This is a genomic window from Priestia megaterium, assembly GCF_046599315.1.
GTDB lineage: Bacteria > Bacillota > Bacilli > Bacillales > Bacillaceae_H > Priestia > Priestia megaterium_F.
Genome location: NZ_JBKIKC010000030.1, coordinates 1 through 43,964, shown reverse-complemented (window position 1 = coordinate 43,964; position 43,964 = coordinate 1). Strand labels below are relative to the sequence as shown.

Here is a 43,964-nt window from a genome sequence, read left to right as displayed (position 1 = left end):
ATAAATTTGCAGCAATACGAAGTGTAGTTTCATCCGGACGCATGTACCCCCATCGATCAATTTCCGCTTCTTCTTCGGCTTTCATCATGAGAGCTTTCATCGTTTCTAACGCAATAATAAGCTCAGTTGCTTTTTCTCGCACATGCGGATAGTCCGGAATGTTAATGATTTCAATCAGGATTGTACAATTCCTAGTACAAACTCAGTTTTGATAATGCGCCTTGAAGTTACTTGATGTAGAGCAAAAGCTGAGAAGGAACTAGAAGAAAGAAATGTATTTGACATGTCTACATTTTTATAAAAAAACACGCGGTTCCACGGTACTAATACACGACCAAAGACAACAATAGTATCCATTTCTTCAAACCTAGAACTTAATGGATAATCAAAAGTTGAATCTTTTCCTGCAAATGATTCTCTACAAATAAATTTAATTCCTTTTGTATTACTTGGAAAAGAAAAAGCAAATTCTTTTTCTTTTCCTTGAATGCCCGCTGAAGACAGTACGAGTAGCTCATCCGTCATTCCTCCCTGTGTAGCAAGCAGTTTCGCGCCTTGGATAATGATTCCCTTATTGTTTCTATCAACTATTTTTGCTGCTATCGGTTCTTTGTTTTGTTCGTAATAAAATTGGGTTCGATTGACTTGAGGATCAATGAATGTATGAGCGAGCGATAAGTCATGCTCTCTAACATATTCATAATAAGAAACGATGTTTTCAGGAAAACAATTTTCTTCTCCTCTTAGGAGTTCTGCAGAAGATGCAAAAGCCATCAATACGGTATTCATATAATCTGGACTTCTTCCCATCATACCGTGAGTTAATTGTGCCCATTTCTGAGTCATCTCTCGTCTCTTTTTTAACTCTTCTTTTGTTTTAGGCTGTAAATAGGATGTACCGACAAGTTCCTTAGAAGCCGGAGACCGGTATGTCATGATGTCTTTGATTTTTTCATTACGTTGAAGATTATAAAGCTTAGCTTGGCTGTTAATAACTCATTTAAAAGCCGGATGTTCTGATATATTTCCGGTTATGCGCTTGCCATCAACCCATACATTTGCTTTTAAATGATTGATTCTCTCTACGTATTGCTGACATACTCCCGCTCCTAGACTTTCGATAAATATTTTTATCTATTGTATTTTCATCATATTACAATGTCTTTTCCATGTTTCCTTCCTACATCACAGCTTTCAGCATAAAAAAAGAGACGGTTACTATAACCGTCTTTTTTTTATGGCTTATTTATATTGAATATCATTTCTCAAGGATTCAACTTTACTTAATGCTTGGTCAATATCACGCTCTTCAACATTAAAGTGAGCAAGTGCATCGTGAAGATGCTTAGCAATCGCATTAAAATGTTCGGGTTGAATATTCATATTTGCATGTGCTTTGGCCATTGACTTTCCTGAATATTGATTCGGTCCACCTAAGGCAAAACTTATAAACTTGGCTTGATGTCGACGCTGTTTATCCATATCCGTGTGCTCGAAAAAGTGACTGACCGTTTCATCTTTTAACACGAGCTCAGAATAAAAATAGTCTACTACTTTTTCAATAGCTTCTTGTCCGCCCACTTTTTCATACAATGTTTGTTCCAAAACAATTCCTCCTTTTGTACTTTTACCCATTATTACCCAATAGAAGTGTCCATATTCTTTAAAAAGCTTCTTTACGGAAATTCGTGTTATTATTATATTTTATTCCTCTTCCTCATAAAGAATAAGATGTAAAGGGAGTGAATGCAATATAAAGGAATTGTAGAGGTTGGATTTAATATCTATCATTCCTGGGCTTTAGGCATAACTACACTTTGATAAGCGCTCATCTAATACACGTAAGTACAAGCTGGTACGCCTTTTACTCCTACTCGGCATGAAAAAAGAGAGCCGGCAGCTTCTTCGTATTTTTCTTCTTCCTTGGCTGTTGTGATAAATAGTGTTTGTAAATCGTCTCCTCCAAATGTACAGCTAGTTACATTGGAAACAGGGAGGTGAACAGACTCTATAATTTCTCCTTTATTTGGATCTACGCAAATAACTTTCGAACCTCCCCAAAGAGCTACCCATAATCGGTCGTGCTCATCAATTGTCATTCCATCGGGAAAACCGTCCACATCTGAAAGGTCAATCACCACTTCTTCATCTTCGAGCCTTGTTGTTTCTTTAGAAAATGAGTAAGACATAATTTTATTTTTCGGTGAATCAATGAGAAAGAATTTATCTCCTGTTCGATTCCAAGCTAGCCCATTCGACACGCTTAATCCTTCTTTGGCGCTTGTAATTACACCTTTTTCATCTACTACGTACAGCTGGGCTTTTCCTTCTTCACCTTCTTCACTCATCGTGCCAACCCAAAAGCGATTATACGGATCACATTTTCCGTCATTAAAACGCATAGTTTTTTCAAGAGTATCTAAATGGATATATTCTTCGTGATCTTTCTCGTTTTCATCAACTAAAAGCAGCTGATTATGGGTGGAGACAATCAGTTTCGAATGATTAGTTTTAGAAACGCTTGTAACGACTGAAGGAAGAGCAATATCTTCTAATGTTGTCGTTTTTGGATCGTACGTAAGAAGCTTTTTATCTAAGATGTCTACTAGCACTAACTTTTGATTTTCTTCATCCCATAGGGGTCCTTCAAGTAAACGTCCATCGTATTTTTTTTCAATTTTCGCTTCCATTTTCAAACTCCTTTTTCGTTTTTATGTACAGCCATTTTTTATCATTGCTTTCTAAAAAAGGATTTCTTTAAGCAACTAAAAAACAAGGAATATATTTCCTTTTTATGAATACCCGTTGTATGACCATTTCTAAACACTAGGTTCTCAGAGGATCATTTCATAAAAAAAGCAGCACGCTGTGTATTGATATGCTCCCAATTAAGTAGACAGAGTAAATAAAAAATCTGTTTGCTTAATTGGGGGCTTTTTTATGAGAAGAAAAACTTATTCTGCACAAGAAAAATACGAGATAATCGTGGCATATGAAAAGCGAAGTGTCTCCTCACGAGAATTTTGTAGTAAATATGATTTGTATAGAGCGACAATTAATAGATGGATTTATCTCTATCGAACATATGGATTAGAAGGACTTCAGACTTCAAGTGAATGGAAAAGATACTCTATAGAGATAAAAACGGCGGCTACCCTTGATTATCTTTCAGGGAAGTATTCTCAATCAGAAATAATCCGTAAATATGAAATATCTCACCGTTCAGTATTAATGAAGTGGACCAAGAATTATAATGGCCATAGAGCATTTAAAAACGTGGGGAAAGGTATGAGAAAATCTATGGCAAAAGGACGGTCCACTACTCTAGAAGAAAGAGTGGTAATAGCGAAACATTGTTTAGAGAATGGAAAGAATTATCTACAGACTGCAGAAGATTTTAATGTTTCGTATCAACAGGTATATCAGTGGGTGAAAAAATTCGAGATAGGTGGCAAAGGTGGGCTCTTCGATAAACGTGGAAAAAAAAGAAGAGAATCGGAACTTACATCAGAAGAAAAACATCAAAAAGAAATAAAACAATTGGAAATGGAAAACGAGCGCTTACGCGCTGAAAATGCCTTTTTAAAAAAGTTAGAAGAAATCGAAAGGAGGAGATTTTAAGAAAAGTCCATTCAATAGACGTCTATATGTCCATCCAAGAACTTCACCAGAACGAAAAATATCCTATTTTACTATTATGCCAAATAGCGAAAGTGTCACGTTCCGCCTATTACAAGTGGCTGAAACGCACTCCATCTACCAACGAGAAGTTGAATGAAGAAATAGTGGAAGAAGTGAAACAGCTACATGAGGAACTAGGAGGAATTTATGGATATCGGCGGATGACATTGAAAATAAATCGAAGATTTAAGCAACCAATTAATCACAAACGTGTTTACTGATTAATGAAATTATTTGGTATTCAGTCTGTCATTCGACGTAAACGAACAAGATATAAACCAAGTTCACCTAAGCATATTACAGAGAATGTACTGAATCGGGAATTCCATGCCAAGAAACCAAACGAAAAGTGGTTAACAGATGTAACAGAACTTAGCTATGGAAGATCTGAGAAGGCTTATTTAAGTGCGATATTAGACTTATATGATGGCTCTATTGTGAGCTACGTCTTAGGTACTTCCAACAATAACCCTTTAGTTTTTAAAACGTTTGAACAAGCGTTGAAGAGAGAGCCAGGAGCTACTCCCCTATTGCATAGTGATAGAGGATATCAATATACTTCTCCTTACTTTAAAAAGAAGTTAGAAGAAGCAAAAGTAGTACAGAGTATGTCTAGAGTGGGCAGGTGTATTGATAACGGGCCAATGGAATCTTTTTGGGGGACATTGAAGTGTGAAAAATACTATTTAAAGAAGTATAAAACCTATGAAGAACTTGAGAAAGAAATTAAGGAATACATATATTTTTATAACAATGAGCGATTACAAAAACGATTAAACGGCCTTAGCCCCTTAGAATACAGAGCTGAAGCCGTTTAGAAATTTTTATTTATTTCCACTGTCTATTTGACAGGGGGCAGTTCATATAGCGTGCTGCTTTTTTATTATAAAGTTACGTGTTCTTTTTCTAGCTCTTTAACACGTGCTGCAAATTCTTCTTCTGTTAAACCATGTTCTTTTACATAGCGGTTACGAGGGCTTACTCGGCATTCATGTGAACAAGCGCGTAAATATTTGTGTTCATTTTCTTCAGAAGCTAAGATTTTCTTATTGCATTCTGGGTTTGCGCAGTTAACATAGCGTTCACAAGGCTCGCCGGTAAAGTGGTCTTTTCCGACAATCACATGCTCTTTTTGGTTAACTGGCACGCTGATGCGCTCATCAAATACATAGCACTGACCGTCCCATAGTTCACCCTGTACTTCCGGGTCTTTTCCGTATGTTACAATACCTCCGTGAAGCTGGCTTACATCTTCGAAACCTTCTTCAAGAAGCCATCCAGAGAATTTTTCACAGCGAATACCTCCTGTGCAGTACGTTAAGATTTTTTTATCTTCAAACTGATCTTTGTTGTTGCGAATCCATTCAGGAAGCTCACGGAAGTTTTGAATATCCGGACGAACAGCTCCTCGGAAATGACCTAAATCGTATTCATAATCGTTTCGTGCATCAATCACGACCGTATTCTCATCTTGCATTGCTTGATAAAATTCTTTTGGGCTTAAGTAGTTACCCGTTACGCGAAGAGGATTCACATCTTCTTCTAATCGAAGAGTTACTAATTCTTTGCGGTGACGCACATGCATTTTTTTAAACGCATGTTCATCTGCTTCGTCTATTTTAAATACAATACCATCAAAACGAGGATCATTTTTCATCGTTTCCATGTATTTATTTGTGTGTTCGACTGTTCCTGATACTGTTCCATTGATTCCTTCAGTCGCAATTAAAATGCGTCCTTTTAATTCAAGCTCTTTACAAAATGCCAAATGCTGAGTTGTAAACTCTTCAGGATTTTCAATTGGAGTGTACAAATAATATAGTAGTACTTGATATGGTTTTCTTTCAGTCATGTTGCTTCTTCCACCTATCTGTTTATATTTGCAAGATATAATGCATGTAGGTCGGTTATGGTGAACCGAATTGATGGTAACAATTCATTACTTAAAGGGACATTACGACAAAAACAACATCCTTTTTACCAGGATGCTTCTATCTAAAAAGTAGTATAGTGAATGATTGTTTCAAAAACATACAGTATTTAAGCCTGTAATAGTATAACATATCAAAGCGTTCACTTCTAGGATTTGTTCTTCAATAAAAATTTTATTGTAGAGATACGTTCTACACGAGCTTTCTCACGCATACATGATGGGATATGAATCTTTTAGATTGGGGGCGGAAATGATGCCTTTTTATACAGTAAAAGACGGTGCAACTTTATACTATGAACAACAAGGAGAAGGATCACCTATTATTTTCATTCACGGAGTTTGGATGAGCAGTCGGTTTTTTCACAACCAGCTTTCTTTTTTTTCGAAGCAATATCACACTATTCTTTTGGATGTAAGAGGACATGGAAATTCAAGTCATACTCCATACGGTCACACAATTTCTACTTATGCTCGTGATGTGCATGAGTTTATAAGCACTCATCGATTAAGAGACGTCATATTAGTAGGCTGGTCGATGGGTGCTTTTGTTGTGTGGGAATATTTGAAACAATTTGGTGAAAAAAATGTAAAAGGTAATGTCATCGTAGATGAAATGGCTTCAGACTTTAGATGGCCAGACTTTCCAATTGGTGCATTTGATTTACCTGCGCTTATTTCGCTCATGCAAGGTATTCAACTTGATCGAACAAGTACATTAGAAAATTTTATTCCGCTTATGTTTAAAAGTGAATTAACTGAAGAAGATAAACATTGGATCATGAAAGAAGTGACGAAAATGCCCGAATCGATAGCCAGTGCTATTTTGTTTGATCAATCCATTGTGGACTATCGTGATTTTCTCCCTTCTATTACAATTCCTACTTTACTGTGCTTTGGAAAAGAAGAAAAGCTCATTCCTGTAGCAGCCGGAAGACATATTCAAAAGATGGTTTCAGGTTCAGTACTTGAAGTTTTTGAAAACAGCTGCCACTGCCCTTTTCTAGAAGAAAGCGACCGATTTAACAAAGTTGTAAGCGACTTTATCGAGCATATCTAATTTAAAAACTTAAAGAAGCAGCGTCTTGCCTCCGCTGCTTCTTTGAATGAAACCATCTGTGTATCACTATACTTAAGGTAATAAAATCTCGCGTCCGTCATAGGCAAAGCTTACTTTTTCATCTAAAAGCATGTTAGCGTGCTGTGGGATATCAATATCATGTGATAAATGAGTAAATACCATATTTTTTGCCTGTAGCTTCGCTTTGATCTCCAGTGCCTCTGTAACATCATATACAGATCTTTTTTCTTGTTGAAGATATTCCTTCCAGAAAGATGTACCAAATATCAGTAAATCCAAATGATAAAAAGGCTGCCACTGTTCTTTTGTTACATTAAAAGAATCCGATACATACGCCCAGCGTTCGCCTTTTTTTTGATGAACCACAATGCCATAGGAATAACCATTAAATCCGTGATTTACTTTATGAAAGGTAATGGCGGTTTCGCCGCTAATCCATTTTAATGTTCCTTTAAAAGTAAGCCCTTTTCTTTTTGCAAGATAAGGAAATCTTTCGGTTAACTCATTGATGACTTCAGGCGCTCCTACAACTTCTGTATTTATATTATTCCAGTAGCATAAGTCAGCTAAATCCCCTAAACCAGCAACATGATCATTGTGAGGATGAGTAATAAAGACAGTAGGAGGGATTTTTTTATTATTGTATAAATGAAATTGATGCTTAAAATCAGGTGATACATCAATCAAAAACATGTTACCGTCCATTGTAAATTGTGCACTAGGTCTTGTGCGCTGATTTAATGGATCTTTTTCCGTGCATACTTTACAGTTACATAATAATCGAGGGACCCCTTGGGCATCGCTCGTCCCGTAAAATAAAAGCTTGTTCATTACTCTGCTTCCTCCTTTTACTTCTATAGCTCTATCTATTTAATTGAAGATATTCCCTATGTTTCTCTGCATCTTTCTATTTTATTAACTATTTTTTATTTTTCTTTTTAACCTAAACTGTGCTTTTATGTAAAACAGCCAGTCTTTTTAACGACTGGCTTTGCGGTACTCACTATAAAATCACTCTTTTGTGCTTTTTCTATTGCTTTCTTTCTTCGTCTTTTTCAACTATATGTTTAAGAATAGATAATTTATTTGTCCAAAATTGTTCGTAGTAAGAAAGCCAATCTTTTACTTCTTTTAGAGGCTCTGGCTGCAAATAATAAACTTTTTCTCTTCCTTTTTTTTGTCCATGAACTAAGTCTGCTTCTGAAAGTATATGAAGATGCTTGACAATAGCGGTACGACTTATTGAAAAATGAGACGTTATTTCCGAAATAGGCAATTCTTTTTCAGAAAGCAGCTCAAGTACTTTTCTTCGAGTAGGATCAGCAATCGCTTGAAAGATATCATGCTTAGCAGCTGATGAAGTCATTTAGCTTTCGACAGCCTTTCGAAGTTTTTCATTCACGAGACTAATCCATCCGTAGCTCATTTTATCTCGTACCACTGAACTCTTTTCGTTTGCTTTTTCAAGAACTGCTCCCGCTTCTTTCCACCCGCCGTGAATAAGCGTAAATTCAGTTTGATTGCCCATTTCTTTTAAGATAAACGAAATGACCCATCCATCCGTATCCCAAGAGAAAGAAAGGTAGTTTGGTGCATCTACTTCTAACACTTTACACGGAGAGGGTCCAAAAGGGGATTGTAAATGAAATTCATGTCCTACCTGAGGCTTAAAATCATTAGGCATGAACCATTGTTGAAGCCCTTCTGCCGTTGCTACTTTATCCCAAACTTTTTGAATCGGCGCATTAAACACTAGCGTCTGTTTTACATCTTCTAATACACTTTTATCATCCATCGTTATCTTCATTCTCCTTTTTTAAAAATAACACCAAAAGGTTTCATAAAAAATTATATAACACCTTTTGGTGTTATGTCAATTTGTTTTAGGGATGAAATTGTTCAATATATCCCTGTTTTTTGATAAAGACATTTGTTATGACTTTAAATGAAGATCGTAAAGTATAAAATCTATAGTCCTTATTCCAAAAGCGCATTTTGTTATATTTTAAATATATCTTTTAAAGGATGCTTCGCCCGCTTTGTGCCAATGCATAATGAATGCCATGCTGCAGTGTTTGAAAACAATCATATTTTGATAAATCAATATGGGTCTTTGATATAACTAAGCCTAAATCAGCAGAAATTCCCACTAAAATTGTTTTCGTACCAATTAAAGACGCTGATGCACCTAATTTTTCAATAAGACTTGCCGTATATTCAGTAAGTTCTTTATCCAATCCGGTTAAATCCAGCACAAGATAATTAGCTTGATGTTTTGGGAGGTTATTTAATGTATTAACAATCAAATCTTCCGTTCTATCCTCATCGTATTTACCAATCAAAGGAACGACCACTATGCCTTCCAAAACCGGAATGATGGGAGAAGAAAGCTTTTTAATAAGATCTTTTAATTCTGCTGTTTTTTCTGCCACAATGTTTTGTAAATGTTCTATTTGCTGTGCTTCTTTCCTCCTCGCTAATTGGTGAATATTTTGAGTGATATCAATGTCTGAAGGGAAATATTCTACTGTGGTGCATTCATGTCCTTCTATTTGGTGTTGAATCACTTTGTACCAAATATTCGTTCCAAAAAGGCCTGTGAAAATTCCCGCATAATGGGCGGGGAGAAAATTCCCTCCTTTTGTTTTCTTTTGCGCAACGTTAATTTTATGTTCCCAACTGTCTTTTAATTCAGCAGATAGGGTTTTCCTTTCAGGATTCAAATGTTTGATAGTGGTTTTTCCCCATCCAGCTGAAGCATATGTATTTTTAATTAATTCAGCCGCCTCAAAAACCGTTACACCTTTCATATTTTGAAAGTACTCGCCTACTACTAACCCTTGGCGAAACCCAGTAGTTTCTAATACTACAGAAGCCGCATCTTCTCCAGATATTTCTTCAATTGTGTCAAACAACGTTTTCATCGCAGAAGAAATCCAAAAAAGGATCGCATCCTCTCCTTCAAAGCTAAATTTTCCTTTTTCTAAATCCCAAGCAAAGCTAAGACCACCTATATCAATATTCTTTTTCTCATCCATGATGGAATCTCCTTTTTATAAAGTTCTTATCTTCTTTATATTCTATCTTATGTTGAAGAAGCTAGTAATAAAAATTGTTGCATATTTTCTATGGCTTGTCTAATTATTGCCCATATTTTCAATTAATAAAAAATCAAACTTAATGCCTGTGGAATCTTGAATTCGCCAATCTTTTATTCCTTTTAAACATGTATAATAAAAAGGAATAAAAGCAATTTGTAATATAACATCACATTACGTTATAATATAATTATATTTAAAAAAACATTGAAGAAAGAGGGGAAAAGATGAAGTTAAATACTCATAGCTCTACACCTTTATATATGCAGTTAAAACAGGCCATTACGGAAGATATTAATAAAGGCGTTTATACTCCGGGTGAAAAACTTCCAATTGAAACGGATTTATGTGATATATACGGAGTTAGTAGAATTACGGTAAGAAAAGCGGTATTGGATTTGGTGGAAGAAGGGCTTCTGACACGTCAACAAGGAAAAGGAACCTTTGTTCAATATCCAAAAGCAAAAAGAGAGCTATTTGCCGTTAACGGTCACACAGAGTATATGTCGGAATTGGGAAAAGTGCCTCAGACTAAAATTTTATCTTTTGGTATAAAACCTGCAAAAGCTCATGTGGCAAAAATGTTATCAATTCCTCCAGAAAGCGAAGTCCTTGAACTGCAGCGTATCTTGTATTATGACGACCAGCCTCTTACCTTAGAAATTTCTCACTACTCCTTAGATTTGTTACCACACTTAGATCAGCACGTCCATAATTCGGTTTCAATGTACGATACTATAAAAAATAAGTACAATATTACTCCGGTTCATAATAAGAAATTATTGAACATGGTATTTGCAAATGTGGATGAAGCAAAACATTTAGAATGTGAAGTCGGAGAGCCCTTGTTTAAAGTAGAGAAAGTAGCATATGATTCACAAAAAAGACCGATTCATTCATCTTTTCTACACTACCCTGCCAGTCGCGTTACGTTCACTATGGACAGTTCTACTTCTTAAATAAAAATAGCGCCTTTGCTCTAAAAAAGAAAGGGCGCTATTTTTATTATTTTATTCATTTTAAAACCATTGTACAGTCTGTGTGGTATTCTTTTCCGTATCCGAATGCTCCGTAATTTTGACAAGTTTGTGATGCCACTAATGCCCCGTTATGAAGAGCTTTGGCTATATCTTTTTCTGGTAAATAAGAAGAAAGAAAACCAGCAATGAAAGAATCTCCAGCACCCAACGTATCCACGACGTTTGTAGAAATTATGGGTTGTTTAAATAATTGATTTTCCAGTGATAATAATGCTCCCTCTTCTCCTCTCGTAACACATACGACACTGGTTCCTAACAAATGGACTCGCTTTATTAAATCCATACACTCTTCTTCTAGCAAGCTGCTTCCTGAGAAAAATGCATAGCTGATATGAGGGCATACTTGTTGTAAATATTCCTCGTCATATCTCGTAGAAAAATCAAATGAAACATCAATGATTTTACATAGCAATGGAAGTTCGGCTTCTAAATGACTAAAAACGCTTGTATGAAGGAGATCGTGCTGACGAATAAAGGTGAAATCAAGTTCATTCAGCATTAATTTTAATCTAGATTGGATTCCACCTTTATTCGACCCTACAAAAATTCGATCTCCTTGTTCATCAAGGGTGACAACCGCCATTCCATTTTCTCCTACGGCTCTTCTTATTCTGCTAATATCCATCTTTTCTTGCTGTAGAGTATTTACTACATGGTCTGCCGATTCGTCAGTCCCTACAATCCCCATATAGGAAGACTGACTATGGTTCAATCTATTACAAAATACGGCTACATTTAATGCGTTACCGCCTGGATAGATCTTTCCTTGATCTTTATAGTAATCTACTACATTATCCCCTACTCCAATTAGTTTCATCTACGTGTCCTCCTATTATTTAACACTTCCGTTAGCAATGCCACGGATAAAATATTTTTGCATAAATAAAAACAATATAACAATTGGTGCTGCTGAGATGGTCAGTCCAGCTAGTAATACTCCCCAATCTGTCTGCAAAGCGTCTCTGAATTGCATTAATCCTGCTGGGATTGTGCGCAAACTGTCGTCGTCAATAAAAATAATGGCAAACATAAATTCATTCCATGTATAGTAAGCTGTCAAAATTGTCGTTGTTAATAAAATCGGTGTGCTCATCGGAATAAAAATCCGAAATAAAATTCCTAAGCTTGTACACCCGTCTAACCGAGCTGCTTCCTCTAATTCTTTTGGAACCGAAAGAAAATAAGCTCGAATTAACAAAATGGTTAAAGGAATTCGATAAGCAACATAAGGCAGAATCAGTGCCAAGTGTGTATTATAGATGCCAAGTTTTTGAATAATGCTATACAAGGGAATTAAACTTACTTGAGGAGAAAGCATAAGCCCTCCCAGACATATAATAAGGACAAAAGCTTTTCCTTGAAACTCAAAACGTGATAGTCCATAAGCTCCTAACGCACTGACCAGAACCGTCAAAAAACAAGAGACGCCCGTGACGATCACACTGTTTAAAAAGTAAGAAGATATTCCGCTTTTCCACGCTGTCACGTAATTTTCAATTAGCCAAGCGTGCGGCATAGACCAGCTGTGAGTAAAGATTTCATCCGTGCTTTTAAAAGAACTTACAATCATCCAAAGTAAGGGATACGCAATGACGATGAAATAGGCGATTAACCCGACATATACTATCGTTACACCTGTATACCTCTTCTTTTTTCTTTCTTTAGTGGCTGTATTGACAACATTAGGTAAGGTGACATTTGTTTTAGGCATCTGCATCAAGCGTCTTCCTTTCCTGTTTTAAATGCTTTCATCTGGACAAGAGAAATCAGCAGCGTAATAATTAAAATGACAGTAGCAATTGAAGAAGCGTAGCCCATCATATCTTTTGAAAAGGCTGTTTTATATAAATACGTACTTAGCACTTCAGATGATGTTCCTGGTCCGCCTCCAGTTAAAATATAAGGTTCATTAAATACTGTAAAAGCACCAGTGAGTGTTAAAATAACAGCCACAAATGTCATTTCTTTTGTTTGCGGCACAGTAATATGAAAGAACATTTTAAATTTATTAGCGCCGTCTATTTCAGCTGCTTCGTACAATTCAGGCGAGATTTTCTGAATTGCTACAATATATAGCATCGCAATATAGCCGATAGATTGCCACTGAGATACAGCAATAACTGCATAAATAGCCGTATCACTATCGCCTAGCCAAGGTTTTGCTAATGAGTTTAATCCAATCATTTTAAGAACCTGATTTAAAAGCCCTACTTCAGGGTTGTAAAAAAAAGTAAACAGTAAGGCGATAACGGTCATCGAAACGACCACAGGTAAAAAGTAAACTGTTCGGAAAAAAGGAGAAAATTTCCGAATAAGTTTATCTTCTAAAACGGCAGCCACAATCAGACCGCCACCCACTTGAAAAATAATTGAAATGACCGCATAAAGAATGTTATTTTTGAGTGCCTGATAAAAGACAGGGTCTTTAAATAAGTGCACATAATTATCTATTCCTACAAAAACCTTGTCTGGTGAAAAAGTGCTCCACTCATAAAGACTATCCCAAATATTCTGAAAAATAGGGATGTACACAAGTAGCAAAAAAGCAAATGCAGGAAGGAGATATAAATAAGGGGTTAGCTTATTGCTTTTTAACATCGCTTTTTCACTTCCTTACTTTTTAGATTCAGCACGAACGCTCGCTGCAGCTTTTTGTACATCTTTCATTACTTCTTTAGGTGTTTTATCACCATTTAGCATAAGCTGAGCGCCTGTCAAATAAGTATCTGCAATTCGAGCATCGATGGCCATATCAAACCATGGAGCCATCTCTTTGGCTTTTAAAATATTATCTACTGCTTCTAATTGTTCCGGTGTTGAATTACTATTGTTAGCTGTATCATTCACTGCACTGTATTTCCCTACCTCTTTAACCAGCTTTTCACCCATTTGTTTTGACGTTAAAAATTCAAGAAATTCCATTGCTTCTTTTGGATGCTTTGTTTTAGAAGAAATCATAAATCCTTCAGGGGATCCAGTTAAATTAGTAGCATTTCCTTTTCCATCGTCCACTTTAGGAAAATTAAACATGCCAATCTTAAATTTAGTTGGACCAAAAAGCTTAATTTCAGCGGTTTCAGCATAAAGCATAGCTGCTTTTCCATTTGAGAATTGTTGTCTTGCATATTCGTGATCAATTGAATTTGTATTTTTATTAAAGTAAGGAACTAATTCTTCTAATTTTTCTAGCGCTTTTACATAGCCTTTATCCGTGAACGTCCCAGTTTTTGAATTATAGTCTTTTGAAAGGACTTCAGGCTTTACTATGCGCTGATTTAAGGTTCCTACGTAGTGAGAAATGGTCCACGTATCCTGACTTCCAAATTCTAAAGCTGTATAATGCTTCTTTTTTAATACGCTTAAAACGTTTAGTAGCTCGCTCCAATTTGTGGGTGCTTTTAACCCTAATTTATCGAAGATATCTTTGTTGTAAAAAAACATTTTTCCATCCATTGTAACAGGAACACCGTAAATTTTATTATTAACGGTATAGGGTTTAATTTGAGATTGAACAAGCTGGGAAGACCACGCTGAATCTTTTTTGTAATAAGAGGTTAAGTCTAAAGCTTTATTTCCTCTGACAAATTGTCTAGCAAATTCATCGCTCCAAGAAAAGAACACATCTGGAGGGGTATTAGTACCTGTCATTACTTTAATTTTGTCTTTATACGAATCGTTTAAGACTGCTTCTGTTTTAATATCAATATCAGGGTGCTGTTTTTCAAATTCTTTTACAACTTCTTCAAAGTAGCTTTTTTCAGGTTCTTTTGGCCATCTGTGAAAGAATGTTAATGTTGTCTTTCCTGTGTCTGAGTTTGAAGACGTTTGTTTTCCAGCACACCCTCCAAGCATTAAAGAACAACTTAAAAGTGAGGCTAAGATTAAATTTGTCTTTTTCATATAGAAACCCCCTTATTGTAAGTGCTTACATATATAAGTTATACTATAATGTTATGAAACATTATAGTATAACTCGTAAGGAAAATATACAGATTTCTATCTTTACTAGAAGATTATTAATATTCTACTTTCCACATATAGCGTCTTTTACTTAAAGGGTGATTGCGTGCTTCCGCTAATTCTTCAGCATACTGACGCAGTACACGGTTTAGTACAAGAGGAGCAATATACCCTTGCACATCTTTATCAATTCCTTCGAAATCATATGCTTTAGCATCTAGGACAGTTAATTTCTTGCCGTATCGTTTAGAGAATGATAAGGCGCGTTCTTCTAAAGGTCTTGTTTCATCTAGTCCGACTAGTATGATAAACGGTACGTTTTCATCAATAATTTCGAATGGACCATGGAAATACTCTCCAGCGTGAATAGCATGAGAATGAATCCACTGCATTTCCATCAAGATACAAATGCTGAATGAATATGCTGCTCCGTAGTTTGAACCACTGGCCATTGTGTAGATAACCGGCTCAGATTTATGTGATTCAGCAAATTTTCTCGCACTGCTCACTTCGTATTCAAGAGCTTTTTCATAAACAGCTTGTAAATTTTCTAAGCTGGTAACTAGCTTTGCAAATTTATCATTTTTTTCTGCTACGTATAAGAGGCCAAATACAAGCTGATATAAAACGCCTAAGTTTGTTTCAAAAGCATCGATATCATTGCCCCATTCATACTTAATAAAAATATCTGCGCTGTGCGCTAAAGGTGAAGTAGGTTCATTTGTTAGGGCTACAGCATAAGCGCCTTTGCTTTTAGCGAACTTAGCTGCTTCTGTAGTCTCAGGAGTTGTTCCTGACATGGAACATAAAATAACTAAGGAGTCTTTTCCTAGCTGCTGCGGATTACGGTGGATAAATTCGTTCGAGCTATACAAATCGGATGTAATCTGTTGAGCTTCTCGATCTAATACATACTTAGCTGGATACATGATCGCAGAAGATCCTCCACATGCGACGAAAAACACATTACGAATTTGCTTGCTTTTTAATTCGTTTAATACAGCTTGCACATCACTTTTTACATTCACTACTGTTTTGCTCATTTTCCCCACTCCTTAAATAAAATATGATATACAACATTATGTAATGTTATATATTGTTATATTAAACTGCAAAAGTTAACTAGTCAATACATTTGTCAGAATATTTTACGTTTTTTATTTATCTTTATTTTACAAAAATGCATTCTTCGGTTTCTTTATCAAAGAAATATACCTGAGTTATGTCTAAGGAAAAAGTACATTGATCCCCTGCTTCAAATTTATGTGAAAGAGGTACTCGAGCTACAAACGGTTGATTTTCTAAACTAGCATATAAAATTGTTTCAGCACCCAATACTTCTATTACATCTAATAAGGTAGTAAAGCAGACCTCCCTTTCTGATTCCTCTTTACTAGAAGCTTCATTGTATACAATATGTTCAGGTCGAACTCCCATTATGACTTCTTTCTTATTGTATCCTTTGGAATGTAAAGAGTGTATTAAAAAATCAGGAAGCTTTATTTTAATGCTTCCTATTATAAAATGAGTGTCTTGAAGACACCCCTTGAAGAAATTCATTGCAGGCGATCCAATAAAACTGCCTACAAATATATTCTTAGGGTGTTTATAAATATCTTGAGGAGTTCCAATTTGTTGAATAATTCCGTCTTTCATTACTACTAGACGAGTAGCCATCGTCATAGCTTCTACTTGATCATGCGTCACATAAATTGTCGTTGTTTGCAACCTTTGATGGAGCTTAATAATCTCAGCACGCATCTGCACTCGCAGTTTTGCATCTAAATTAGATAATGGTTCATCCATTAAGAAAATTTTCGCCTCCCTAACAATGGCACGACCTAAAGCAACTCGCTGACGCTGTCCTCCAGATAAAGCTTTTGGCTTTCTATCTAAATATGTTTCTAGACCTACTATTTTAGCTGCTTCATTTACACGTCTATCAATTTCATCTCTTTTTATTTTTCTTAACTTTAAACCAAATGCCATATTTTCTCGAACAGTCATATGAGGGTAAAGAGCATAGTTTTGGAAGACCATAGCAATATCACGATCTTTCGGGGCTACTTCGTTCATATGCTCTCCATCAATGTAGAAGTCACCTTCTGAAATTGTTTCTAGACCTGCAATCATTCGCAGTGTAGTTGATTTACCACAGCCAGATGGTCCGACAAATACAACGAATTCTTTATCTCCAACCTGAAGATTAAAGTCATTTACGGCGATATTTTTTTTATCATATATTTTATATATTTTGTCCAAATGTAACATTGTCATCAAGCATCAGCTCCTTATATTCAATTTTCTAGAAATGCAGTACGGCAAGTTACAAGTTACTTTGTTCTTGATTCTTTCCTCCTTTTTGTTTAAATTGTTAACCTGATACATTAAAGTAACTTAATGATTATACTAATCGAATCTAGTTATGCAGAAAATGAATATGTAAAGTTTGCTAACACAAAATATACAAGTAACCGTTCACTTCTCAAAAAATAAAAACCTTCTCTACAAAACAAGAAGGTTTCACATCATAATCTCCATAGAGACTGCCTTTACCTTACTTCTGAAGATTTTATTACATATCTTCTTTGCCCTGACAGCTCGGACATTCATAAACATGCACAAAATAAAGTCCAACATGGTGAAATCGTTTCCCTAAGCAGTCTGGACATGTTCCTGCTTCGCGCATTTGTTCCCGTCGTTTTTCTCGCTGATTAGCTAAAAAATTTACAAATTTCATTAAAAAGACCTCCGCATGTTTTTGATTATAGGTTTTCCTAGTAGGAAGCCTTTTATTCGACTCGGCATATTTATCACAGCGCCTGCCTGAGTTTACTTTTAAATCATGCTCAAGCTTTCCAATAGCACAAAAAAGGATAGATAGAGCAGTCCTATGACGCTCATCTATCCTTCATTTTTATTCTATCTAATGCTTAACGTTATATAGGAAGTGTATTACTATTCATTTTCCTATCAAACATCTGATCTTTGATGAAATATGGCATATAAAAGTTATTCTTTTACTTTGTATTCTACTTCTTTTTCTTTTTTACGAAGAAACGGCCACCAGTTTCCTTCTCCAAGCGTCACGACAATCGCTGGCATAAGAAGTGGAAGAATGACAAGTCCATAAAATAAAAGACCAATGATAACAACTGTTGCTACATGTACAAGTGTTAATACACCTGATGGCATCATAGCCCCAAACGTTCCAGCTAGGATAATAGCAGCAGTAATAATAACCGATCCCATCTTACTCATGGACGTAACCATTCCTTCTGCTACGCCGCTTTTCACTTCTTCGTTAAAACGGTCTAATAAGAAAATAGAGTAGTCAATTCCCAAGGCAACTAAAATAACAAAACTAAAGAACGGCACTGCCCAGCTAATTCCGTCATTACCCATTATATCCACGAATACAAGCTCTGAGATCCCCATTGCTGTATAATACGTAAGCAGCAGTGAAGCAATCATGTATACTGGCATTATCATTGAACGGAATAAAATGGTTAAAACAATAAACAGCCCAATCATCATAATGACCATCGTTCGTGAAAGATCCGTTGTAGATAAATCCTTTAAATCCGCATTCGAGCTCGATACCCCTCCGTACACAATTTCTGTATGTTCAAACGGCGTATCAACGACTTCGTTTGCCACTGCTTTTTCAATATTTTTTACTGTTGAAATGGCTTCTTCAGAATATGGATTTTGATCAAGCACTACACTTAGCTTAACTCCTTTTCCATCTGCAAAGGAATAGTTATCAATAGATTGTTTAAATCCTTTATCTTTCATCACTTCTGCTGGAAGATAAATACCCGTATCTCTAACTGTTGAACTGTCACTCATATTATCAAGTATATCTGTTGCTTTTGTTAAGCCATCTGAGATTTTCGTTAGCCCATCATTCGCGCTGTTAACACCTTTTGCTAATTGATTGAGACTGTCTGATAGGGTTCCTACTTGACCTTGCTGAGCTGAAAGATTCTCATTTGCTTGTTGGAGACCGCTCTGAATGGTAGTAAGCTGTTTACTGATTGCAGCAAGCTGAGGAACCGCTTGTTGCGCATTTCCTGTTGTAGAGAGCTGAGAGCTGATGAGCTGCAGCTGTTGATTAATTTGAGCTAATCCGTCTGCTGCAGGTGCAAGCGACCCGCTAGATTCTTCTTTAGAAGCAGAACCCGTTTGCTCAGCTATTTGATTTAGCCCTTTTTCAACATCACTTAATCCTTTTTGTACATTTCCGATTCCTTTAACAGCCTCTTTGATTCCAGCTGATACAGAACCTATCTGTGAATTAACATATAAATCACTAATCTTTTCTCCGGTAGGCTGTGTGATGGTCATGACGGAGTCCACGTGATCAACTTTTTCAATTGCTTTGCTTATATTTCCTAAATAAGGAATAACATCTGCCTTTGTTAACTCTTTATCTCCTCTAATGATAACATTGACAGGAAGCGCTTTTCCTTCTCCTAGTGCGTCACTGATGGCGTTTAGTCCTTTTATAGATTTATAATCACTGCTGATTTCAGCAGTAGAATCAAACGACACTTTTGAGTCATACGTCACAATAAAAGGCACCGTAATAATTGCTGTAATGACTAAGAATACAAACGGTCGCGCCACTGCCTTTTTCCCTAAAAACCCCCACAGCTTGTTGTCGCTATGAGAAGCCACTTTTTTAGACGGCCAAAATAATTTTTCTCCAAGCGTAACCATAAAAAGTGGAAGCAAGGTAAATAAAATGACTAGCAGTACACCTACTCCTACTGCTACGCCGACAGCCGATTGGAAAATGGCAAACTTGGCAAATCCGATGGCTGCAAAACCAATAAATACAGCAATTCCACTGATGAATAGCGTTCTTCCTGCTGTACGATAAGCTATGATTGTGGCTTTCACTTTATCATGCCCGTTAGCCAATTCTTCACGGAAACGGTTAAGTAAAAGAATGCAGTAATCCGTACCAATCCCAAATAAAATAGCTACTAAGAACGTTTGCGTAAACGTTGAGATTGGAAAATCTACATTTTTAACTAAAATACCTAATAACGATTGACTAATTAAGTATGTGATTCCCACAATTAAAATAGGAATAAACGGCGTCACTACAGAACGGAAAACGAGTAAAAGCAAACCTAAAATTAAAAAGATTGTAATAAACTCGGTTTTCTTTAACCCTTCTTCTGAACTATGTGCAAAATCTTGATTAATAAGAGATGCACCTGTTACGTATGCAGTGACGTCTTTTGGCACACTGTCATAAATCTGATTCGCTATTTTTTCAACTTTTTCATCTGATCCACTGACAGTAACCGGAACTAAAACAGTTTTTTTGTCTTTAGACATTAATTGTTTACGAACATCTTGATCATCTGTTAAAGGAGTTGTGACATCTTTTACCCCTTTAATTTTTTCGGTCTTATTAATGATTTGCTGTATTTGTTTCTCCCTATCTGCATTTAGTGCTTTATCTAATTTGATGACCATGCTGATAGTGTTACTGTCTCCTCCAGCGTCTTTTAAAATTTGGCTGGCCCTAGATGAAACTGCATCGTCCGGAAGCTGTGATTGCCCTTTTTCACTTGCGAGTTTTGTTAAATTTGGTGCCGTTAGCATCAATATAACCGTTAAAGCTAAAATAAAGGCAGCAATCACCCATTTAAATTTCACGATAAATTTCATTCTTTGCTTTCCCCTTTTGTATTTAACTTTTCTTTTGCCATTGTAAGAATTTCAATAAATGTATCTATTTTTTCTTCTTCTACATCATCAAACAAATTCTCAATGATACCAAAACAGGCAGCATTCCCGTCATTTATTACCTTTTCTCCTTCTGCCGTAATCTTAATAAGCTTAGAACGTTTATCGCTCTCTAGTTCGTTAGTGTCCCACTCTACAAGCCCTTTCTCCAATAGTTTTTTGATTCGATTTGAAATGGCACTTTTATGAACGCCTTGTAAGACAGCGAGACTGCCAGGTGAGGACGGACCCTTGATCATTAAGCTATTTAGCAAATCAAACTGCTGCCTTGAGACATGTTCGAAGAGGTTATGGCTTATCTCTCTATGAATCACTTCTGTTCCTACAAACAGAACTTCTTCAAAAAGTTCTACAGCTTGATATAACTTGCTTTTCGTCAATTATTTTCCCTCCTTTACTCATTTAGTTTACAGGTATAAACTATTTAACTTTAAAAATAGTTTATAGGACTAAACTTTATTCTGTCAATAAATTTATGTCTGACTGTCTTCATATATGATAAAGATAAATGGAATTTTAAAAGATACCGCTTACATCGGCTTTTTTGGTTGTCAAAGCTCAATCACTTAAGTATTATTAGTAATTGACTTCTTTTTGAGAAGATATAAACTTTATACACAGAAAGGGTGACTACACATGAATACAATGCATGCTAATGAGCAGGTCAGTAAGAAAGATTCCTTTCCAATTGCTCTCATCTCGTTAACTCTTGGAGCTTTTGCTATTGGAATGACGGAATTCGTTATTATGGGGATACTGCCTAACGTTGCAGAAGACCTTCATGTTAGCATTTCGACTGCTGGTCAGCTAATTACAAGCTATGCTTTAGGAGTAGCAATCGGCGCACCAATTTTAACTGTTTTTACTCACCGACTTCCTCAAAAGCTTCTGCTTTGTTTACTCATGCTTTTATTTATTCTCGGAAATGCGATTGCTATTATTGCACCTAACTATGGAATTTTGATGGGAGCTCGTTTAGTTACGGCACTATGTCACGGTACTTTCTTTGGAGTGGGTGCTGTTATTGCTTCACGGCTCATGCAGCCGCACAAACGTGCAAGTGCTGTCGCAACGATGATGGCAGGTTTAACTATTGCAAATATCATCGGCGTTCCTGTAGGAACATTCATTGGTCAACACCTAGGTTGGAGAGCTTCATTTGGGGCTATTACAATCATGGGGATTATTGCATTTATTGGTATTATTCTGTTTATCCCAAAGCTTGGTCAAGACAAATTAACGGGTCTAAAACAGCAGTTTGCTGCTTTTACCCAACCAAAACTTCTTGTAATGCTTCTTTTAAGCGCAATAGGATGCGGTAGTTTATTTACTGTTTTTACGTACATTACACCGCTTCTTGAAGACGTTACAGGAGTAAGTGAACATAGTGTTACATGGATACTTGTATTATACGGATGCGGCGTTACACTTGGAAACGTTGTTGGAGGCAAGCTTGCAGACTGGAAGTTAATGCCTTCAGTTGTAGGTATATTTGCTTTTCTTTGCATTGTGCTGACTATTTTTACGTTTACTGTTAAAAGCCCAACAGCAGCGATTATCACGCTGTTTTTCTGGGGAGCAGCTGCATTTGCTGTAATGCCTGGTATTCAAGTGAAAATTATGAATTTAGCACAAGAAGCACCTGCTTTAGCTTCTACTTCAAACCACTCATTTGCTAACTTAGGAAATGCTTTTGGCGCCTTTTTCGGAGGCGTAATCATAAACCTTATGGGACTTACTTCACTTCCTTGGATCGGCGCCATTTTTGTAGGAACTGCTTTTATTATCAGTACTTGTCTCTTTATTGTGGAAACACGCAAAAAACATATGGAACAATCATCCTAACTGTCTAACAACTGAACAAAAAAAGAGCCTTTCTTTGATGAAAGGCTCTTTTTTGTTTCTAACTCGCTTTTTTCATTTCTTTACTTGTTAATCGACTGTGTTTACGAGAGTAACCTATATACACAACTATACCAAGGACAATCCATATGCTAAAATATAGCCATGTTGTTTTAGGAAGGTTAATCATTAAAAATAAACAAGATACTACAGATAAAATTGGCAAAACCGGCACAAACGGCATTGTAAATCCGCGTTTTAAAGTTGGATGCGTTTTACGTAAGATGATAATACTGACGCCCACCATGCCAAAAGTTAAAAGAGCTCCGATATTTGCTAAATTCGCAAGTTCTTTCAGATCAATAAATCCTGAAATTAACGCCCCGATAACGCCTACTAGCCAAGTAGAAAGAGTCGGAACTCCCGTTTTCTTATTTGTTTTGGCAAATGCTTTTGGCAGCAAGCCGTCGCGGCTCATCGAGAATAAAATGCGCGTTGCTGCATAAATGTAGGCGAAAATAACAGCCATAATTCCAATGACAGCTCCTGCAGCAATAACTCCTGCCACTGCATTTTGTCCTACTGAATGGAGAACATAAGCCATTGCTTCTGGAACGTTCAGTTCCTTGTAAGAAACAACTCCAGTCATAACAAGGCATACTGCTACATAAATAATCGTGCAGATCACGAGTGAACTAATAATTCCAATTGGCAAATTGCGCTGCGGGTTCTTTACTTCTTCTGCCGATGTAGATAGAGCATCAAAGCCTAAGAAAGCAAAAAATACGGCCGCTCCCCCTGTCACAACACCTTCAATTCCATAAGGCATAAAAGGAGTCCAATTAGACGGCTTCACATAAAAAGCCCCTACAATAATAAAAAGAAGGATAATAAATAATTTAACAAGCACCATAAAGTTATTCACTTTTTTACTTTCTTTTGTTCCTCTTGAAAGCAGCCATGTAATAAGAAGTGTAATACAAATAGCAGGAAGGTTCACTAGACCTCCATTTGCAGGGATCGTAATCAATTCTTTTGGCAGTGAAAAACCAAAGCCTTCTAAAAAATTGTTAAAATAAGAAGACCATCCATTTGCTACTGCTGACATTGTTAATAAATAGACGGAAAGCAACGTCCATCCCATTAAGTGTGCTACCACTTCTCCAATTGTTGCATATGTATAGGTGTAAACGCTGCCAGATACAGGTATAGTTGAAGCAAATTCCGCATAGCACAGCGCAGCAAAACCGCATACAATAGAAGCCAGTATAAAAGAAAAAATAACGGCTGGTCCAGCATCGTTAGCAGCCACCAAGCCTGTTAACACTAAAACCCCCGTTCCTATTACGGCTCCAATACCAAGAAGAGTCAAATCGAATGCTCCTAATGTTTTGACTAGAGATTTGTTTTGACTTTGTTCTAATAATTGCTCGATTGACTTCTTTTTAAATAGTTTTCCCATTGCACTCTCTCCTCTCTGTTGCCACTCACCCATTAAAAAACCTGAAAATGACGTCTTTTCCCATTTGGCTACCCATTTCTACTTTAGATACGGAAGTAATTATATAGAAATAGTTACTAACTTGTCTATTAGTATACTAATATCATTATATATATTTCAAGAGTTTTTGTAAGCGATTTCTTAATATTGTTATATTTTAGATTTATAAACTAAATAAAGCAGTTATCATTGTACTTATACATAATAAGTTTGAATAAAAATAATATTCTAAAAAATAAAATTATAGTTTTTCAGATAACTTTTTTACCAACTATCTCCAGATATAAACTCCTGACGTACGTATTATTTAAGGAACTATGAATGTTTTACCTTACCGGGTGTTATAATGAGGAAAAATGAAGTGTATGAAGGGCGGAAAGAGATGCTTAATTTACTTATTGGCTGTATTTTGTTAGCTTTGGGAGTGTACTTTATGTTTAAATTTCTTTTTTATTCTCCTTCTAAAAAGAAGCGAGATCAGCAAAAGATGAGCAAATTACCTAATGAGAATTCAGCTTCATCCAGCACAAACGATTCGAATGGCATAAGATAAATTTTTTTATAAAATACCGGCGTTTGTCTAAGGCAAAAGTTATACCGCTGATATATATTATCTTATACCCTTCTAGTTCAATATTCCCTTCATTTTGGTGTAAGACAAGATGAAGGGAATCACTATCCGACTTAAAAAATCGGATTTTTCTATTTAGTAAGGTGAATAGTTTCAATAAACTCCGTTTGAATTCATTTCTTTACTTAAGTGTATAGCTGCATCTTCAACACTTATTGTTCCAATATTTTTCTTTCCGTGCTTTCGCATGGCAAGCAATTCATTTTCCACTTCTTTATCTCCTATCACGGCCATATAAGGAACTTTCATCATTTCTGCTTCTCGAATTTTCAGACCTATTTTTTCAATGCGCTCATCCACCTCAACACGATACCCTTGTGACTCCAGCTCTTGTTTCACCTTATATGCATATTCCACATGCGGCGGTGCAATAGGCAATAGCTTGAGTTGAACAGGAGCTAACCAAAGAGGGAATTGACCTTCGTAATGTTCAATCAAGATAGCCATAAATCGTTCAACGGATCCGTATATAGCGCGGTGAATCATTACAGGGCGGTGCGGTTTGTTGTCTTCTCCAATATACATACAGTCAAACTTCTCTGGCATTAAGAAATCAAGCTGAACTGTTCCACACTGCCAGCTGCGACCTAAGGAATCTAAAATATGAAAATCGATTTTCGGCCCGTAAAAAGCCCCGTCTCCTTCATTTACCTGGTAGTCTAAGCCTTTTTCAATTAACACAGATTGAAGAGACTCTTCTGCTTGGTTCCATGTTTCAATATCCCCCATAAATTTTTCAGGACGTGTGGATAGCTCCACTTTGTAGTCGAAGCCAAAATGTGAATAAAAGTCATGGATAAACGCTAGAATGCGGCTAATCTCAGCTTCTATCTGACTAAGTTCTACGAATAAATGCGCGTCGTCCTGTGTGAATGACCGAACTCTCAGCAATCCGTTTAAAGAGCCTGAAAGCTCATGACGATGAACTAATCCAAGCTCTGCGTATCGAATCGGAAGTTCTCGGTAGCTTCTTCTCTTGCTGTTAAACAATAAAATAGCTCCGGGACAATTCATCGGTTTAATTGCATAGTTTTGTTTGTCAACATTTGAAAAATACATATTCTCATGGTAGTGCTCCCAGTGCCCTGATTGTTCCCAGAGCTCCTGTTTCATCATGAGGGGTGTCTTTATTTCTTGATAGCCTGCTTTGTAATGCTTTTGTTTCCAGTAGTTTTCTAACTCATTTCGAACAATCATTCCATTAGGTAAAAAAAACGGCATTCCAGGAGCTTCTTCCATCGACATAAACAGCTCCAGTTCTTGACCTAATTTTTGGTGATTTCGTTTTTCTGCTTCCATTTGTTTTGACATGTTCATTCCTCCAATATGTTTTTATTCAACAAAAAAACCGCACCCATCCCTAAAGAAGGGACGAATGCGGCCGTGGTACCACCCTAATTCCGTAAAATACCCATACGTATTTTACGCTTAAAAAGATAACGGTTTTACCGGTCGCGGTTTCAGTGTATACACATTCCCCGCTGCAGCTCCAAGGTGGTAAATTCATTTCGTTTTCTAAGGGTTCTCAGCCAGTGACCCTACTCTCTGTAAAGAAAATTCAAAAATGATTCATGTCCTTTTCATTGCTTGTATATTCATTTTTCCTACATAAAAAACCGCACCCATCCCTAAAAAAGGGACGAATGCGGCCGTGGTACCACCCTAATTCCGTAAAATACCCATACGTATTTTACGCTCAAAAAAGATAACGGTTTTACCGATTGCAGTTTCAGTTATGTACGTTCCCTGCAATAGCTCTAAGGTGGTAAACTAGATGATTTCTTAAGGGCTCTCAGCCAGTGGCCCTATTCTCTGCGAAGAAAACGGCATCTAATTCATGTCCTTTTCATTGCCAAATAATGTTTGTTAGTTGTTAAAAGCGATTATAGTGTATAAATTTAACAGAAGTCAAGAGATATTTTTTATTTTTTAATGTTATAGAATTACCTTATGCTTGAATTTCTAAAAAGTTACTTAGGAATACGCCAACTTAAAAAGTTTTTTATTATAATGTTCATAACTTACTTACGGCGTTATCATAAATTGATTTTATGCTTACTTTTACTTTTGTTTTTTGTAACGATAAAGGTAAAAGAAGAAAAGCGAGATAAATGTTATGAACCCATATATAGCTCATTCAAATCCTCTATCCGCAACAAAAATATCACAAAACAGCCGAGCTGCCTGCCAATCCAAAATGCTCTTGGAGACATCTTAAGAAAGCGTATAAAACGTAATGGCGACTTCGGGTAAAACAGAGACTATCGATAATATACTAAAATATTAAATCTTTTTTAATCGCGTAAATATTGGACGGAAATTCATAGGAACTATTTTGTTATACACATGGACGTGAAAACTCATCTTGCATACTTCATACTATGTTATTTCTTCTTAAAATTTATTCTAATGCTCTAATAGTGAATATTACTCTACTGTTTATTTTATGTACACACCTAAAAAAGCTAATGGCAGCGTATAGCTAACCATTAGCTTTTTTAGTTATTTTGCAAATACATGATGTCCAATTTTAATTGTTTCTTGCTTTCCGCGCAGCCACTGATCTCCCGTTTTATCAGGGTTAAAGAAGAATAATGACCCTTTTCCTTGACCTTGAAAGTTAATTGCTTCTTCTACAGCTTTTTGTGAATCTTTGTCTGCAGGTTTACTAATTTGACCGTTGATGACTGGGCTGTACTGACCTTTTTGATAAATAACACCTTTTACAGTGTCCGGGAATTTGCTGCTGTCGACTCTATTTAATACAACTGTCGCCACGGCCACTTTGCCTGCATATGGCTCTCCATTGGCTTCAGCTGATACAAGACGAGCTAATAATTCTTTATCATTTTTATTTATTTGAATGTGCTGTTCATGAGCAGGAGCTGCAGCAAATGCTGAGTAACCTGCTCCAAAACTTGGGATAAGCATTGCTATAGCAATCAATAGTTTCTTCATCATAAAAATAAAAGCCTCCTTGCGATTTCTTAACGTGGTTCATATGCTAGCAGAAGTATAGGAGTCTTTCATTGCAAAAAATTATCCAATTCCAAAAGAAATTGGATGTTGTTGTGTTTTTTCAACTGCTTTTAGCAGTATAAAACCGTGGTCTGAATTGTAAGTATTAGTTGCATTTACCCCGTTAGTGGTTTATGATGCAAAAATACAAATAGTAATTATTACGATTTAGGAAGGCGTTTTAAGAAAGGATTAATTATTTGGCTAAAAAATCAAAAATAGCAAAAGAAAAGAAACGCCAAGCACTTGTCGAAAAATATGCTGATTTAAGCAAACAGTTAAAGGAACAAGGAAATTATGATGAACTACGAAAACTCCCAAGGGATTCTTCGCCTACTCGCTTGCATAACCGCTGTGAAATAACGGGAAGTCCTCGCGGATATTTGCGTAAGTTTAAACTTTCTCGAATTGCTTTTAGAGAGTTAGCTCACAAAGGACAGCTTCCTGGAGTGAAAAAATCAAGCTGGTAAATCTCTAATCAAGTAAAAGCCTCTCTCTTTGCTAAAAAAAGAATTAACACGCTTCATAAATCGTAATCATTACTTTTTAATAGGAGGAATCAAATGGCTACATGGAACTTAGATAAAACGAAGCATCACGTTCTTATTTGTAATGGAAGCAGCTGCAATAGAGTTGGAGCCGAAGAAGTTACACAAGCGATTCGAAGTGAGATAGCTAATCAAGAATTGGATCCATACATACACACCACTCGCACTCTATGTAATGGAAGATGCCATGATAAGTGCGTCGTCATTTCCTATCCAGACGGTCTTTGGTATAAGGATATGAAACCTCATGATGCACCAGAATTCGTCAATTCTTTAAAGACAAATCAGCCTTTTTTCAAAAAAATAAGCCATACTTTTTACGGAGAAGGTTTCCAGCGAACAGACGGTACTGTGAAAGGTATCTCGAAACAAAAAGAAACCGTTATAAAAGCATCTAAAAAACTTTAATTTATAACAGTGAGAACATAGCCCTTATAAGATTAACCAACGAACAGAGAAACATCATTAAAAATGTCTGTTTGTTCTCTCTAATGCATCTGTTACTTAATCTAAACACCAAAAGCCGCTCCTAGTGAACAGGGCGGCTCTTGTCATCTTTAAATCTTTAAGAAATTATATTTTCTCTGTTTCAAATATGGAATTTGAACTGTATATTTTCTTAACTACTGATGAAAGAATGTGGATTCCTTTCTTTAACTCCTCATCTGTAGCAGTAAGACTTATGCGAATACACTCCTGATTGTGAGAAGAAGATTGGCTACCGTGAAAAAATGATTCTCCTGGCACTACAATCAAGTTTTTTGCTTTTAATTTATTGTATAGATCGTTATTACTGAAGGGCAAACCTTCTAACCAAAGCCACCCAAATAATGAACCTTCTGCTTTATGCAAATACCAAGGAACATCATCCGACATATATGTAGTTGAAAGATTTTTTAAGCACTCATGTTTTTGTTTATAATGAGCTCTTATTATGTTGGTCAAAAGGTTTATTTCCGCAGTGATGATAATAATCATGGAGATATCCCCAGATTACTCTTGCCTGATAGGTGTCTTGTCTATTCATAGAGCGAGATTTAAAGTTAAAATCTGGAAAGATAGAATCATCCTCATTTCCAACTTCTTTAAAATAAGGACTATTAAGGTCGTTATCTTTTAAAATCTCCCTCATTTTCTGTTTGTTACGACAGTTACTAATCACAAACGGTGATAAAATCACAATTGTTCCTCCGATGCTGCCAAAAAGATAACGTTCATATGTAACGATTCGAATAACCCATCCAGTAGCCACTCGTCCTATTAGCATAGCCACCCAAAACACGCTTATGCTCAAAGTAGCCTGTGATGGAACTACATCTAGATATGTGATAAAAATAGATGAAAGAAAATTGTTCATACTACTTTCTACTCCGGCGTACATAAAAATCATTACACTAAAAAAAGTGAGTATTTTCCACCTTTGATTTTTAGAAAGCACAGGGGCAGGTTCTGAGCTGGCATCTGAAGCATCGCTTTCTGAAGTTTGAACAGTCTCTTTTTTAAAAGGAATCATTTTACACACTACAACCATTATTAAGGCAAGTACACTTGTTATAAAAAATGAAAACCTCCAGCTGTTCTGTGAAATCAATAAGCTAGCTACTAACGGCATCAGCAGCGCGCCTAGGCCAAACGATACTTCTAAATAGCTCATGACAATAGCTCTTCTGCCGATAAATACTTCCATCATTAAAGTAGCTACAACTACTTCCAATGCCGCTACACCAATACCGTTTAAGAAATTGAATACAATAATCCATTCAAATGGAGGCAATAAAAGCATACCTATTTTTGATAGCGCTATCAATAATGTGGCGATTGTAAGTAAGTTCATTTCACTGAAGCGTCCTGATAGAAAAGAAGAAAGCGGAACTCCTATCAAAAATCCTAAAGAGCCTAATAATACAAGCTGTCCGCCAACCGTATAGGACACATGATAATGTGTTAACAATTGCGGTAAGACGGACCCTACGGCTGTAATGACTAATCCGCCCAACAAATAAAGCGCATATGAAGCTAGCGCGAACTTTTTCATCTCCCCACTCCCTTAAATCCTCTAAAGCTTTCTTTCTGTACTTAATTATAAAGCTTTTTCTTTGATTGTTAACTGAAATTTGAGAAAAAGACCTTTATTCATACTCTACTTAATTTCTAGTCATCTATAAGCTAAACAAGAAAGAAGAAGATATATATCTTCTTCTTTCTTGTTGTTCACTTTATAGTGACGCTTTTAAAATAGCTAGAATATCATTTTTATTTAGTTTCTTAAAGTTACCGAAACCTCCGTGCTCCATTTCACGAGCAGCAATTCCAGCAATTTCTTCTAGTCGCTCTTCTCCGATATTGTAATCCGCTAAGCGAGAAGGTGCACCAAGACTTGACCAAAAAGCGCTTAGCTTATCGATTCCTTCTAAAGCAATTTCTTTGTCGCCTTTACCTGCAGTGTCAATGTCGAACATGCTTGTCATTAAACGCTTCATACGAGTTACATCTTGATCTACAACGTGTCGCATCCAGTTTGGGAATAGGATTGCTAAACCGCCCGCATGAGGAATATCATATACCGCTGATACCGCATGTTCAATCGTATGTGAAGCCCAATCGCCAAAGTAGCCCATTTGAAGCGTTCCGTTTAATGCGATTGTTCCTGAATATAAAATGGTTTCACGATGTTCATAACTTTGCAGATCTTCTAGTAATTTCGGTGCTGTTTCAATCACTGTTTGTAGTACGGAATAGCACATACGGTCTTGTAAAGGCGTGTTTTTTACATTATGGAAATATTGTTCAAACACGTGGCTCATCATGTCTACCATACCGTAAATGGTTTGATCTCTAGGAACAGACATCGTATTAATAGGATCTAGTATAGAAAATACAGGGTGCGTAACAGAGCTTCCCCAAACGTATTTTTCATTTGTTTCCCAATTGGTAATAACAGAATCAGGGTTCATTTCAGAACCTGTTGCTGCCAATGTTAATACCGTGCCAAATGGCAATGCTTTTGTAGCCGTTACTTTTTTGTTAATAATATCCCAAACGTCAGCTTCATATTCCGTTCCGGCAGCAATTGCTTTGGTGCAGTCAATAACGCTTCCACCGCCGACTGCTAACATGAAGTCAATGTTTTCATTTCGGCAAATTTCAATTCCTTTTCTTACTGTAGATAGGCGAGGGTTAGGCTCTACTCCCGCTAACTCATGTATGTTTACGTTTAACTCTTTTAACAGCGTAAGAACTTGATCGTATAAACCATTTTTCTTAATGCTTCCGCCGCCGTAAACAAGCAAAATATTTTTTCCGTATTTCGGGAGTTCTTCTGATAATGCTTGAAGCTGATCTTTTCCGAAGATTAATTTTGTGGGATTATGATAAATGAAATTTTCCATACTATCTGTATACCTCCTAGTTGAATGTAAATTAAATTGTCGCATTACGCGAACAAGAATGTAAGTATAATAGTAAAAAAATTTTTTTTCAAGAGTTAAGTGCTCAAATCGCGTACTTTGTTTTATTGGATGATTAAAATAAAGGAAATGATTTCTTAGACATAGAAAAGAGAGCATGCAGATGCTCTCTTTAAAGTTCTTTATAAGCCATTTTTCTATACGCAACAAAGCCTTCTTTTTCGTAAAAGCTCTCTGCAATCGTATTATCACTCCAATAATCTAACTCAATTGTATGTATGTCTTTCTTACGAGCAATGCTATAGATTTCTTTCATCAAATCTGAACCAAATCCTTTATTTTTATGTTGTTCTACGATATTTATTTGATGAACGTAAATTGACTCGTAAGCTTTTTTAAACACTGTTTGTGAATACTGCTTTAGTTCTAGCCAAGCGAATCCCACATGTTGTCCTTCGTCTTTTGCTAAAAGGAAGATAAACCTATCGTACTCCATCATTTCCTTAAAAAATTTATTTATCTGATGAACATCATATTTTTGAAAGTGCTGCGGGTATAATTCTACATGCAGTTGATGAACAGACTGATTAAGCTTGGCAATCATATCAGCATCGAAAGTACGGCTAATCTTCAATTTTCTCTCTCCCATGTATCTCAGTATTTGGTAATGGTCGTTATAAATTTATTTCGTTTAATATAGCTGGTGCGTTCGAGGTAAATAACAGATAGTTTTTATTGGTCGTTTTAATAAAGGTTCGGTCAGTCGTTCCGTACGGAGGTCCAATTCAAATGGCGTTTACTTCTTTACCACCGTATGTGTCATCTTCCGTTACTTCAAGAATGTCCTCTAACGGAACCGTAAAATGTGCAAGCTGCCATTTTATAATGAGATTATCATTTGTTTTTTGGACACTGATAGCTGGTGTAAACATTTTATACATCCCCTTTGATTTCTGTTTCTCTTTATAATTATAGAATAATTTTCTTTATTTGTAAGTCAATTAACATTTTGTCTTTCTGTTTTATATCCCCTTCTTTGTTGTTAAGATTGACATAGAATTTTTTTTGTAACTTCTATTAAAAAAGTGAACCTTAAATAATAAGGTTCACTTTTTTCTGGATGATGGTTACTATATTTTATTTTTTATCCTCTTTTTGAATACACTCATGCAAGGGCACAACCTTGGTTTTTTTTGCTATTTTATATCCCCACCACGTTGCTAAAAATAGAGGAAGGCCGATGTATGAAACCGTTAAGCCGTACCAATCAATTTTGTCAGAAAGTACCGCTTGATAGTTCTGTCCTAGAATAACGATGAGACACATTCCAAATGCAAGAACAGGGCCTAGAGGGAACCATTTTGCTTTATACGCCAGCTTATCTATCTCTCTTCCTGAAGCGACATATGCTTTTCGGAAACGGTAGTGGCTGATGGCAATGCCGATCCACGCAATAAATCCGCTCATTCCTGAAGCGTTTAAAAGCCACATATACATTTGATCACCAAAAATCGATGTTAAAAAGGCAAGACCGCCAATGATAGTGGTTAAAACAAGCGCGTTCACTGGAATTCCTCGACGATTAATTTTTCGAAGCGCTTTAGGGGCTTGCCCTTCATTTGCCATTGACCATAACATGCGTGTAGAGGCATATAAACCAGACGTTCCGGCTGATAAAACTGACGTAAGAATAACAGCATTCATCACCGAAGCAGCAGCTGCAATTCCTGCTTTTTCAAAAACAAGCGTAAATGGACTAACAGCAATGTTATCCACATCTCCTCCTAAAAGAGATGGACTTGTGTAAGGAATGATAAGCCCGATCACAGCAATGGCTGCAATATAAAATAGAAGAATACGCCAAAACACTTGTCGAATGGCTTTTGGTATATTCTTTTTCGGATTTTCACTTTCCCCCGCAGCAATACCGACTAGCTCTGTACCTTGAAAAGAAAATCCTGCGATAAAGAAAATGCTTAGAACGGACAGAAATCCGCCGTTGATCGGTGCTTCTTCTAATGTAAAGTTTTTAAAGCCAATATATTCACCGCCAAAAATGCCAAAAATCGTTAGAAGGCCCACTCCGATAAATACAATGATTGTTACTACTTTCACGAGAGCAAACCAATATTCAGATTCTCCATAACTTTTTACGGATAGGAAATTAAGTAAAAAAATTAAGCCTAAAAATAAAGCGCTCCAAATAATACTTGGCACACCAGGAAACCAGAATTTCATGATAATAGCAGAAGCCGCTATTTCTACAGCGAGTGTAACAGCCCAGTTAAACCAGTAATTCCAGCCGAGTGCGAAGCCAAGAGCTGGATCTACATAACGACTGGCGTACGTTGAAAAAGAACCTGACACCGGCATAAACGTGGCCATTTCTCCAAGGCTAGTCATAAGAAAATAAACCATAATTCCAATGGCGCCGTAAGCAATCAGCGCTCCTCCCGGGCCAGCAGTTTGGATGGAAGATCCCGTAGCTAGAAATAAACCAGTTCCTATTGAACCTCCAATGGCAATCATCGTCATATGCCGCGCTTTTAAATGGCGTTTTACATGCTTATCGTCCTGCTTTTTTTCTGTTTCATTACGATTTATATCGACCGCTTCCATACTTATCCCACCTCTATAAATGACCTATGCGAACATGTTTAACGTAAAGCATATAAGAATATCCATCTCCTATAAAAAGTAGGAGATGGACCCTTCATTGCTTACTTTGAAAAATCAAAGTAGTTTCGTTTTAATAGACGAGGCAAGCTCATAAGCTGTTCGTACGTTACACTTTTTTCTAAGGCAGCGGTGTTGATTAAAAACAGTTGATCTTCAATATGCCCAACCGTTTCATCTGTTTGATACGTAATTCCGCACTCTGAACATGTAATGGAAGGCGTCTCTTTAATTTCTATGGCTTTTGTGCCATCAGGAAGCTCCCAGTAAACTGTTGCATCCGTCTCTTTCGCTTCATATGATTCGCACCATTGGCACCTCAATATTATTCCTCCTTCGCTCCCGCTGTTTCGTATTTCTTCATTTGTGTTTCAAATTTTTTCTCTTTTAATTGATCGCGCTTTTCACGCTTGTCTTTTAAAGAGCTATGCTCTGGATTTTCATGATACGTTTTTCGGCGGTCAAGACGGTTTAAACCTTCTGGCGTTAAGTTGAACTTTGTATCATCGATAATCGAAAGGACACCGTTGCTTTCAAATTTTTCAAACACTTCAGGATATACTTTTTTATAAAATTCTTCTGCGCTTCCAGCTTGATAATTTTGCGGCTCCGGATAAGATGTAATAACACCTTCAAAGTTTCGAAGTACCACTTTGTTGGAGCTTTGAGAAATAATATAGTTTGGCTGCAGCGGAATTTTACCGCCTCCTCCAGGAGCATCAACGATAAACGTAGGAACTGCATAGCCGGACGTGTGACCGCGAAGTCCTTCCATAATCTCTAGCCCTTTACTGATTGGCGCACGGAAATGACCGATTCCTTCTGATAAATCACATTGATAAATGTAGTAAGGACGCACGCGGATTTTTACTAAATCGTGCATAAGCTGCTTCATGATTGGCACGCTGTCGTTAATTCCAGCTAAAATAACGGCTTGGTTCCCAACTGGAACTCCTGCATTTGCAAGCATTTCACAGGCACGCTTTGATTCCTCTGTGATTTCAATTGATGTGTTAAAGTGCGTATTTAGCCAAACCGGATGATATTTCTTTAAGATGTTGCACAGATTTTCTGTAATACGCTGAGGGAAGACTACCGGCGCTCTTGTACCGATACGAATAATTTCTACGTGCGGAATATCACGCAAATTCTTCAAGATATATTCTAAAATATTATCATTGATTAGTAGACCATCTCCCCCGGAAATTAATACATCGCGAATTTGAGGATTGGCTGCAATATAATTAATAGCTGTATCAAGCTGTTTTTTTGGAACGCCCATTCCGATTTGTCCTGAAAAACGTCTTCTTGTACAGTAGCGGCAGTACATAGAACATTGATTTGTAACTAAAAACAGCACGCGGTCGGGATAACGGTGGGTTAAGCCAGGAACCGGTGAATCTTCATCTTCGTGAAGCGGATCCTCTAAATCATATCTTGTTTTATGCAGTTCTTCTGAAATAGGAACGGACTGCATTCTGATTGGACATTTCGGATCATTCTCATCCATTAACCATGCGTAATAAGGAGTGATATTTAACGGAATCGTTTTGGTTGCGATCTTTACACCTTCTTCTTCTTGTGGCGTTAAATTTATGACTTGCTTTAAATCTTCCAATGTTTTAATCGTGTTTGTCAGCTGCCATACCCAGTCATTCCACTGCTCGTCCGTTACATCTTTCCAAAGCTCGATTTCTTTCCAGTGTCTGCTTGCTTTATATAATGTATTTTTCATTTTATATTCCCTCCAAAGTTTATTTTTTGAATAGATTTTCCACTAACAGATTGACCGCACCATATAATAACGATCTTCTCCTTCGCCAAACTCCTCTGCTCGCGTTTCTTTGATCATAAATCCCATTTTTTTATACAGCTTCACAGCGCCTTCATTTTTTACATTCACCGTCAAGCAAACGCTTTCGAAATCATCTTTTTGTAGAATCGAAAATATTTCTTTTAAAAAATGCTGTCCAATTCCGCTTCCTTGTTTGTCAGAGCGGACGTAGAAACCAAAGATATAGGCTTTTTTGACATCTTTGTAATCTCGAAGCAACTCGCAAATGGCAATTGGCCTTGCATCATTTTCCTGGAAATATTGAATGAGCTTGCCATAGCGGGCTAAAGGTACAAGCGTCTGTTCATCAACAGCTCCCATGCCCGGAAATGCATCTTTTTCAAGTTCAATCATCACCTTTTGCTGCTCGGGACTTAACGACTCTGGGACTTCGATATAGTACTGCTCTTTTAATGCATCCATTTCTCTTTCCTCCTTTTTTCACTTTCATATTTTGCATCTTGCAGCGGCCATATTGGGCTTGGAAGGTGCCGATAATTAAAGGTCGTTAAGCGATTTGATGCTACGCCAGGGGCATCAACATAGATGATAGAGCCTACAAGCGGTTCAAAGGCAGCTCTGAAATGATTTTTAGCTTTTAAACCAATCATTTTTTTCGTCGCTGGCTCAATGCCAATATGACGAAAAAGCTCAGGGTCATTAGCTGATACCGGCCTCCCAATCAGTAAAATGTCTAATTCTCCTACTTGAATATGAGCTGCACCTTTTACATTTACTTTTAAATGCTGATTAAACGGTCCTGAATTACAAAACTCACCTTCCGACAAAGCAACGACCTTTGCTTCAACTTCAACGGGCATTCCGAACTCAGGAGAAACTTTTCCTCCTAAGGAGAGAGAGACGTAATTTCCAACCCCTGCTTGTACGCATTGTTTGATAGAGTCAGGGTCATAAAGACCTCCAAACAGCATACCCGGCATATTTAACTTCAGCATGTATTTTAAAAGCTCTGTTGTATCGCCGCTTCCGCAGCTTAAAGGATTGTCTGCTATATCAGCGAGTACAATCGGCTGTTCGCTTGATAGTTTTAACGCTGTTTGTAGACCTTCTTCAACGGTAGGCAAATCCATGATAAATTCTTCTTTTATACTCCAAAACTGAGAAGCTAGTTTCTTTGCCACTTTTTCTGCTGTTTCAGGATTCAAAGCAGCTACGAGCACGCTTGCTCCGGCAATTGGAATATCGGAATACGGAAAGCCTCCAAAAATGGAAACATTATATATGTCTTCTTCTTGCTCGGCTTGTTTAGCAAGGTCAATCATTTTTTTCATAGGTCCTTCTGCTGTTCGCATATTAATTGACGGCAAAAGCATAGGCAATTTCTTTAAAGACGCATAATAGACAGCGCTCTCTTTTATTTGTGTTAAAAGCGCTCGCGCTGCATTCACCCCTTGTTCATACATATCAACATGGGGATATGTTTTAAAACCGAAATGAAGCGGCGTGTACGAAAGCATATCTTCACTGACATTTGCATGCATATCGAGCGTAGTAGCAATTGGAACGTCACTTCCTATACAACTTCTTATTTGGCCTAATAAATGGGCTTCAGGATCAAAAAGATGTTCTACTACCATTGCACCGTGCAAAGCGATTAACAAACCGTCCAGCCGGCCGGCATGAGTAAGCACATGCAGCATTTGCTTTTCAATTGTGTGATAAGCTTCAGAAGATACAATACCGGACGGAACCGCAGCTGCACAAACAAGGGGAACAATTTCTACCTGCTCTTCTTGCTTTAATACATCTAAAAATCCCCCTACTTCTGTTTTTGTTCCTGAATATGCTTTATATATTTCCGTTCCAACAAAATATCCTTCTTGTACAAACTGTTCAATTTCTGTTTTTAATGGACTAAAGCTGTGAGATTCGTGATAAAAAAAGGCAATGCCAATGCGATATGAAGACATGTTCTCCTCCTTTTCGCTAAGGTGCGAGATTAATAATTAGTGTAGATAGACTTCCACTCTGTCATTACATCAAATGCATGATGAGAAACTTCTCGGTGGCCGTTTCCAGACATTTTCATTCCTCCAAATGCTACCCCCATTTCAGCATTAGATGTTCCGTTATTGATATAGACTAATCCGCTAACCGCGTCTTTGGCTGCTCTGTTGGCATAATGCAAGCTGCTTGTATAAATAGAAGTGGAAAGCCCATACATCGTCCCGTTATTAATGCTCATTGCTTCTTCATAGCCATCTACTTCCATAAAAGCAAGTACAGGACCAAAAATCTCTTCTTGAGCAATTGTGTGGTTAGAACGAACGTCATCAATAATAGTAGGCGTGTAATAACAAGTACCTAACTCTGATAAAGGGTAACCTCCGAGCGCAATATTCCCTCCTTCTTCTATCGCTTTTTGCACGTAATTTTCTACTAGACGGCACTGCTGTTCATTTACAAGTGGGCCTATCACAACTCCTTGTTCAAGACCATTTCCAATTTTCATTTCTTTTGTAAGAGCTACTACTTTTTTCAAAAGCTCTTCTTTGACTGAACGTTCCACAATCACTCTGCTAGCTGCGGTACAGCGCTGTCCTGTTGTTGTAAACGCTGATTTAATAATTCCTTCCGCTGCTTTGTCTAAGTCGGCATCTTTTAATACGATAACCGCGTTTTTCCCTCCTAGCTCTAATGAAATTCGTTTTAAGGTTTTGCTACTTATTTCTGCTAATTGTTGCCCAACTTCTGTGGAGCCTGTAAACGAGATAATTTTCACTTCCGGATGCGTAGCAAGCTTTTGTCCAACGATTCTGCCTGATCCCGTAAGCAAGTTAACTGTTCCTTTTGGAAATCCCGCAGCGTGTAATACTTCCATAAAAATATTCGCTGAAAGCGCCACTTCTGAAGCTGGCTTCCAGACAACGGTATTGCCAGCGATTAAAGCGGCAAACATTTTATAAGAAGCGAGAGAAACAGGAAAGTTCCAAGGTGTAATGCATGCCACAACTCCAAGCGGTTCGCGCACCATTTTTATATCTCGGTCAGGAAAGCCAGCGGGCACTATTTCGCCAAACAAACGTCTTCCTTCTCCCGCCATATACTGAGCTGTTGCAATAACAACCCCAACTTCTCCTCTGGATTCTGTCAGCGGCTTTCCCATCTCTTTTGTCATCACTTGAGCTAGCTCTTCTTTTCTGTTTTCAAAAAGCTCAGCTGCTTTTGTTAAATATGCTGCACGTTCAGGAATAGATGTATTTTCCCAGTGGCTGTAGGCTGCATTAGCCGCTTTTACCGCATCATCCACTTGACTAGCCGTAGCGGCTGCGCATGTTCCGACAAGCTCTTGTGTTGCAGGATTTATACTTTCAAAATAGGTTTGCTTTTCTTCGCTTACCCACTCTCCGTTAATATATAAATTTCCTTGTAACAGTTCGGTTTTAGTCTGTCTCATATCGTTACCCTCCCTTTTATTTTAAAAGCTAGTTATTTGAAACTGCTTCTATGATGACTTCTTCTAGCAAAGACAGCCCTTGATTCAACACGTCTTCATCAATGTTTAGCGGCAGCATTAAACGAATGGTTTGACCTTTGACTCCGCAGTTCATAATAAGCAGTCTTTTTTCCAGCGCTTTTGATTTAACAACAGGGACATAAGCAGCTGCGGTTTCAACATGAAATTCAATAGCAATCATCATACCGATTCCTCTGACTTCTTTGATGGCAGGTAAATGTCCGATGGAATGTTGAAGGCGTTTTACAATGTCAGCACCTACTTTTTCACTGCGCTCTACAAGCTTTTCTTCTTCAATGATTGAAATATTAGCTAAAGCAGCTGCGCATGATACGGGATTTCCTCCAAAAGTAGAACCGTGTCCTGCTGTTGGCCATTTCTCATGCAGTTCCCGGCTTGCTACAATCGCTCCTAATGGCATGCCACCGGAAAGAGCTTTTGCTAAAACTAAAATATCTGGCGTAACTCCAGCATGTTCTGATGCAAACATTTTCCCAGTGCGCCCGAATCCCGTCTGCACTTCATCAAAAATAAGCAGAATTCCATAATCATTCGCTATCTCTCTCAGTGCGCGTAAAAAGCTAGAAGGAGCAGGGTAATAGCCTCCTTCGCCCATGACTGGCTCAATTACAATCGCTGCTACGCGTGAAGGATCGACTCGCAGTTCAAACAGCTTTTGCAGTTGATTTAAGCAATATGCTTCCGCTTCTTCCTCGTCAATATTAGGAAGCTGACTTGGATACGGATAAGGCGCGTGATACACTTCTCCCAAAATTGGCTCGTAGTAGCTGCGATATTTAGAGCTTGAAGCTGTAATAGCTGTAGCTCCTAGTGTACGACCATGAAAAGAACCTTCAAAAGCAATAATCGCAGGTCTGCCAGTGGCCGCTTTTGCCAACTTAAGCGCACCATCAATGGCTTCTGCGCCTGAGTTTGAAAAAAACACCGTGTCTAGATTTCCCGGCGTTATTTGCGCAAGCTTTTCTGCCAAATTCACAGCTGTTTCGTAGTAGCCGTAGTTTAGGCCTAGATGAAGCAGTTGATTTGCTTGTTTTTTAATTGCTTCCACCATCTTTTCATGGGTATGTCCTACTGCATTCACGGCTACTCCTGATACAAAATCAACATATTCCTTTCCATCAGCTGTCCAGAATTTAGCACCATGAGCTTTTTCAATAACAAGTTCTGTTACTCTTGTCATCACGGGTGATAAATGTTTTTTTCCTTTGATTTGAAGCTCTTCTGTTTTATTTTGTACTTTCATATGACTCATCCTTTCTCATGTGTTGATGAAAAATAGAAAATGCATTATCTAGCAATCTCACTAGTTCCTCAACTTCTGATTTCGTTATATTTAAAGGAGGACTGATAATAATATGTTCTCCTTTATGTCCATCTACAGATCCGGATCCTGGATAAAACACACCTCCAAGCTCCATACAAATTTCATTGAGCTTTTCGCTAGCCGCTTCACTTGGGTTGAAAAATACCTGTTGACTGGCATCTTTCATTAGTTCTAAGCCGATTAAAAGGCCGCGCCCGCGAATATCTGAAATATAAGGATGCTTGTGCTGCAGGGCTACTAAACATTCCATTAAATACGCGCCTTGAGTTTCTACGTTTTGAAGAATGTTTATTTCTTCATACATATCCAAAACAGCAAGCCCTGCCGCTATCGAAACAGGATGTCCGCTGTACGTATAGCCATGAAGAAATTTCCCGCTGCTATTTTCTATCAGCCCTTGAATCAGACGGTCATGGACAATCATTCCTCCTAAAGGAGCGTAACCTGCTGAAACTCCTTTCCCAAACGTTATGATATCCGGTTCAATTCCGAACTGTTCCACTGCAAAATCAGTGCCCGTTCTCCCAAAGCCTGTCATAACTTCATCAATAATTAAAAGAATGTCATAGCGGCTGCAAAGCTCACGTACTTTTTTAAAGTAATCAAGCGGAGGTACAACAGCTCCTTGTTGACTTCCTACAATCGGTTCCGCAATAAAAGCTGAAATATTTTCTGGACCAAGTTCTAAAATGGTACGTTCAATATCGGTGATGCAGCTCCAGTTTTGATTTGCCACGCAGTCTTCTAGATTGCGATTATACGGACAGTGATGACAATACGGAGAGTAGACATGAGCAAAATGTAAGAGATTAGGCGTATAAGGATATCGTCTTTTTACATCCCCCCCGGCTGATAGTGCACCTATCGTATTTCCGTGATAGGACTGCCATCTCCCAATCACGATGTGCTTTTGCATCTTTCCGGCATCTCTGTGATATTGTCTTGCCAACTTTAATGCACTTTCATTAGCTTCTGATCCTCCTGATGTAAAATAGACTTTGTTTAAATGAAGTGGAGCCATTTGAGCAATTTTATCTGCAAGTTTATGCAAAACATCCGTTTCAAAGCGTAATGTATGAACAAACGCCGCTTTTTTTGCCTGATCAGCCATCGCCTCAGCTATTTGGATAATGCCGTGCCCTAAGTTTGCCGCCACAGCTCCAGAGCAGCCGTCTAAATACCTTTTTCCTTGTTCATCTATTAAGTAGCTTCCTTCACCATGTGTAATCATTGGGTACTTTTTAGTTAAATCTCTATGAAACACATGATCTCTTTTTATTTTGTCCATCTTTCCACCACCGTCGCCATTCCTAAGCCTCCCGCAACGCAAATAGTTGCGAGACCGTATCGTCTTTTTTGCTTTTCAAGCTCATGACAAAGAGTTGTTATGATTCTTGCTCCCGAGCAGCCTAAAGGGTGTCCAAGCGCAATCGCTCCTCCGTTTACATTCACTTTTTCTGATGTGATATCCCATTCTCTTAAGCAAGCAATACTTTGAGCGGCAAATGCTTCGTTTAATTCAATTAAGTCCATATCATTTAAGCTTAAACCGACTTTATTTAAAGCAATTTGTGAAGCCGAAACAGGACCAATTCCCATTTCCTTTGGGGAGACGCCTGCTGCGGCAAAAGACACAATTTTTGCCATAGGTGTTAATCCAAGATACTCAGCTTTTTCTTCCGACATCAACAGCAACATTGAAGCGCCATCGTTTCTGCCGGATGAGTTGCCGGCTGTCACTGTTCCATTCCTTTGAAAAACTGGCTTAAGAGTACGAAGCTTTTCTTTACTAGTAGGCCGAGGAAACTCATCAGTTGCAAAATGCCTGATTCCTTTTTTTCCTTCTTTTACAGGCACAGGGATAATTTCCTCTTCAAACAAAGCAAGTTCTATAGCCCGCCTAGCTTTTTCCTGACTATAAAAAGCAAATTCATCTTGTTCCGTGCGGCTAATACTATACTTTTCAGCGAGCCACTCGGCCGTCTGTCCCATTGTAAACGTTCCATATAAACTTTCAGGCTGTGATTTTAGCTGACTTTCTGTATTAGAGTCATAGAGTGTTAAATCACCAACGTGAAAACCAAAACGAGTGCCTACCGTATAGTGCGGTGCTTGAGACATGCTTTCCACTCCTCCGGCTAATACTACTTCGGCTTGACCTGATAAAATGGACATGGCTCCGTTCATCACAGCCTGCATGCCCGATCCGCACTGGCGGTGTACGGTATAAGCTGGAATACGTTCAGAGAATTGAGCTCTCAGCCCAGCTACTCTTGCTATATTAGGAGCATGAGCGCTTTGCTTCGTTTGTCCGACGATAATTTCATCAACAATTTCTGACGTGTATCCAGCCGAAGACAAATTGTTTTTCATCACAAGAGAGACTAGTTCTTCCGGAAGAGTATCTACAAGCGAACCGCCAAACTTTCCAATCGGGGTTCGGAATGCATTTACAATCACTGCCATTATGCCGTCACCTCATTGTCTTTACTAAACAATTTAGAAACGTGAAAAGAAGCCTGTGTTTTTTGCTGTACTTCTTCTAAAGAAACACCCGGAGCTACTTCAAGAAGTTCAAGACCAAGGTCCGTTACCGAAAAGACAGCTAATTCCGTAATAATCATATCGACTCGCCGCTCTGAAGTAAGCGGATAGGTTAACTTTTTGACTAATTTTGACTCTCCTTGACTATTCGTATGAAGAGTCGTAACAATAACTTTTTTTGAGCCTTCTAATAAATCCATTGCCCCTCCTACACCAAGAACACTTTTTCCGGGAACAGCCCAGTTCGCAATTCGGCCTGATTCATCTACTTGAAGTGCTCCAAGTATTGATACATTCACATGACCTCCGCGTATCATGGCAAAGGAATCAGCGCTGTTAAAAAATGAGGAGCCTTCCAAAATCGTGACGGGCAGCTTCCCGGCATTCACAAGTTCTGGATCTACATAAGCTTCTTTAGGAGTAGGCCCAACACCGAGAATCCCGTTTTCTGAATGTAAAAACACATGAACATCGGGTGAAATATAATTAGCAACAAGGGTAGGAATCCCTATCCCTAAGTTCACTACATCTCCGTGACAAAGCTCTTTTGCAGCACGCGCAGCAATGTATTGTTTGACGTT

The 43,964-nt window shown here is 37.6% G+C and carries 40 protein-coding genes, 2 pseudogenes and 1 other annotated feature; of the genes and pseudogenes, 6 read left to right on the top strand and 36 right to left on the bottom strand.

What is annotated here, in order from left to right; genetic code table 11:
• The 4 genes from ACLHDF_RS32605 to ACLHDF_RS32590 all read right to left on the bottom strand — a co-directional run.
• The coding region (locus ACLHDF_RS32605; protein ID WP_413922431.1) for a 4-hydroxyphenylacetate 3-hydroxylase C-terminal domain-containing protein at positions 1-142 on the bottom strand (142 nt) is incomplete at its 3' end.
• 32 nt (positions 143-174) lie between these two features.
• Positions 175-936: a 4-hydroxyphenylacetate 3-hydroxylase N-terminal domain-containing protein gene (locus tag ACLHDF_RS32600; RefSeq protein ID WP_413922430.1), complete on the bottom strand. Its 762-nt coding sequence runs from the start codon at positions 934-936 to the stop codon at positions 175-177.
• A gap of 306 nt (positions 937-1,242) precedes the next feature.
• Positions 1,243-1,605, bottom strand: coding sequence for a group I truncated hemoglobin (locus ACLHDF_RS32595; protein WP_268575822.1), 363 nt, complete (start codon positions 1,603-1,605; stop codon positions 1,243-1,245).
• 227 nt (positions 1,606-1,832) lie between these two features.
• A complete protein-coding gene (locus ACLHDF_RS32590; RefSeq protein ID WP_413922429.1) occupies positions 1,833-2,690 on the bottom strand; it encodes an SMP-30/gluconolactonase/LRE family protein in 858 nt (285 codons plus the stop codon).
• 250 nt (positions 2,691-2,940) lie between these two features.
• Here ACLHDF_RS32590 and ACLHDF_RS32585 point away from each other — a divergent pair.
• Positions 2,941-4,499, top strand: a pseudogene (locus ACLHDF_RS32585) (IS3 family transposase).
• A gap of 65 nt (positions 4,500-4,564) precedes the next feature.
• Here the strand turns inward: ACLHDF_RS32585 and ACLHDF_RS32580 are convergent.
• Positions 4,565-5,533: a rhodanese-related sulfurtransferase gene (locus ACLHDF_RS32580; protein ID WP_413922428.1), complete on the bottom strand. Its 969-nt coding sequence runs from the start codon at positions 5,531-5,533 to the stop codon at positions 4,565-4,567.
• 334 nt (positions 5,534-5,867) lie between these two features.
• On the opposite strand from ACLHDF_RS32580, the gene ACLHDF_RS32575 reads away from it, so the two are divergent.
• Complete coding sequence (locus ACLHDF_RS32575; protein ID WP_413922427.1) at positions 5,868-6,671, top strand: alpha/beta fold hydrolase; 804 nt, start codon at positions 5,868-5,870, stop codon at positions 6,669-6,671.
• Positions 6,672-6,743: 72 nt separating this feature from the next.
• On the opposite strand, the gene ACLHDF_RS32570 is transcribed toward ACLHDF_RS32575, so the two are convergent.
• From ACLHDF_RS32570 to ACLHDF_RS32555, 4 genes are all read right to left on the bottom strand, one after another.
• Positions 6,744-7,523: an MBL fold metallo-hydrolase gene (locus ACLHDF_RS32570; protein ID WP_413922426.1), complete on the bottom strand. Its 780-nt coding sequence runs from the start codon at positions 7,521-7,523 to the stop codon at positions 6,744-6,746.
• 199 nt (positions 7,524-7,722) lie between these two features.
• Positions 7,723-8,058 carry an ArsR/SmtB family transcription factor gene (locus tag ACLHDF_RS32565; protein ID WP_413922425.1) on the bottom strand — a complete coding sequence of 112 codons (336 nt, stop codon included), beginning with the start codon at positions 8,056-8,058 and terminating at the stop codon, positions 7,723-7,725.
• Entirely contained in the window at positions 8,059-8,487 is a 429-nt protein-coding gene (locus tag ACLHDF_RS32560; RefSeq protein ID WP_413922424.1) for an SRPBCC family protein, read from the bottom strand.
• 223 nt (positions 8,488-8,710) lie between these two features.
• Positions 8,711-9,730, bottom strand: coding sequence for an STAS domain-containing protein (locus ACLHDF_RS32555; protein WP_413922423.1), 1,020 nt, complete (start codon positions 9,728-9,730; stop codon positions 8,711-8,713).
• 287 nt (positions 9,731-10,017) lie between these two features.
• On the opposite strand from ACLHDF_RS32555, the gene ACLHDF_RS32550 reads away from it, so the two are divergent.
• Positions 10,018-10,749 carry a GntR family transcriptional regulator gene (locus ACLHDF_RS32550; RefSeq protein WP_413922422.1) on the top strand — a complete coding sequence of 244 codons (732 nt, stop codon included), beginning with the start codon at positions 10,018-10,020 and terminating at the stop codon, positions 10,747-10,749.
• A gap of 55 nt (positions 10,750-10,804) precedes the next feature.
• On the opposite strand, the gene ACLHDF_RS32545 is transcribed toward ACLHDF_RS32550, so the two are convergent.
• From ACLHDF_RS32545 to ACLHDF_RS32505, 9 genes are all read right to left on the bottom strand, one after another.
• A complete protein-coding gene (locus ACLHDF_RS32545) occupies positions 10,805-11,647 on the bottom strand; it encodes a PfkB family carbohydrate kinase (RefSeq protein WP_413922421.1) in 843 nt (280 codons plus the stop codon).
• A gap of 15 nt (positions 11,648-11,662) precedes the next feature.
• Entirely contained in the window at positions 11,663-12,547 is an 885-nt protein-coding gene (locus ACLHDF_RS32540) for a carbohydrate ABC transporter permease (protein ID WP_413922420.1), read from the bottom strand.
• Complete coding sequence (locus ACLHDF_RS32535) at positions 12,547-13,428, bottom strand: carbohydrate ABC transporter permease (RefSeq protein ID WP_413922419.1); 882 nt, start codon at positions 13,426-13,428, stop codon at positions 12,547-12,549. Before ACLHDF_RS32535 ends, ACLHDF_RS32540 begins: the two co-directional genes overlap by 1 nt.
• A gap of 15 nt (positions 13,429-13,443) precedes the next feature.
• On the bottom strand, positions 13,444-14,730 hold the full coding sequence (locus tag ACLHDF_RS32530) for an ABC transporter substrate-binding protein (protein ID WP_413922418.1): 1,287 nt from the start codon (positions 14,728-14,730) through the stop codon (positions 13,444-13,446).
• 116 nt (positions 14,731-14,846) lie between these two features.
• Positions 14,847-15,833 (bottom strand): SIS domain-containing protein, encoded by a 987-nt coding sequence (locus ACLHDF_RS32525; protein WP_413922417.1) that lies wholly within the window; start codon positions 15,831-15,833, stop codon positions 14,847-14,849.
• A 124-nt stretch (positions 15,834-15,957) separates the two neighbouring features.
• Positions 15,958-17,067 (bottom strand): ABC transporter ATP-binding protein, encoded by a 1,110-nt coding sequence (locus ACLHDF_RS32520; RefSeq protein WP_413922416.1) that lies wholly within the window; start codon positions 17,065-17,067, stop codon positions 15,958-15,960.
• 298 nt (positions 17,068-17,365) lie between these two features.
• Positions 17,366-17,530, bottom strand: a complete 165-nt coding sequence (locus ACLHDF_RS32515; RefSeq protein ID WP_413922415.1) for a hypothetical protein — start codon at positions 17,528-17,530, stop codon at positions 17,366-17,368.
• Positions 17,531-17,802: 272 nt separating this feature from the next.
• Positions 17,803-20,481, bottom strand: coding sequence for an MMPL family transporter (locus tag ACLHDF_RS32510; protein WP_413922414.1), 2,679 nt, complete (start codon positions 20,479-20,481; stop codon positions 17,803-17,805).
• Positions 20,478-20,939, bottom strand: a complete 462-nt coding sequence (locus tag ACLHDF_RS32505; protein ID WP_251394058.1) for a MarR family winged helix-turn-helix transcriptional regulator — start codon at positions 20,937-20,939, stop codon at positions 20,478-20,480. Before ACLHDF_RS32505 ends, ACLHDF_RS32510 begins: the two co-directional genes overlap by 4 nt.
• A gap of 256 nt (positions 20,940-21,195) precedes the next feature.
• Between ACLHDF_RS32505 and ACLHDF_RS32500 the strand changes: the two genes are divergently transcribed.
• A complete protein-coding gene (locus tag ACLHDF_RS32500; protein WP_413922413.1) occupies positions 21,196-22,404 on the top strand; it encodes an MFS transporter in 1,209 nt (402 codons plus the stop codon).
• 58 nt (positions 22,405-22,462) lie between these two features.
• Here ACLHDF_RS32500 and ACLHDF_RS32495 read toward each other — a convergent pair whose 3' ends face one another.
• The 3 genes from ACLHDF_RS32495 to ACLHDF_RS32485 form a co-directional block, all read right to left on the bottom strand.
• A complete protein-coding gene (locus tag ACLHDF_RS32495) occupies positions 22,463-23,863 on the bottom strand; it encodes an amino acid permease (RefSeq protein ID WP_413922412.1) in 1,401 nt (466 codons plus the stop codon).
• A 763-nt stretch (positions 23,864-24,626) separates the two neighbouring features.
• A complete protein-coding gene (gene thrS / locus ACLHDF_RS32490) occupies positions 24,627-25,844 on the bottom strand; it encodes a threonine--tRNA ligase (RefSeq protein ID WP_413922411.1) in 1,218 nt (405 codons plus the stop codon).
• A 321-nt stretch (positions 25,845-26,165) separates the two neighbouring features.
• Positions 26,166-26,392, bottom strand: a binding site (T-box leader).
• A 643-nt stretch (positions 26,393-27,035) separates the two neighbouring features.
• Entirely contained in the window at positions 27,036-27,494 is a 459-nt protein-coding gene (locus ACLHDF_RS32485; RefSeq protein ID WP_413922410.1) for a cell wall hydrolase, read from the bottom strand.
• A 257-nt stretch (positions 27,495-27,751) separates the two neighbouring features.
• Here ACLHDF_RS32485 and rpsN point away from each other — a divergent pair, with 257 nt between their 5' ends.
• Positions 27,752-28,021: a 30S ribosomal protein S14 gene (rpsN, locus tag ACLHDF_RS32480; protein WP_413922409.1), complete on the top strand. Its 270-nt coding sequence runs from the start codon at positions 27,752-27,754 to the stop codon at positions 28,019-28,021.
• 93 nt (positions 28,022-28,114) lie between these two features.
• Positions 28,115-28,507, top strand: a complete 393-nt coding sequence (locus ACLHDF_RS32475; protein WP_413922408.1) for a (2Fe-2S) ferredoxin domain-containing protein — start codon at positions 28,115-28,117, stop codon at positions 28,505-28,507.
• A gap of 165 nt (positions 28,508-28,672) precedes the next feature.
• On the opposite strand, the gene ACLHDF_RS32470 is transcribed toward ACLHDF_RS32475, so the two are convergent.
• From ACLHDF_RS32470 to ACLHDF_RS32400, 15 genes and pseudogenes are all read right to left on the bottom strand, one after another.
• Positions 28,673-29,077, bottom strand: a complete 405-nt coding sequence (locus ACLHDF_RS32470; RefSeq protein ID WP_413922407.1) for a hypothetical protein — start codon at positions 29,075-29,077, stop codon at positions 28,673-28,675.
• A complete protein-coding gene (locus ACLHDF_RS32465) occupies positions 29,016-30,134 on the bottom strand; it encodes an MFS transporter (protein ID WP_413922406.1) in 1,119 nt (372 codons plus the stop codon). The genes ACLHDF_RS32470 and ACLHDF_RS32465 overlap by 62 nt, the downstream gene beginning before the upstream one ends.
• 181 nt (positions 30,135-30,315) lie before the next feature.
• On the bottom strand, positions 30,316-31,488 hold the full coding sequence (locus ACLHDF_RS32460) for an iron-containing alcohol dehydrogenase (protein ID WP_413922405.1): 1,173 nt from the start codon (positions 31,486-31,488) through the stop codon (positions 30,316-30,318).
• A gap of 190 nt (positions 31,489-31,678) precedes the next feature.
• Entirely contained in the window at positions 31,679-32,140 is a 462-nt protein-coding gene (locus tag ACLHDF_RS32455) for an N-acetyltransferase family protein (RefSeq protein ID WP_413922404.1), read from the bottom strand.
• Between the two features lie 40 nt (positions 32,141-32,180).
• Positions 32,181-32,438, bottom strand: a pseudogene (locus ACLHDF_RS32450) (hypothetical protein).
• Between the two features lie 205 nt (positions 32,439-32,643).
• Entirely contained in the window at positions 32,644-34,125 is a 1,482-nt protein-coding gene (locus ACLHDF_RS32445; protein WP_413922403.1) for an amino acid permease, read from the bottom strand.
• Between the two features lie 101 nt (positions 34,126-34,226).
• Positions 34,227-34,505 (bottom strand): YokU family protein, encoded by a 279-nt coding sequence (locus ACLHDF_RS32440; RefSeq protein ID WP_413922402.1) that lies wholly within the window; start codon positions 34,503-34,505, stop codon positions 34,227-34,229.
• Positions 34,506-34,507: 2 nt separating this feature from the next.
• Complete coding sequence (ablA, locus tag ACLHDF_RS32435; protein WP_413922401.1) at positions 34,508-35,917, bottom strand: lysine 2,3-aminomutase; 1,410 nt, start codon at positions 35,915-35,917, stop codon at positions 34,508-34,510.
• A 42-nt stretch (positions 35,918-35,959) separates the two neighbouring features.
• Positions 35,960-36,439, bottom strand: coding sequence for a GNAT family N-acetyltransferase (locus ACLHDF_RS32430; protein WP_413922400.1), 480 nt, complete (start codon positions 36,437-36,439; stop codon positions 35,960-35,962).
• Positions 36,427-37,947, bottom strand: coding sequence for a M81 family metallopeptidase (locus ACLHDF_RS32425; protein WP_413922399.1), 1,521 nt, complete (start codon positions 37,945-37,947; stop codon positions 36,427-36,429). The genes ACLHDF_RS32430 and ACLHDF_RS32425 overlap by 13 nt, the downstream gene beginning before the upstream one ends.
• Before the next feature lie 29 nt (positions 37,948-37,976).
• A complete protein-coding gene (locus ACLHDF_RS32420; protein WP_413922398.1) occupies positions 37,977-39,434 on the bottom strand; it encodes an aldehyde dehydrogenase family protein in 1,458 nt (485 codons plus the stop codon).
• Positions 39,435-39,462: 28 nt separating this feature from the next.
• On the bottom strand, positions 39,463-40,758 hold the full coding sequence (locus ACLHDF_RS32415) for an aminotransferase class III-fold pyridoxal phosphate-dependent enzyme (protein ID WP_413922397.1): 1,296 nt from the start codon (positions 40,756-40,758) through the stop codon (positions 39,463-39,465).
• The gene (locus ACLHDF_RS32410) at positions 40,742-42,127 is read right to left on the bottom strand and encodes an aspartate aminotransferase family protein (RefSeq protein WP_413922396.1); all 1,386 of its coding nucleotides are present in this window, start codon (positions 42,125-42,127) and stop codon (positions 40,742-40,744) included. The genes ACLHDF_RS32415 and ACLHDF_RS32410 overlap by 17 nt, the downstream gene beginning before the upstream one ends.
• Positions 42,115-43,305: a thiolase family protein gene (locus tag ACLHDF_RS32405; protein WP_413922395.1), complete on the bottom strand. Its 1,191-nt coding sequence runs from the start codon at positions 43,303-43,305 to the stop codon at positions 42,115-42,117. The genes ACLHDF_RS32410 and ACLHDF_RS32405 overlap by 13 nt, the downstream gene beginning before the upstream one ends.
• Positions 43,305-43,964, bottom strand: a 660-nt coding sequence (locus tag ACLHDF_RS32400; RefSeq protein WP_413922394.1) for a 3-oxoacid CoA-transferase subunit B, incomplete at its 5' end; no start/stop codon positions are given. The genes ACLHDF_RS32400 and ACLHDF_RS32405, both read right to left, overlap by 1 nt.

What these genes read in the sequence shown, in the direction of transcription:
- ACLHDF_RS32600 (WP_413922430.1), bottom strand. Translation starts at nt 936, where the DNA reads ATGACATACCGGTCTCCGGCTTCTAAGGAACTTGTCGGTACATCCTAT.
- ACLHDF_RS32590 (WP_413922429.1), bottom strand. Translation starts at nt 2,690, where the DNA reads ATGGAAGCGAAAATTGAAAAAAAATACGATGGACGTTTACTTGAAGGA.
- ACLHDF_RS32580 (WP_413922428.1), bottom strand. Translation starts at nt 5,533, where the DNA reads ATGACTGAAAGAAAACCATATCAAGTACTACTATATTATTTGTACACT.
- ACLHDF_RS32575 (WP_413922427.1), top strand. Translation starts at nt 5,868, where the DNA reads ATGCCTTTTTATACAGTAAAAGACGGTGCAACTTTATACTATGAACAA.
- ACLHDF_RS32570 (WP_413922426.1), bottom strand. Translation starts at nt 7,523, where the DNA reads ATGAACAAGCTTTTATTTTACGGGACGAGCGATGCCCAAGGGGTCCCT.
- ACLHDF_RS32565 (WP_413922425.1), bottom strand. Translation starts at nt 8,058, where the DNA reads ATGACTTCATCAGCTGCTAAGCATGATATCTTTCAAGCGATTGCTGAT.
- ACLHDF_RS32560 (WP_413922424.1), bottom strand. Translation starts at nt 8,487, where the DNA reads ATGGATGATAAAAGTGTATTAGAAGATGTAAAACAGACGCTAGTGTTT.
- ACLHDF_RS32555 (WP_413922423.1), bottom strand. Translation starts at nt 9,730, where the DNA reads ATGGATGAGAAAAAGAATATTGATATAGGTGGTCTTAGCTTTGCTTGG.
- ACLHDF_RS32550 (WP_413922422.1), top strand. Translation starts at nt 10,018, where the DNA reads ATGAAGTTAAATACTCATAGCTCTACACCTTTATATATGCAGTTAAAA.
- ACLHDF_RS32545 (WP_413922421.1), bottom strand. Translation starts at nt 11,647, where the DNA reads ATGAAACTAATTGGAGTAGGGGATAATGTAGTAGATTACTATAAAGAT.
- ACLHDF_RS32540 (WP_413922420.1), bottom strand. Translation starts at nt 12,547, where the DNA reads ATGCAGATGCCTAAAACAAATGTCACCTTACCTAATGTTGTCAATACA.
- ACLHDF_RS32535 (WP_413922419.1), bottom strand. Translation starts at nt 13,428, where the DNA reads ATGTTAAAAAGCAATAAGCTAACCCCTTATTTATATCTCCTTCCTGCA.
- ACLHDF_RS32530 (WP_413922418.1), bottom strand. Translation starts at nt 14,730, where the DNA reads ATGAAAAAGACAAATTTAATCTTAGCCTCACTTTTAAGTTGTTCTTTA.
- ACLHDF_RS32525 (WP_413922417.1), bottom strand. Translation starts at nt 15,833, where the DNA reads ATGAGCAAAACAGTAGTGAATGTAAAAAGTGATGTGCAAGCTGTATTA.
- ACLHDF_RS32520 (WP_413922416.1), bottom strand. Translation starts at nt 17,067, where the DNA reads ATGACAATGTTACATTTGGACAAAATATATAAAATATATGATAAAAAA.
- ACLHDF_RS32515 (WP_413922415.1), bottom strand. Translation starts at nt 17,530, where the DNA reads ATGAAATTTGTAAATTTTTTAGCTAATCAGCGAGAAAAACGACGGGAA.
- ACLHDF_RS32510 (WP_413922414.1), bottom strand. Translation starts at nt 20,481, where the DNA reads ATGAAATTTATCGTGAAATTTAAATGGGTGATTGCTGCCTTTATTTTA.
- ACLHDF_RS32500 (WP_413922413.1), top strand. Translation starts at nt 21,196, where the DNA reads ATGAATACAATGCATGCTAATGAGCAGGTCAGTAAGAAAGATTCCTTT.
- ACLHDF_RS32495 (WP_413922412.1), bottom strand. Translation starts at nt 23,863, where the DNA reads ATGGGAAAACTATTTAAAAAGAAGTCAATCGAGCAATTATTAGAACAA.
- thrS (WP_413922411.1), bottom strand. Translation starts at nt 25,844, where the DNA reads ATGTCAAAACAAATGGAAGCAGAAAAACGAAATCACCAAAAATTAGGT.
- ACLHDF_RS32485 (WP_413922410.1), bottom strand. Translation starts at nt 27,494, where the DNA reads ATGATGAAGAAACTATTGATTGCTATAGCAATGCTTATCCCAAGTTTT.
- ACLHDF_RS32475 (WP_413922408.1), top strand. Translation starts at nt 28,115, where the DNA reads ATGGCTACATGGAACTTAGATAAAACGAAGCATCACGTTCTTATTTGT.
- ACLHDF_RS32470 (WP_413922407.1), bottom strand. Translation starts at nt 29,077, where the DNA reads ATGATTATTATCATCACTGCGGAAATAAACCTTTTGACCAACATAATA.
- ACLHDF_RS32465 (WP_413922406.1), bottom strand. Translation starts at nt 30,134, where the DNA reads ATGAAAAAGTTCGCGCTAGCTTCATATGCGCTTTATTTGTTGGGCGGA.
- ACLHDF_RS32460 (WP_413922405.1), bottom strand. Translation starts at nt 31,488, where the DNA reads ATGGAAAATTTCATTTATCATAATCCCACAAAATTAATCTTCGGAAAA.
- ACLHDF_RS32445 (WP_413922403.1), bottom strand. Translation starts at nt 34,125, where the DNA reads ATGGAAGCGGTCGATATAAATCGTAATGAAACAGAAAAAAAGCAGGAC.
- ablA (WP_413922401.1), bottom strand. Translation starts at nt 35,917, where the DNA reads ATGAAAAATACATTATATAAAGCAAGCAGACACTGGAAAGAAATCGAG.
- ACLHDF_RS32430 (WP_413922400.1), bottom strand. Translation starts at nt 36,439, where the DNA reads ATGGATGCATTAAAAGAGCAGTACTATATCGAAGTCCCAGAGTCGTTA.
- ACLHDF_RS32425 (WP_413922399.1), bottom strand. Translation starts at nt 37,947, where the DNA reads ATGTCTTCATATCGCATTGGCATTGCCTTTTTTTATCACGAATCTCAC.
- ACLHDF_RS32420 (WP_413922398.1), bottom strand. Translation starts at nt 39,434, where the DNA reads ATGAGACAGACTAAAACCGAACTGTTACAAGGAAATTTATATATTAAC.
- ACLHDF_RS32415 (WP_413922397.1), bottom strand. Translation starts at nt 40,758, where the DNA reads ATGAAAGTACAAAATAAAACAGAAGAGCTTCAAATCAAAGGAAAAAAA.
- ACLHDF_RS32410 (WP_413922396.1), bottom strand. Translation starts at nt 42,127, where the DNA reads ATGGACAAAATAAAAAGAGATCATGTGTTTCATAGAGATTTAACTAAA.
- ACLHDF_RS32405 (WP_413922395.1), bottom strand. Translation starts at nt 43,305, where the DNA reads ATGGCAGTGATTGTAAATGCATTCCGAACCCCGATTGGAAAGTTTGGC.